This is a genomic window from Eubacterium sp. An3 (assembly GCF_002159465.1).
Classification (GTDB): Bacteria; Bacillota; Clostridia; order Lachnospirales; family Lachnospiraceae; genus Anaerobutyricum; species Anaerobutyricum stercoris.
Map to the genome: position 1 here is coordinate 230,686 of NZ_NFIR01000002.1, position 57,671 is coordinate 288,356.

Annotated in this window: 50 protein-coding genes and 1 pseudogene (2 of these 51 only partly in view); 10 read left to right on the forward strand and 41 right to left on the reverse strand. The window is 47.5% G+C overall.

Going from position 1 to position 57,671, the window contains the following annotated elements; all coding sequences use genetic code 11:
• The 5 genes from B5F87_RS03415 to B5F87_RS03435 all read right to left on the reverse strand — a co-directional run.
• Positions 1–594: the 5' portion of an LCP family protein gene (locus B5F87_RS03415; protein WP_158096936.1), read on the reverse strand. Its footprint begins 540 nt before the window's first position; the window shows 594 of its 1,134 coding nt (coding positions 1–594); the start codon lies at positions 592–594; its stop codon lies off the left edge, out of view.
• Between the two features lie 102 nt (positions 595–696).
• Positions 697–1,608 (reverse strand): glycosyltransferase family 2 protein, encoded by a 912-nt coding sequence (locus tag B5F87_RS03420; protein ID WP_087276796.1) that lies wholly within the window; start codon positions 1,606–1,608, stop codon positions 697–699.
• Between the two features lie 59 nt (positions 1,609–1,667).
• The gene (locus tag B5F87_RS03425) at positions 1,668–4,280 is read right to left on the reverse strand and encodes a homocysteine S-methyltransferase family protein (protein WP_343215722.1); all 2,613 of its coding nucleotides are present in this window, start codon (positions 4,278–4,280) and stop codon (positions 1,668–1,670) included.
• A 34-nt stretch (positions 4,281–4,314) separates the two neighbouring features.
• Positions 4,315–6,216 (reverse strand): bifunctional homocysteine S-methyltransferase/methylenetetrahydrofolate reductase, encoded by a 1,902-nt coding sequence (locus tag B5F87_RS03430; RefSeq protein ID WP_087276799.1) that lies wholly within the window; start codon positions 6,214–6,216, stop codon positions 4,315–4,317.
• Between the two features lie 86 nt (positions 6,217–6,302).
• A complete protein-coding gene (locus B5F87_RS03435; RefSeq protein ID WP_087276801.1) occupies positions 6,303–7,013 on the reverse strand; it encodes a hypothetical protein in 711 nt (236 codons plus the stop codon).
• A gap of 259 nt (positions 7,014–7,272) precedes the next feature.
• Here B5F87_RS03435 and aroE point away from each other — a divergent pair, with 259 nt between their 5' ends.
• Positions 7,273–8,142 carry a shikimate dehydrogenase gene (gene aroE / locus B5F87_RS03440; protein WP_087276804.1) on the forward strand — a complete coding sequence of 290 codons (870 nt, stop codon included), beginning with the start codon at positions 7,273–7,275 and terminating at the stop codon, positions 8,140–8,142.
• 234 nt (positions 8,143–8,376) lie between these two features.
• On the opposite strand, the gene B5F87_RS03445 is transcribed toward aroE, so the two are convergent.
• From B5F87_RS03445 to B5F87_RS03515, 15 genes are all read right to left on the reverse strand, one after another.
• The gene (locus tag B5F87_RS03445; RefSeq protein ID WP_087276807.1) at positions 8,377–9,333 is read right to left on the reverse strand and encodes a hypothetical protein; all 957 of its coding nucleotides are present in this window, start codon (positions 9,331–9,333) and stop codon (positions 8,377–8,379) included.
• A gap of 197 nt (positions 9,334–9,530) precedes the next feature.
• Entirely contained in the window at positions 9,531–10,616 is a 1,086-nt protein-coding gene (locus B5F87_RS03450; RefSeq protein WP_158096937.1) for a leucine-rich repeat domain-containing protein, read from the reverse strand.
• A gap of 206 nt (positions 10,617–10,822) precedes the next feature.
• Positions 10,823–12,067: a sensor histidine kinase gene (locus tag B5F87_RS03455; protein WP_158096938.1), complete on the reverse strand. Its 1,245-nt coding sequence runs from the start codon at positions 12,065–12,067 to the stop codon at positions 10,823–10,825.
• Positions 12,057–12,776: a LytTR family DNA-binding domain-containing protein gene (locus tag B5F87_RS03460; protein ID WP_087277324.1), complete on the reverse strand. Its 720-nt coding sequence runs from the start codon at positions 12,774–12,776 to the stop codon at positions 12,057–12,059. The genes B5F87_RS03455 and B5F87_RS03460 overlap by 11 nt, the downstream gene beginning before the upstream one ends.
• Before the next feature lie 118 nt (positions 12,777–12,894).
• On the reverse strand, positions 12,895–13,602 hold the full coding sequence (locus B5F87_RS03465; RefSeq protein ID WP_087276815.1) for a DUF975 family protein: 708 nt from the start codon (positions 13,600–13,602) through the stop codon (positions 12,895–12,897).
• Between the two features lie 40 nt (positions 13,603–13,642).
• Complete coding sequence (locus B5F87_RS03470; RefSeq protein ID WP_087276818.1) at positions 13,643–13,825, reverse strand: hypothetical protein; 183 nt, start codon at positions 13,823–13,825, stop codon at positions 13,643–13,645.
• A 102-nt stretch (positions 13,826–13,927) separates the two neighbouring features.
• On the reverse strand, positions 13,928–14,731 hold the full coding sequence (locus tag B5F87_RS03475) for a hypothetical protein (RefSeq protein WP_087276821.1): 804 nt from the start codon (positions 14,729–14,731) through the stop codon (positions 13,928–13,930).
• A 90-nt stretch (positions 14,732–14,821) separates the two neighbouring features.
• The gene (locus B5F87_RS03480; protein WP_087276825.1) at positions 14,822–15,349 is read right to left on the reverse strand and encodes a EutP/PduV family microcompartment system protein; all 528 of its coding nucleotides are present in this window, start codon (positions 15,347–15,349) and stop codon (positions 14,822–14,824) included.
• Positions 15,342–15,638 (reverse strand): hypothetical protein, encoded by a 297-nt coding sequence (locus tag B5F87_RS03485; RefSeq protein WP_087276828.1) that lies wholly within the window; start codon positions 15,636–15,638, stop codon positions 15,342–15,344. Before B5F87_RS03485 ends, B5F87_RS03480 begins: the two co-directional genes overlap by 8 nt.
• A 52-nt stretch (positions 15,639–15,690) precedes the next feature.
• Entirely contained in the window at positions 15,691–16,791 is a 1,101-nt protein-coding gene (locus tag B5F87_RS03490) for a GH25 family lysozyme (RefSeq protein ID WP_087276831.1), read from the reverse strand.
• 221 nt (positions 16,792–17,012) lie between these two features.
• Positions 17,013–18,764, reverse strand: coding sequence for an aspartate--tRNA ligase (gene aspS, locus B5F87_RS03495; protein WP_087276834.1), 1,752 nt, complete (start codon positions 18,762–18,764; stop codon positions 17,013–17,015).
• 589 nt (positions 18,765–19,353) lie between these two features.
• Positions 19,354–19,851: a CarD family transcriptional regulator gene (locus B5F87_RS03500; protein WP_087276837.1), complete on the reverse strand. Its 498-nt coding sequence runs from the start codon at positions 19,849–19,851 to the stop codon at positions 19,354–19,356.
• Positions 19,852–20,159: 308 nt separating this feature from the next.
• Positions 20,160–20,813 (reverse strand): ethanolamine utilization microcompartment protein EutL, encoded by a 654-nt coding sequence (gene eutL, locus B5F87_RS03505; RefSeq protein ID WP_087276840.1) that lies wholly within the window; start codon positions 20,811–20,813, stop codon positions 20,160–20,162.
• Position 20,814: 1 nt separating this feature from the next.
• Positions 20,815–21,468: an ethanolamine utilization microcompartment protein EutL gene (eutL, locus tag B5F87_RS03510; protein WP_087276843.1), complete on the reverse strand. Its 654-nt coding sequence runs from the start codon at positions 21,466–21,468 to the stop codon at positions 20,815–20,817.
• A gap of 95 nt (positions 21,469–21,563) precedes the next feature.
• Positions 21,564–22,673: a fibronectin type III domain-containing protein gene (locus B5F87_RS03515; protein WP_242964241.1), complete on the reverse strand. Its 1,110-nt coding sequence runs from the start codon at positions 22,671–22,673 to the stop codon at positions 21,564–21,566.
• A gap of 163 nt (positions 22,674–22,836) precedes the next feature.
• Here B5F87_RS03515 and B5F87_RS03520 point away from each other — a divergent pair, with 163 nt between their 5' ends.
• Entirely contained in the window at positions 22,837–23,886 is a 1,050-nt protein-coding gene (locus tag B5F87_RS03520) for an SH3 domain-containing protein (protein WP_087276846.1), read from the forward strand.
• Positions 23,887–23,958: 72 nt separating this feature from the next.
• Here B5F87_RS03520 and B5F87_RS03525 read toward each other — a convergent pair whose 3' ends face one another.
• The gene (locus B5F87_RS03525; RefSeq protein ID WP_087276849.1) at positions 23,959–24,609 is read right to left on the reverse strand and encodes an NUDIX hydrolase; all 651 of its coding nucleotides are present in this window, start codon (positions 24,607–24,609) and stop codon (positions 23,959–23,961) included.
• 190 nt (positions 24,610–24,799) lie between these two features.
• Here B5F87_RS03525 and B5F87_RS03530 point away from each other — a divergent pair, with 190 nt between their 5' ends.
• A complete protein-coding gene (locus B5F87_RS03530) occupies positions 24,800–26,203 on the forward strand; it encodes a PLP-dependent aminotransferase family protein (protein WP_087276852.1) in 1,404 nt (467 codons plus the stop codon).
• An 8-nt stretch (positions 26,204–26,211) separates the two neighbouring features.
• Here B5F87_RS03530 and B5F87_RS03535 read toward each other — a convergent pair whose 3' ends face one another.
• Both B5F87_RS03535 and trpS read right to left on the reverse strand, forming a co-directional pair.
• Entirely contained in the window at positions 26,212–26,496 is a 285-nt protein-coding gene (locus B5F87_RS03535; RefSeq protein WP_087276855.1) for a DUF2325 domain-containing protein, read from the reverse strand.
• 314 nt (positions 26,497–26,810) lie between these two features.
• Positions 26,811–27,896, reverse strand: a complete 1,086-nt coding sequence (gene trpS, locus B5F87_RS03540; RefSeq protein WP_087276858.1) for a tryptophan--tRNA ligase — start codon at positions 27,894–27,896, stop codon at positions 26,811–26,813.
• 156 nt (positions 27,897–28,052) lie between these two features.
• Between trpS and B5F87_RS03545 the strand changes: the two genes are divergently transcribed.
• Positions 28,053–29,240 carry an AI-2E family transporter gene (locus B5F87_RS03545; RefSeq protein ID WP_087276861.1) on the forward strand — a complete coding sequence of 396 codons (1,188 nt, stop codon included), beginning with the start codon at positions 28,053–28,055 and terminating at the stop codon, positions 29,238–29,240.
• An 80-nt stretch (positions 29,241–29,320) separates the two neighbouring features.
• Here B5F87_RS03545 and B5F87_RS03550 read toward each other — a convergent pair whose 3' ends face one another.
• Together B5F87_RS03550 and B5F87_RS03555 are read right to left on the reverse strand one after the other, a co-directional pair.
• Positions 29,321–32,023, reverse strand: a complete 2,703-nt coding sequence (locus B5F87_RS03550) for a heavy metal translocating P-type ATPase (protein ID WP_204246041.1) — start codon at positions 32,021–32,023, stop codon at positions 29,321–29,323.
• An 11-nt stretch (positions 32,024–32,034) separates the two neighbouring features.
• The gene (locus B5F87_RS03555; RefSeq protein ID WP_087276865.1) at positions 32,035–32,298 is read right to left on the reverse strand and encodes a metal-sensing transcriptional repressor; all 264 of its coding nucleotides are present in this window, start codon (positions 32,296–32,298) and stop codon (positions 32,035–32,037) included.
• 413 nt (positions 32,299–32,711) lie between these two features.
• Here B5F87_RS03555 and B5F87_RS03560 point away from each other — a divergent pair, with 413 nt between their 5' ends.
• From B5F87_RS03560 to B5F87_RS03585, 6 genes are all read left to right on the forward strand, one after another.
• Entirely contained in the window at positions 32,712–33,932 is a 1,221-nt protein-coding gene (locus B5F87_RS03560; RefSeq protein ID WP_087276868.1) for a hypothetical protein, read from the forward strand.
• A gap of 240 nt (positions 33,933–34,172) precedes the next feature.
• Positions 34,173–34,718 (forward strand): sigma-70 family RNA polymerase sigma factor, encoded by a 546-nt coding sequence (locus B5F87_RS03565; protein WP_087276871.1) that lies wholly within the window; start codon positions 34,173–34,175, stop codon positions 34,716–34,718.
• On the forward strand, positions 34,719–35,573 hold the full coding sequence (locus B5F87_RS03570) for a DUF4367 domain-containing protein (protein WP_087276874.1): 855 nt from the start codon (positions 34,719–34,721) through the stop codon (positions 35,571–35,573).
• A gap of 111 nt (positions 35,574–35,684) precedes the next feature.
• On the forward strand, positions 35,685–36,896 hold the full coding sequence (locus tag B5F87_RS03575) for a hypothetical protein (protein ID WP_087276877.1): 1,212 nt from the start codon (positions 35,685–35,687) through the stop codon (positions 36,894–36,896).
• Positions 36,897–36,987: 91 nt separating this feature from the next.
• Complete coding sequence (locus B5F87_RS03580; protein ID WP_087276880.1) at positions 36,988–38,190, forward strand: hypothetical protein; 1,203 nt, start codon at positions 36,988–36,990, stop codon at positions 38,188–38,190.
• A gap of 496 nt (positions 38,191–38,686) precedes the next feature.
• Positions 38,687–42,166: a pyruvate carboxylase gene (locus tag B5F87_RS03585; RefSeq protein WP_087276883.1), complete on the forward strand. Its 3,480-nt coding sequence runs from the start codon at positions 38,687–38,689 to the stop codon at positions 42,164–42,166.
• A 665-nt stretch (positions 42,167–42,831) separates the two neighbouring features.
• Here the strand turns inward: B5F87_RS03585 and B5F87_RS21340 are convergent.
• From B5F87_RS21340 to B5F87_RS03660, 16 genes and pseudogenes are all read right to left on the reverse strand, one after another.
• Positions 42,832–43,335: pseudogene (locus tag B5F87_RS21340) on the reverse strand (methylated-DNA--[protein]-cysteine S-methyltransferase); the annotation flags it as partial.
• A 173-nt stretch (positions 43,336–43,508) separates the two neighbouring features.
• A complete protein-coding gene (gene fba, locus B5F87_RS03595) occupies positions 43,509–44,363 on the reverse strand; it encodes a class II fructose-1,6-bisphosphate aldolase (protein ID WP_087277333.1) in 855 nt (284 codons plus the stop codon).
• Between the two features lie 124 nt (positions 44,364–44,487).
• Positions 44,488–45,417, reverse strand: coding sequence for a 1-phosphofructokinase (pfkB, locus tag B5F87_RS03600; protein WP_087276890.1), 930 nt, complete (start codon positions 45,415–45,417; stop codon positions 44,488–44,490).
• Positions 45,418–45,504: 87 nt separating this feature from the next.
• The gene (locus B5F87_RS03605) at positions 45,505–46,473 is read right to left on the reverse strand and encodes a galactitol-1-phosphate 5-dehydrogenase (protein ID WP_242964259.1); all 969 of its coding nucleotides are present in this window, start codon (positions 46,471–46,473) and stop codon (positions 45,505–45,507) included.
• Positions 46,458–46,511 carry a hypothetical protein gene (locus tag B5F87_RS21345; protein WP_242964260.1) on the reverse strand — a complete coding sequence of 18 codons (54 nt, stop codon included), beginning with the start codon at positions 46,509–46,511 and terminating at the stop codon, positions 46,458–46,460. The genes B5F87_RS03605 and B5F87_RS21345 overlap by 16 nt, the downstream gene beginning before the upstream one ends.
• A gap of 55 nt (positions 46,512–46,566) precedes the next feature.
• A complete protein-coding gene (locus B5F87_RS03610; protein WP_087276896.1) occupies positions 46,567–47,949 on the reverse strand; it encodes a PTS transporter subunit IIC in 1,383 nt (460 codons plus the stop codon).
• A 47-nt stretch (positions 47,950–47,996) separates the two neighbouring features.
• Positions 47,997–48,275 (reverse strand): PTS galactitol transporter subunit IIB, encoded by a 279-nt coding sequence (gene gatB / locus B5F87_RS03615; RefSeq protein WP_087276898.1) that lies wholly within the window; start codon positions 48,273–48,275, stop codon positions 47,997–47,999.
• Positions 48,272–48,739 (reverse strand): PTS sugar transporter subunit IIA, encoded by a 468-nt coding sequence (locus tag B5F87_RS03620; RefSeq protein ID WP_087276900.1) that lies wholly within the window; start codon positions 48,737–48,739, stop codon positions 48,272–48,274. Before B5F87_RS03620 ends, gatB begins: the two co-directional genes overlap by 4 nt.
• Positions 48,740–49,159: 420 nt before the next feature.
• The gene (locus tag B5F87_RS03625; RefSeq protein ID WP_087276903.1) at positions 49,160–51,244 is read right to left on the reverse strand and encodes a BglG family transcription antiterminator; all 2,085 of its coding nucleotides are present in this window, start codon (positions 51,242–51,244) and stop codon (positions 49,160–49,162) included.
• 193 nt (positions 51,245–51,437) lie between these two features.
• Positions 51,438–51,728: a hypothetical protein gene (locus tag B5F87_RS03630; RefSeq protein WP_087276906.1), complete on the reverse strand. Its 291-nt coding sequence runs from the start codon at positions 51,726–51,728 to the stop codon at positions 51,438–51,440.
• A 69-nt stretch (positions 51,729–51,797) separates the two neighbouring features.
• A complete protein-coding gene (locus B5F87_RS03635; protein ID WP_087276908.1) occupies positions 51,798–53,204 on the reverse strand; it encodes a hypothetical protein in 1,407 nt (468 codons plus the stop codon).
• Between the two features lie 18 nt (positions 53,205–53,222).
• Complete coding sequence (locus B5F87_RS03640; protein WP_087276911.1) at positions 53,223–54,095, reverse strand: Ig-like domain-containing protein; 873 nt, start codon at positions 54,093–54,095, stop codon at positions 53,223–53,225.
• A gap of 515 nt (positions 54,096–54,610) precedes the next feature.
• On the reverse strand, positions 54,611–55,465 hold the full coding sequence (locus B5F87_RS03645; RefSeq protein WP_087276914.1) for a protein kinase: 855 nt from the start codon (positions 55,463–55,465) through the stop codon (positions 54,611–54,613).
• A gap of 18 nt (positions 55,466–55,483) precedes the next feature.
• Positions 55,484–56,092, reverse strand: coding sequence for a hypothetical protein (locus B5F87_RS03650; RefSeq protein ID WP_087276917.1), 609 nt, complete (start codon positions 56,090–56,092; stop codon positions 55,484–55,486).
• A gap of 27 nt (positions 56,093–56,119) precedes the next feature.
• Positions 56,120–57,463 (reverse strand): N-acetylmuramoyl-L-alanine amidase, encoded by a 1,344-nt coding sequence (locus tag B5F87_RS03655; protein WP_087276919.1) that lies wholly within the window; start codon positions 57,461–57,463, stop codon positions 56,120–56,122.
• 3 nt (positions 57,464–57,466) lie between these two features.
• On the reverse strand, positions 57,467–57,671 hold the 3' end of the coding sequence (locus B5F87_RS03660; protein ID WP_087276922.1) for a serine/threonine-protein kinase. It continues 1,856 nt past the right edge of the window; 205 of the gene's 2,061 nt are visible here — the last part of the coding sequence; the start codon falls outside the window, past its right edge; its stop codon occupies positions 57,467–57,469.

The window sequence follows — 57,671 nt, forward strand, 5'->3', positions numbered from 1 at the left end:
AGCCTCCGTCAGATCCATCTGTACGCCGCCGAGAAGATCAACTACTTCACGGAAGGCTTCCATATCTACCTCCACATAGCCGTCCAGCTTAATGCCAAAATTCTCGGCAATGGTCTCATAGACAAGCTGTACGCCGCCGTAAGCGTAAGCTGCATTAAACTTGTGATATCCGTACCCCGGAACATCGATGTACATATCTCTCATGAGGGAAGTCAGCTTGAGCTTCCCATTCTTTAAATCCACGGTGGCGATCATGGTCGTATCTGAACGTCCCGCTTCCGTCTCGTCCGCACGTTTGTCCGCACCGATCAGAAGGATATTTACCACGTCCTGGTCGTATACCAGATCGGTCTCTACCACGTCGGCATCTTTGAGCGCAGTCTCTGTGTCAGTCTGAATGGTATTGGTCGCCGCAGTATAATACGCAGCGGCCGCACCGCCAAATGCAGAAACCGAAAACAGCACCACCAGGAGCAGACAGACAATAACCTGCGCGGCGATTCTTCTTTTTCTGCCGTGCCGCCGTCCCTTTTTTCCCTGTCCATCTTCTTTGTCTATCGTATTCTCCAAGATATTTTCCTGTTGATTATCCAAAATCCGTAACCTCCTATAGAATGATTTAGATAAACTCTTTTTATACATTATACTAATTTCTATGGGTTTGCAAGATAAAAATTCTTAAAATTCAGTGTTTTTCTACATTTTCCAGTAAGACGGATTTAAGGAAATTTTCAGAATCAGCCATTTTGGCAGGCGTTTGTAATTCTGTCCCAGCTTATACCCCAGATATTTCATCCCGTTTTGCATGATGATATGAGGAATCAATGCATACCTGTGTTTTTTTATGAAATAAAGCAGAGTGGTCTTCACCAGACGGATACCTTCCGACTCGGATTTTACCGCAGCAAAAAGTCCGCCGTAATCCACCTGGGAGACCGCCAGGTCAAAGTTCCTCTTGCACTGCTCCACTGCGCCGTAATTATGCCAGTGCCAGACCTTTGCATCCGCCGCGTAGGCGATCTTCTTTCCCGCCTCGATGAGCCTCGATGCAAAGATCATATCTTCATTGAAAATGGTATGAAGAGGAAAGCCTCCCATCGCGTCATAAACAGATTTCCGATAGGCAGCACAGACATTGGAACAGAAAAATGTCTTGATTCCCAGCACCGGAAGATCCTCTTTTGACTTAATCCTGCTTTCTTTCGGATAGTTGAACGTCCGGGTATACGCTTCCACCGGATTATCTTTCCAGTCCGCCATCTGCCGTCCGTAGACAGCACAGACCTCCGGGTCTTCAAAAGGCTTTGTGAGGTTTTCCAGAAGATACTCGTCCGCCGGAATGGCATCCTGTGTGAGAAGCACAATGATATCTCCGTCGCACATGGCCGCCGCCCGGTTCCTCGTACCGCCGTGGTCAAACTCCGACTTTTTGATATGGATGATCTCCCCCTGCGGCAATTTTCCAAACTCTTTGCTGTGAAAGAGGGATTCCTCCGTATTTATGATGAGGATACGATCCGGCTGCAGAGTCTGCCGCCGGAGCATCCGAAGATTTCTCTCAAATTTTTCATCCGGTTTGTAGGTGGGAATGATTACATTTATTTTCATAGTCCGTCCTCCTTGTGAAAGATATCGCCGGCATTATGCAAAGACCGCACGTCGCCGCATTATTCGCCCAGCAGCGACTGCACCAGCTTCACAGCCTCGGCGGCGTCCTTTGAATATCCGTCGGCGCCGATCTCATCAGCAAAACTCTGAGTGGTGACCGCTCCTCCGATAATCACCTTTGCCTTCAAATTCCTTTTATTTCTTAAGCGAATAGTATCCTTCATCCGCATCATGGTTGTGGTCATGAGGGCTGACAGGGCGATGATGGAAGCGTCATGCTCTTCCGCTGCCGCGATAATCTTCTCCGCCGGCACATCCTTGCCCAGGTCATACACCTGATATCCATAGTTTTTCAGCATGAGCGCCACCAGATTCTTTCCGATATCGTGGATGTCTCCCTCCACGGTGGCAATGACAATGACCGGTTTTTCCTCCCCGTCACTGTCCTCCTGCAGCAGCGGTTCCAGATAGCCGATGCCTTCCTTCATGGCGTTGGCGCTGGCAATGAGCTGCGGCAGGAAATACGCTTGTATATCAAAGAGTCTTCCTACCTCGTTGATGGCAGGAATCAGCATACTGTCAAGGATTTCCTTCGGAGATGAGCCTCCTGCCAGGGCCACCTTCACCCGGTCCACGATTTCCTCCACATTTCCTTTCAGCACCGCTTCAAACACCGGCGTCCGCTCTGCTGTGTCCGAACCGGCTGACTGACTTTGCAGCGTGCTTGTCGAACGGCTCTGTGCACCCTGCGGGTTTCCTGCTCCGGCAGTGTCAACTCCATTGCTTCCGGCGGCGCCAGCATATCCGACTTTTCCTGGCTCGGTGTTTCCGGCAACACCGGCAGGCCCGGCACTGGCCGCCTGCTTCTCTTCCATCCGTTTTACCTGCTCGATGTAGGCAATGTCTGCCTGCGGTTTGTTTTGAAGCAGGTCGGAGGCGTAGGAAAGTCCCATCAGCAGCGCGTTGGACGGATTGGCGATGGCCATGGTGAGACCATTTTGAATGGCCATGGCCGCAAAGGCTCCGTTGACATACGCCCGCTCCGGCAGGCCGAAAGAAATGTTGGACAGCCCCACCGTAGTGCACAGTCCCAGTTCTTCCTTACAGTAGCGGATGGTCTCCAGTGTCTCGAGAGCCGCCTTTTTGTTGGCTCCAATGGTGGTGACAAGACCGTCCACGATAACCCGGCTGCGGGAGATGCCGCAGGCCTCCGCCTGCTCAAGCACCTGATGGATCAGCGTCTTTTTCTCCTCCAGACTCTCCGGCAGGCCCTTGTCGGAAAGCGGCAGCAGAATAAACATGGCTCCGTATTTTTTTACCAGCGGCAGAAGTTTCTCAATCTTTTCCTTCTCCATGGAGATGGAATTTACCAGCGCCCGGCCCGGATAAGCGCGGAGCGCCGCTTCCATGACCTCCACATAGCTGGTGTCAATGCACAGCGGCAGATCGGACACCATAGTCACTTTCTGAATGGCCTTCAGCATCATTTCTTTCTCGTCAATGCCGTTGGTTCCCATGTTGATATCCAGAATGTGCGCTCCCATTTCTTCCTGCTGCTCCGCCATCTCTTCCACCATATGAAGGCGGCCTTCCCTGAGTTCCTGCTGCAGCTTTTTCTTTCCTGTCGGATTGATCCGTTCTCCGATAATCAGGAAGTTTCCGTCCAGAAGGATCTCCTGGCTCTTTCGCTCGGAAGCGAGCATGGCCGGATGCCTGTTGTCTGGCGGAAGCACCGCAAGGTCTCTCACCTTCTCTGCCAGCCGGCAGATATGCGCCGGCGTTGTTCCGCAGCAGCCGCCAAGAAGCCCCGCCCCGGCTTCAACGAACGCCGGCCCCCAGGAAGCGAACTCTTCCGCATCCATAGGATAGACCGTCTCGCCGTCCACAAGCTCCGGCAGACCCGCATTAGGCTTTACCATGATTGGCACTTCCGCATATTCTTTCATTTTGCGCACCACCGGAAGCATCTGCTCCGGCCCGGTGGAACAATTGACGCCGATCACATCGGCGCCGATACTCTGGAGCACCACCACCGCCGTCACCGGGTCCGTTCCGTAAAGGGTTCTGCCGTCCTCCTGGAAGGTCATGGACGCCATCACCGGCAGATCGCAGGTTTCCCTGATGGCGATGACGGCCGCTCTGGTCTCCGCCAGACTCATCATTGTCTCCACCACAAAGAGATCCACACCGGCCTCATAAAGGTATCGGGCCTGTTCTTTATAAATATCAATGAGCGTCTCCAGCGGCATCGGTCCCACCGGCTCCAGCGCTACGCCGGTCATGGTCATGTCTCCAGCCACAAGCGCCCGGTCTCCCGCCGCTTTTTTACTGATGCTCACCAGTGTTTTATTGATTTCTTCCGTCCGCCCGTCCAGACCGTATTCTTTCAGCTTCTCCCGGTTGCCGGAAAAGGTCGGCGCATAAAGGATATCCGCACCTGCCTCCACATAGGCTTTCTGCAGTTCAATAAGAACCTCCTCATGCTCCATGATCCAGAGCTCCGGACACACACCTGTGGGCATTCCCGCCTTCTGCAGGTTGGAACCCGTGGCGCCGTCCAGGATAAGAGGGCGTTTCTCTATCATCTTATACAATTCTTCTCTTGTCATACTGTCATCTCCGTCTCTTTTCTGGTATGTAACATTTCCTTCTTCTGTCATCCAGCACTTCAATCACTCTCCGGTACGTGGATTACCATAATCCTTTTTACTCCGGCACACAAGTTTCCATAATCCGCTTAATCAGGGACACCCTGTGGAACGGCGTCATAAAATAATATCCTGCGCCCACATCTTTCCCCGCAGTGATTACCGTCTTTGATATCTCTGCTGCGGTCTGTTCCCATTCTTCCCGGCTTCCATCCGGGCTGTACTGCGCCAGCACCTCATCGGGCACGTGAATGCCCGGCATCTCGTTCTTTATAAAGAGAGCGTTCCGGTAGCTCACAAGGGGCATAATGCCGATGAGAATCTTCGCACCGGTCTCCTTTTGCAGGAAAGCAAGCCTCTCCAGCTCTTCCTCCGAGTACACCGGCTGCGTCAGAAAGAACTGACAGCCGGCATCAATCTTCCGCTTCATTCTCTCGGCGATCTTATCAAGCCGCGCGCCATTTTGGTTCAAAGCGCCGCCATAGCAGAACGGGTCGTCCGCGAACAATTCACCGTTAAGACTGTTCAAAAACTCCATCAGCTTGATGGAATTAAAGTCAAAAACACTTTTGGTAAACGCCCGCTCGTCCCGTCCCACCGGGTCGCCGGTCACAATTAGCACATTGCGGATATCATTAACATAAGCTCCCAGCAGGCCGCTCCGGATGGCAATCCGGTTCCTGTCCCGGCAGGCCAGATGCGGCATCACAGGAATTCCGGTCTCCTGCTGAATCTTCACCGCCGTAAGAAGCGCGTCCGCCCGGGATCTCGCCAGCGGAGAATCCGCGATCGTAATGACATCCGCAGGAGTATCCGCCAGCAGGCGCGCGCCGTTCACCAGCTTATCCATCTGCGCGTCAAAAGGAGGATCCAGCTCCACGGCAATGACCGACTCGCCTTTTTTCAGCTTCTGAAGAAATGTATTCTGCCGCAGCGCCTTTGTTTCGGAAACATTTTCTTCGACTGTTCTTTTATCTTTTGCTCCGGCCTCAGCCGCTCCGGTCACATGTTTTCGTCTCACAGGGCGAATCTTCGGCATCTCTTTTCCTGTATCGCCCCGCAGTTTTCCGGCGATCTCCCGGATGTATTCCGGCGTCGTTCCGCAGCAGCCGCCAAGGATTCCCGCACCCAGCTCCGCCAGATTTGCCGCCTTCTCTCCAAAGTAAGCGACGCTGTCAGAATACACCGCATGTCCCCGCACGATCTGCGGGTAACCGCAGTTCGGCAGCGCCGTGAGAACCACCTGCTCCGGCATGCCGGACTCCTCCAGCCAGGAGCGAAGGAAACGCTCCATGTGGGCGGCTCCGATGCCGCAGTTTAATCCCACGCCGTCCAGAAGTCCGCTGCCCGCCGCCTTCTTTAAAACCGTTTTATAATGAAAACCGGTTCTTCCGTATCCGGTAGGAACGAAAGAAAACTGCCCGATCACAAAGGCGTCCGGCCGTTTTCCCCGAATATATTCTGCCAGAAACAGGACATACCTTTCATCCGGAAATGTTTCCAGCACAAAAATGTCTGCGCCCATTTCAAGAAATGCATCGGCAATCTCCCGGTACTCTTTCCGCATTTCCTCCTGACTGCTCTCGCTGTCCTCGTAGATGGGCCCGATATCCGCCGCCGCAAAAACCATCTTTCCATCACGTGCCGCAGACTCTGCGGCTTCTCTGGCAATGGCGTACCCTTTCTGCACAAACCGCACAAAACCGGCGTCATCCGCTTCCTGTCCATGCTTACTCATAATCTCCCGGTATGTTTTCCTGTTGGCAGAAAATGTATTGCTCCGTATGAGCGCCGCTCCCGCCTCAATATAGGATTGGTGAATCCCGGCGATTATATCCGGCTGGAAAAGATTTGCTTCCTCCGAGCAGACAAACTCTCCGCCGGTCTGTTCATCAAAATATGTACCCATTGCACCGTCTGTCAACAGGATATGCTCTTTTAAATAGTCTCTTATCTTCATGGTCTGATATCCTTTCTACAGAAAAAACCTGCATAGCCATTCCGGACATCCGTTGTCCGAGGAACCGGTATGCAGGCTCACAGCAATTATAACGCGGTAACTTTTCCTTCATATTCAAGATTCAGCCGCCCCTTCATCTTGCAGGCAAGGCCGATTTTTCTCATGCAGCGCATCATGGAGCGGTTATCATCTACACCGTAACGGTCAATGATATCCACAAACTTGTCAATCATCTCCATGGCCTCCGGGTCGGAAAGGTAAAATGTCTCGATGATCTGCTGAATATTCTCCTTCTTGGAAGTGGTAAACAGAAGCAGCGTGATCTGCAGTCCCACCAGAATATGATACAATTCTCTGTTATAATCGGACATGCCCGCCTTCAGGAAGGCAAACAGATCGCTCAGACGCATGGTATCAATATCGTCAATGTGCATATCGTTGGCTTTTAACGTATTCTCCACGTCGATATCCATGATCACGGAACTGATCATCGTCGCTGTCTGATATGCGTCAATATCCTTATCGGACACCGGTGTGAGCACCGGAGCCTGATTGCTCATCTGCCGGCAGTAAATCAAATCTCTTACCAGTGCATTTTCAAAAAGATAATCTTCCAGTCCGCTGTCCACCTTGATGATGAACTCTTTCTTGCCGGTATCCATGGCAACCGGATGGCTGCAGTCCTCCTGGTTCTCCGGGTCCATCTTCAGTATCGTGACCGGATAAATCAGCTCTCCCGTAATCTCATTGTACAGTTTCTCTGTTTTCTCTGACAGAGTCTTTCCTAAAATCTCCATAACTGTTGTTCCAACCTTTCTTCTTCCTTGCCGGATCCTCCTGCGCGCAGCCTGCCGCCGCCGTCAGCCTCCCGGCTCGCAATACATTTCTTTCATTCTAACAAAATAGAACTTGTGTTTCAAGTATGTTTTTTCTCTGATTGAAATTCCTGATTTTTTTTCTCTGATTGAAATTCCTGAGTTTTTTTAATTTGACTTTTTTTCCTCTTCCGGGTTATAGTAGGCAGTAAACAGCAACGTGACAGGAGGTATCAACACAATGGCAGATAAAATTACAGGAACAACCGTGCTGACCGGCCTTCTTGGCAGCCCGGTGGCGCACAGTCTCTCTCCCCTCATGCACAACGAAAGCTTCCAGGCTCTCGGCCTCGACTACGCGTATCTCTGCTTCGACGTAGGAACCGACCGGCTGAAAGAAGCCGTGGAGGGCCTGCGCGCCATGGGCGCCAGAGGCTGGAACCTGACCATGCCCGACAAAAATCTTATGTGCGAACTTTGCGATAAACTCTCCCCCGCCTCGGAGATCAGCGGAGCGGTCAATACAGTGGTCAACGATGGCGGCGTGCTGACCGGCTACACCACCGACGGTACCGGCTACATGCGCGCGGCAAAGGAGGCCGGCTTTGACCTGCCAGGCAAAGTGATGACGCTCCTGGGCGGCGGCGGCGCTTCCACCGCCATCCTCGTGCAGGCTGCCCTGGACGGCATGAAGGAAATCCGCGTCTTCAACCGCAAAAGCCCTTCCTTCGACCGCCTTGTACACATCGCCGGACAGCTGAACGAGCGGACAAACTGCAAAGTAAGCGTTCTTCCTCTGGAAGACACAGAAACCCTTCGGTCATCCATCGCCGAAAGCGACATCCTGACCAACGGCACCAGCTTGGGAATGGCTCCCCGCACCGACGCCTGCCCGATTCCGGACAGCTCCTTCCTGCGCCCGGATCTCATCGTCTCCGACGTCATCTACAACCCGCGGCAGACAAAGCTCCTCAAGATGGCCGAAGAAACCGGCTGCCCGTTCTTCAACGGCCTTTATATGCTGCTCTACCAGGGAGCGGCCGCCTTTGAACTGTGGACCGGGCAGGAAATGCCGGTGGAACGCATCAAAGAGAAATATTTCTCAGAATGAGCATTTTCCGGCATCATGTGCCCGGCACATTTTAACAGGTTCCCGGCATGCTGCCGGGACAAAATTCCACCTTTTTATAAAGAAAGGGTAATATGCAAGACATCCGTCCTGTATATTACCCTTTTACAAATCACGATCCCGCAATGCAAAATTCTCTGTCCACAGCATATCACATTAGCGATACATTTCTTTTCCTCTTTCACCGCCGCTGCGATCCCGCAATGCCACATCCTATTATTGTTGTCCGACCGGTACTTCCAAAGTCTCCCGCAGCTGCTCAATGGCCTCCTCGGAAAGCGCTGTGGCTTCCATAATAAATGCATTATCTTTTCCCATTTTTATCAGATTGCTCGCCACTTTCGTAACGCCACGTTCTATCCCTCGTTCCATGCCGCGCTTCATCCCGCGTTCCTCAAACATATCGGATAAATTGCACATCTCATCGACCTCCCTTTCGTAGCCGTTATCCATGGAGATGCCATATTTGTCTGACAACTCTCTTTTTATCTCCTCTTTTGACTTTCGCGAAGAAAACAGCGTGTTCAGCATCTGAATCAACGCATCATCTTTTTCATCCATATCTTCCCGAAGACAGATCTGAATCACTTCCAGTTTATCATATGCAGATTTTTCATCGGGAATCCCCGGAAGTAAATCCTCTTTCTTCATGGAATACCGGCTGATGGCATTACCTATGTACGTCGGCGGGTTAAAACAGATCCAGATAGAATACACTTTTTTCACATCGTCATAATTATCCAAGGTGAACTCCTGGTTGATCTGAGAAGAAATCATTCTGGCACAGTATACGATACCCCTTGTCACAATCTTGTATCCCGGATAAAAATCTTTTTGTGCTTCCACATCAAACAAAATCTTTAATTTATCTTTATCATCTATCACAATATAAAAACGGATATCATAATAGATTGTACTCTCATTAACGGAAACTCCCTCCGTATTATCTCCCGTAATCCTTTCCGGAGTTTCCAACACCGGAACCTCTCCGGACCGCATATTTCCTTCAATGGATGCACGGATCTTATCAAGCTCCATGTCCGCAACCTCAGAGACTGTCCGTTTCAAAATCCTGGCCAATATCGATTTATGAGATAACACCACTTTACACTGTTGATCCAGCTGTCTCTTCTGGGGATTCTCATCGATACTTGCCGCAACTGATGTCTGCATCAATCCTCTCCTTCCTGATTATAACATACGCATCGGCTCCTTTCTACCTTCCGGCATTTCTCTTTTGATTAATATTTTTAATATATATTATCTATTATAAATAATATAATTTTCAAAATCAAGCAAAAAAATATAAAATATCCCATGAAAACTGCGCAAAAAAGCCCCACGGCTTGCGGCCGCGGGGCTTGGGCTGTCTATCGCACTACAATCTTCCCTTTGAACCCGGCTTTTTTCACCTGGTTCTTTACAGTATTATTTTTCACATAGATGGTGCATTTGGACTTGTCTGCAATATCCGCTAAGTCTATCTTTTTCAGCTTTGGAGCGTTGATATAGATTTTCCTTAATTTCTTTAACCCGATCCCGTCGCAAAACAGTGAGATCTTGCGGATGTTTTTTGGAAACGTCAATGTTTTCAATTTATCAGTACGGTAGAAGATGTCTGGCCGTACTGCAATCATTTCTTTACTGAATTTGATGGATTTCAGATTTTTCATATCGCCAAAAGCAAATCCATCCACTTTCTTTACAGAAGATGGCAATTTGATATGTTTGATATTGTCGTTTCCATAAAATGCGCTGTACTCGATTTTTTTCACAGTCTTTTTGACTTTATAATTCTTAGAGCCGTTTGGCACATCATACAGGATTTTTCCGTTTTTGCTGTAGATATCCCCGTCTACCACTTTATACTTCGGATGATCCGGCGCGAAGGCTACTGTGGTGTTCGGACACCGCCGCAGCCGCGGCAGCACATCGACATTGGCTGGGATATAAATATCTTTCAGATTCGGACAATTATAGAAATACAGCCCCATATTTTCCATATCTTTCGGGTCCTCGAATACCACTTCTTCTAAAGCAATATAATTGGAAAAATTCGTGTCCAGAAAATCAATGCCTGCTTCAATGGTCAGCTTCTTCAAATGTTTCGGATAGTACCTGTTATCATTGGAATCTGTCTTCCGGAGGATCATCTCTTCCAAAGTATCTTCCGGAGGATCAAATTCAAAATTAGTTACTTTGTACGTCTTCCCGTTATAAACAATCTGATTATGGACAGTGACTTCTGAAAAGTCGGAGCCTGCCGGAATGTCTCTCGTTGTTACCGAGTCAATGGATGCCTCTGCCGTTCCATAATCCTCCAGATAATACATTACACCGTCAATCATCACGGTTTCCGATGCATTTACCTTTAGAGAAAATAGCAGGCACAGGCCAAGAAACACTGCTGCAAAAAATGTGTGGCTGAAAAATGCTGTGATACCTTTTTTGTTCACTGTAACGCCTCCTTTCTTAGAGTAAAACATATTGTTTATTGTTTAAATTGATTATACCACAATATTTTTTCTGTGCCGGATGTTGTAAAAAATGGGCTATGTTTTTGTAAAAATTAGACTTTTTTGGGTACAACAGATGAAATTCACATAACAAAAAGCTCTTTTCTTATAATTCAAGTTGAATACAGAAATATCCACACAAAGATTCACGACAGATACAGCAGCACCCGCACGGAGAACATGTTGTTTTCTTTTTCTATTTTCATTTCTCCTTGGTATTTCCGCACAATGTTTTCCACGCTGCCAAGGCCCAGGCCATGCAGTTCTTTCTCTTTTTTGGTAGTAAGGAGCCTGGTCCCTTTCTGGATGAGGGTCCCGTTATAGCTGTTTTCTATGTGGATTTTCAGGACGCCTTTTTCTTCTTTAATGGCGACCGTCAGCTTCTTCTCTTCTGTCTGCCGGGCGGCTTCGATGGCATTTTCCAGCAGGTTACCCAGAATGATATTCATATCGAAGGAGTGCCGGCCCGCGTCTGACAGGGATACCTTCGCCTGAACAGCGATCTGCTCTTTCCTTGCTCTTGCCAGCATGTAATTAAGAAGACTGTCCATCTCCACATCCCCGGATTCTATGACTTCGTCCGGCGTCTGTAAAAAATCTTCCATGGAGGAAATGTATTCCCGGATTCCTTCCAGGTCGTTCTTCCCGGCCAGAATCCGGATCTCATTGATATGATGCTTCATGTCATGGCGCAGCGATTTGATTCTGTCACTGGTCCGGGCAATGATTTCCAACTGGTTGCCATAGGCCTCCAGATTTTGTTTCAGGATAATGTTTTCATACTTTGCCGAAAATGCTTTGATGGACAGATGGTAGAGATAGAAAACGACAAAGTTCATCACCAGAACGCCGATGGAGGCAACCACCGCATCATGATCCATGGAAGAATGTTCCTTTGTCATGTAGCGGAGCATCAGGATGCTGCACACCGGAACGATAAGAAGGAACATGCTGTGAATATCTTCCTGTTTCTCCCGGTACGCCAGTATCTTCTCCACGATGATCTCGCAGGCAAAAAACAGCAGCACGATCATGACCTGATAGATCTGGCTGAACATTTCTCCGTCCCGGTAATCCACAAAAAGCATCACAACGATGACGTCACAGGCCATATTTAACGCACAGATGACAACAGTCACAAACAGCTTCATCCGGATTTTTGAAGGATACAGAAATGTCAGCAGGAAGATTCCTGTGATATTACAGACCAGATTTATGGAAGCCGTGTTAAATGTCAGATATAAAAATGTATTGACCGCATAAAAGGCGCTGAAAGCCAGGAGCATCTTTCGTTCGGATACCTCTTCTGTCCGGAAAAATGCGTTCATACACCGGCTGGTCAGATATATCCGGAACGCATTGGCGCCCATGCAGATGATGCTATCTATCATGCAGATCATCCTCCCGCAGTATTCTTTCCCGTACTTTCTTTCGGTTACTTTTACTGATAGGCAGACAGGTGCCGTCTGAAAGCTCCACCGAATCATAGGCGTATCTCGCCACAAAGTCGTGGTTTACGATATATGACTGGTGAATCCCGATAAAGTCCGGTGGAAGCTCCTGTTCTATTTTTTTCAGATTACCATAAAATGTTTCTTCTCCGCGGAGAGTTTTGATTATGATTTTTCTGCCCTCGCTGCCAAAATACAGGATATCTCCGAACGGCACATAATGGTATTCCTTACCGCTCCTGTACTCAAACCTTCGTTTTCTTTTGTCCAGTATTTTTATCGCCAGATCCAGTGCCTCCTGCACATTTTCTCTGGTGATGGGCTTCACCAGAAAATCCATGGGCTGTGTTTTAAACAGTTTCTGTGCGTGGGAAGCATTGCCGGATATGTAAATGATCTGCATCCACCGGTTTTCCAGCCGGCTGCGGATGAACTCTGCTACCTGGACGCCGCTCATACTGAGCAGCTCAATATCAAGAAACAGAATATCCAGCGGACATTCTTCCTCCAGGTATCTGCAGACATCCTCCCCGCTGTACCAGGTCTCCACCTCCAGAGAAATCCGTCTCTCCGAGGCGTATTGCAGGATCATCTCTTCCAATTCTGCGCATATATTTTTTCCGTCGTCACAAATCCCGATATGATACATAGTCTCACCTCTAAACAAAGAGTTCCGTAAAGGAAGAAAGAAAAAAAGAGGATTACTCCTCTTTTCCTTCAGTCCCGCAGACGCGGGACCTTTCATCTGTGTGATTCTCTTTTGCGTGTCATTCTTCTTCCGGTTCCTCTCTTCCGTAGAAGGCGTCCGCTCTGCCGGAGATCTCATTGTAAAATACGGCCTCCGCCGCATTCATGTAAGGCAGAACGTAAAACAGCGCCAGCCCGAAGGTCAGGATGCTCAGCAGATACCAGCCAAAGAAGCTGAACCGCAGACAGAACAGTTCCCATTTATGGCCCCGCATGATCTTCCGGGACATTTTCATGGCCTTGCCCACAGTGTAGTCCTGTTTCTCCTCCAAAATGTACGGAACCATGGCGTAGGCATACATGGTGACAATACCCGGCACGATCAGAAGAAGGGTGAAAAACAGCTCGTAGGCAAAGAGCGCAATCTTCATATACAGTCCTTTCCATACCATGGAAAAACGGTTCAGCACCATGGACGGTGCGGCTTCCCTCCTGTCAAGAAGCGCCAGGTTAAAGTCAATGTACCCGAAGCGGGCGGGTCCGCCCGCAAAAAAGAAAAAGACTGCCAGCACAATCCCAATCACAACCATGATCAGAAAATAATGAGGAAGATTCTCAAAAACCCGGATGGATACCCCCATCACAAGCATAAAATGACTGATGAAGAACAGGGAGGTACAAAAAGCTCCCAGGCAGGCGGCGATGAGCATTGCTCCCACAGCTTTGCCCCAGTTTCCTTTCAGTGCCTCCCTGGCAATCTCCTTGTACTCCGATGATGTCAACTTCATAAAGGGTCCTCCTTACCGTCAGTACAGGAATCCATTGACCTTAATCGATATCCCACATTTCTTTTACGCGTACAACCTCATTTAAGGTCATATTCATAAAAGCTTCGTTCTGCGGCTGATTGCTGAATGCGTTTGTCTCTTTTCTGTAGGCGATCTCCGCATTCACATCGTCAATGGTGATTCCTTTCTCTTTTAAAATCTTTGCTGCTTCATAACCTCTCATTTTTACTACCTCCCATATTTCAATCAGAAGCAAAAGCCATTTGCCGGCCTTTGTTACTTCTTGTATTATAATGCATTCTGCACGAATAATCTAGCACTTTTCCTATTCATCATCGCGAAGAAATTGTACATAGGAACGCGGCTCTTTTGTACTTCCCGAAAACCCGCAGGAACGATACAGATATTCCGTATAAAAAGAGAGAAGCGTCCTGGCGTCTTCTTTTTCCGGCACCGGCGTCTTGATCACCATGGTGTACAGATTCTCTTCGTCTACTTTTACTACTTTGTAAACTTCCAGACTGTTATTATCCTCATAGCCGGTTACCACATAGACGGTATCCAGATGAAGAAGCGTCTCCGCCTCGGTGAGAGATCCCATGTCTTCCTCGTACATTTCTTCCATCGGCGTCCCTTCTTCGGACTCCCCATGTTTCTCCTGTGTATAAGAAAGAAGCGCGTTGTTGCCTTTTCCCAGAAAAGAAACACTGTACCTTCCGGCAGCTTCATCGGCCTCAGCTTCCACGGTATGGTAGAGATTCTTTGGATAAACGAAAGAAAACTTCTCATCCAGCCTGCTGTCAACATCATGTCCGCTGAAAAAACGATAATCTTCTTCCAGCAGCACACGGTGAAAGTCCATTTTCTCCCGGGAGGTGATGCGCAGCCCCCACTGCTGCGCCTGCTTTTCTCCTTCACTTAATTTGTCTCCGGAAGTATTGTCCGCATTATCATTCTGTCCCGTCATACTCTCTGTATCCGAACTGAGCTGCGCATCGTAATCTGTCTCTCCAAAGAGATTTTTACCGCGGATACTCACAAAAACACAGAGAATCGCAAACATTCCGGCGAAGGACACACAAAAAATAATACAAATTCTTTTCAATAATTTTTTTACATATCCAGACATCTTATCTTTTCTTCACCCATTCCGACCTATATCTTTCCATTATAATTTCAATATAGTTTCAAACTCATGATCCCGATATTCCTTCTGTCTTTATATAATCTGCCGACGGTTTTCGTCTTTTTCATTTTCACCCTTGCCAAATCCCAGTTCATCGTACTGTGCCTTTACTTCCTCCCACGGAAGAACATCCCTCTCCTCCTTAAGGTAGGAAAGGATATCAGCGATTCCCTCTCCGGTATACGCACTGGTATAAAAAATCTTATGGCATCCCGCCAGCGTGAGCCAGGCCGCCGCCTGTTCCGGCTCGGCAGCCCAGTGATCGATCTTGGTCACCACGCCGACCACTTCCCGGTTGCACACCGGCGTAAGGTTCGGGGAATACAGGGAAAACGGCTCCGTCGCGTCCATCAGCAGCCCGATGACATCCGCCTCCGCAGTAAATACCGCCAGAGCGGATATCAGATTTTTGGATTGCAGATATTCTCCCGGCGTGTCGATGATCACATCATAATGATTAACATACTGCGTCTTGTGATACGTGATGGTATCTCCCTTCATGGCCTGAGACAGAGTGGTCTTTCCGGCCTCACTGCGTCCGATAAACATGATTTTACGCATGGCGGCCTGTCTCCTGTTCTTTCCATTTTTTCCATTCTTCCATACACTCACTGCAGCAGAAGCGATGCTCCACGCCATCCTCCTCCAATGTGCATATATTCTCATCGTCATCAAACACGTTATCGTAGCAGTTCTCACAGATGATCATTCCCTCTGATTCCGCATTGATAAAATCCTGAAACATGGAATCAATACCCATAAGCTGCTGGATGATACTCTCCACGTCCCCTCCCGGACGCACGGCAGTATCTTTTCCTTCTTTATTCATACTGTTCTTCTCGTTATCCAAAACTGTCTGCCTCCAATTTATTCTGTAATTTTTTATCCTTTTTCTGCCTGCATTACCGTACCCGTACAGACACGGTTTTTGAATATTTGGAATATACCGTCACTCCGTTAATCTGACGGCTCAGTCTCACCTTAAAATAATATCTTTTGCCGGATTTCAGCTTCTTTATCTTGACAGAACCTTTTTTCGCGTTCTTTGTCACAGATTTGAACCTGCCCTTTTTAGATTTGGAATAATAAACCTGGCAGGTTGTCCCCTTCTTCTTCGGCTTCCAGGATACCTTTACCTTCTTCTTTCCGGCAGTGCTCACCTTGATGGTAGGTTTCACAAAAATCTGATCGGAAATCAGGAAATTAATATCCACCGTTCCCTGGATACCTGCGACACGCCCCTGATTGGTCGCCTGCCACATTTGATATGTACCTTTATATCCGCACTGTGCGCTGTAATGAGCCACCCATCTGCCCCACTGATCGAAGGTCTTCTCCGGCAGATCGTTGGTAAAGGAATAATTGCTGGAGTAGATGGCAGCCTCATACCCTGCCGCCTCAATCCTGTCACAGAACGCCTTGGCAATCTTTCCTCTCTGCTTTGCCGTGGTAGAAGAGAAGATGGAGGCGTCCTCCATATCAAAATATACCGGATAAGAAAGGTTCCGCCCATTGATCAGACGAAGTACGTGATCCGCCTCGCTGACTGCCCGGCTGACCGAATCGGCATAGGAATAAATATATACGCCGTAAGGAATCCCTGCCGCCTCGCAGCCCGTTACATTGGCAAGCCACTGACTGTCATCCTGGTCGGTCTGATTCATGCCGTAACCGCAGCGGATAATGGCGAAATCAATGCCGTCCGCCTTCACAGCGTTCCAGTCAATGGTTCCGTTATTACTGCTGACGTCAATGCCTTTGGCATAGGCTCCCTTGATAACCTGGCCGTTGCTGCTGTAGTAAGCATCGCCCGATCTCTGCCAGGCGCCGGCGTTCATAAGTCCAAAAGAAAGGCCCGGCTGCTGCAGTGCGCTCGCACCGTACCGGAAGCTGTTTGCCTGATCTCCCTTTTCCTCCGCCTGTACTCCGGTATGCAGGCAAAAAAATGCCGCGCAAAGCAGCATAAAGGAGACGCCGATTTGCTTTAATGAACGATTCCGCATAATATTCCTCCCAACTTTCCGTACAATCCTCAGAGTCTGTAAATATCTTTATATATTCTACCTACGAAAAGGCTCCTTGTCAATGGACAGGTTGGATTTGCATTTGCCATAATGACAGAAGGGAGTCCCGTTCCCGGACGACTCCCTTCCTATTATAATGGGTGTATGACTATAATGGGTGTATGACAGATGGCGCATCAGCCCATACATTTTTTGATACATCACTTTCTCACTTTGATGTGTACCTCACGAAGCTGCATCTCGGAAACTTCTCCCGGCGCGCCGCACATCACATCCTGGGCATTTCCGTTCATCGGGAACGGGATGACCTCGCGGATGTTTTCCTCGTTGCGAAGCAGCATAATCATACGGTCAACGCCAGGCGCCATGCCCGCGTGAGGCGGCGCGCCATACTGAAACGCATTGTAGAGCGCTCCGAACTTAGCCTGCAGATCTTCCTCGGTGTAGCCGGCTATTTCAAATGCTCTCACCATGATATCAAGACTGTGGTTTCGTACCGCGCCGGAGGATAATTCCACGCCGTTGCAGACGATGTCGTACTGATAGGCAAGAATCTCCAGCGGGTTCTTTGTATTCAACGCTTCCAGTCCGCCCTGCGGCATGGAAAAAGGGTTGTGCGTGAAGACGATCTTTTTCTGCTCCTCGTCATATTCATACATCGGGAAATCATTGATATAGCAGAAGTGGTACGCGTTCTTCTCACAGAGATCCAGCCGCTGCCCGAGCTCCGTCCGGATCTGCCCCGCATAGAGGCACGCCTGTTTTTCCTTATCAGCGATGAAGAAAATGGTATCTCCCGGCACAAGGCTCGCCAGCTCTGCCATCTCTTTCTTCATCTCCTCCGGTATGAACTTGTCGATCGGTCCCTTGTAGCTGCCGTCCTCCATCACTTCCAGATAACCGAGGCCGCCTATGCCGATGGACTGGGCAAACTTCAGGAGCTTCTCGTGGAAGCCTTTGGACATTTTTTCGGAAACCTTGATGGCCCGGACCGTCTGCCCGTGGAACGGCTTGAAGCTGCACCGCTGGAAGAATTCTGTCACATCGATGATGCGGAGCGGGTTGCGCAGATCCGGCTTATCCGTACCGAACGAAAGCATGGCCTCGGCGTAGCTGATCACCGGAAACGGCGTCTCTGTCACCGTCCAGCCCTCCGGCGCAAACTTCCGGAAGGTATCGGCGAGCACCTCTTCGCCCACCCGGAACACATCCTCCTGGGTGGCAAAACTCATCTCAAAATCCAGCTGATAAAACTCTCCCGGCGACCGGTCGGCTCTTGCATCCTCATCCCGGAAACACGGGGCAATCTGAAAATATTTATCAAAGCCGGATACCATCAGAAGCTGCTTGTATTGCTGCGGAGCCTGCGGCAGCGCATAGAACTTACCTTTATATTTGCGGGAAGGCACGATATAGTCCCTGGCTCCCTCCGGCGAGGAAGCGCACAGAATCGGCGTCTGAATCTCCAGAAATCCAAGTTCCGTCATCTTCTCCCGCAGATAACTGATGACTCTGGAACGGAAGATCATGTTGTCCTTTACTTTGCGGTTTCTGAGATCCAGATAGCGGTACTTCAGGCGGGTGTTCTCATGGTTTTCCTTTGAGGTCACGATCTCAAATGGCAGCGGTTTATATACTTTTCCCAGCATATCGACCTTGTGAGCTTCCAGCTCAATGGTGCCGGTCGGAATCTTCGGGTTGTAAGTTTCCTCATCCCGGTGTTCCATGACGCCTTCCACAGAAATGCAGTCTTCCTTATTAATGCCTGCAAGAAGGGATGTATCTCTCATGACCACCTGCAGCACGCCGTACATATCCCGCAGGTCGATGAAAGACACTCCGCCATGATCGCGGATATTCTCCACCCAGCCAGCAGCACGCAGCGTCCTGCCCACATCCTGTTCGCTGATTTTATCTAAAGTGACGTCTCTGTAAATGTTTGATGTATGCATAGTTGCTCCTTTCCTGTCAGGGCTGCCGTGCAAGCGGTCAGCCGGATTATTATTTTGCTTATGGATATTAAGAATAAGAGTTCTGCTAAGCAGAACTCCCGCGCCGAGCGCGGTCGCTTTTGCGACGAATTTCTGCTTCGCGCGAGTGCGCATTCCGCCCGGAGGGCTTTTATTTTACAGAATTCCAACGGAATTTTCTGTAAAATAAAAAAAATCCGCCCTGAACAAAACGTTCAGGACGGAATATTACCGTGGTACCACCCGAATTACCGCAGCCCCGTTGCTGCAGTCACTCAAATATCACTAATACTGTTTATCGCACAGCTACGGCGCACCTACTCGCCGGAGTCTGTCTCCCGCTTTCAGATTGCTGCTGGTGAAGTGTTATTGGCGCCAATTCATTCTGCGGAGTTCTCACTGTCCCCCGCTCACTGGGAGCGATAATTCGCGTTACTTCTCTTCGTCATCGCATTGCTTTATTAAATTATCGTGGCTATCATAACATAATTTTTTTTAATTGTCCAGATAAAATTCTTAAAAATTGCAGGTTTTTATGTCGGCTCCTTCAATTTTTACAAAATTTTTTCCCTTATTCTATCTGGATTTTATCCGCCAGAATCTTCTCCACATCGTCCACATCCATATCAAGGGCGATGGACAGTTCATTTAACAGGCAGTCTCTCGCCAGAAAAAGATATTTCTCATCCACTGCGGTGATTCTCCTGCCGACCGCCTCCCGTTTTCTTTTTCTCTGATATAGAGCTTTCAGAAGACGGAGTGAATCTGTAGAGTTACAACTCTGCAGTATTTCCTTATACTGCTGTTCCTGCGTTCGCGAATCCCGGATCTCCATGTCCTCATACTCAGGAATCCCCTGAAGCAGCTCTCTTGCTTCTTCCTTCGTCATTACTTTCCGCATCAAAACCTTCTGGTTGTCCACAGGTGAAAAAATCGTGCTCCCCTTGGAGCGCATCGGCGCCAAAACATAGTAGGTCCTGTTATCTGTCTCTCCTGCTGCATTCATATAATCCTGGACTTCACAAACGCCATTGCTGCCGTAAATAATATATTCACCTTTTTCAAACATTTCAATCAGCCCTCTTTCTTATGAACAAAATGCAGTTATCCGATACTTATATACATAATTTATCAGTTTTTTTTGTAATTTTGCAAGAACTTTTTCTAATTTTTACTTTTCATCCACATTATCATCTAATTTTTAAAATTATTTGTCTATTTTTCCCATAAGATATCTATTCTCACTGCATTGTCACACGATTACCCTGTGCACTGACGCATTTGTCATCCGAACATGGCGGCGGCAGCGCAAGTAGTTTACAGAAGGCCTTCTACTATTCATTCTTCCAATTATTTCTGATTTTATTCCTGCAGACCCTAAATCTCAAGAGGGTATTCGATGGCGTAACGAAGCCCGTCCACAAAGGCATTAGCCGCTGCGCGGCAGGCAGATTCGGTTCCGGCAAGGACCGCTCCGCTGGAATTGGCGTGTGACGGAGGGTACCAGTATCGTGCAATACGTGTCTCACCGGCTTTCAGCGCCTTATCAAGAGCATAATTTGTCTCAATGGGTCCGCCCACAAGATAAGCGTAAGCGGTTCCTTCCTCAAGACCGCAAAACTCCTTGAAAAACTTTCCGGAGCGCGGAATACACTGCGCATAAAAGGCAGTACCCCTGTCACCGTCAAAATTACAAAGTTCCGTCCGGTTATCAATAAAATCCTTTACATAGGCAAGCCCGCTCTTCACATCCGCCACTTTCGGACCGGAAAACATAACAAACACACTGCCGCCGTATCTGCTCCATGAACAGGTGGAACCTCCGTAAAACGTCTCCGCCCGTATCACCTTGATATCAGCTTTCTTGGTTGCGTCATCCACAGCCAGATACCCGGCGTCATCGTTGTCCACCGAGAAAAAGCCAACGCTCTGGTGGCCCTCCGGAAGGCTGTACATTCTGGCAAACTCATCCGATACATTTGCAATGATCTTCTGACTGAGCATCTTCGTCTGCATTCTGATTATCTTCATATTATTCTACCTCCATCGGATGAAATGCGCAGTATTCCACTGCCTCCGCAAATGTCTGCACCGCCGCGCGGCATGCTGACTCCGTTCCCACTAAAACACCGCCGCCGGTATTCACTCTGGTCGGCGGATAAAACATCTCGGCAATCTTCGTTTGGCTGGCCTTGAGCGCCTTGTCCAGGGCGTAAGTACTCTCCACAGGAGTGCTCACCAGATAGGCAAGGGACGTTCCCTCAGCGATTCCCAGTTTTTTCTGATAATAGCGTCCGGCTCTCGGAATCCAGTCCGCATAATATCCCAGTGTTCCTTCCTCATCCAACATATAAATAGCCGCTTTATTCTCAATATACTCCTTCGTGTAACGGAGACCATTCTGGACATCCGACACATTTTCCCCTGAAAGGACGGCGGTAATCTCCCCGCCATAACGGCTCCAGGAATAATCCACGCCCCCGTACACGGTCTCCGCATGGACAATCTCTATTTTTGCTTTTTTGGTGGCGTCATCCAGGGCGAGCCACATGACATCCTCATTATCGCAGGCGATAAAACCAACGCTTCTGTGAGTCTCCGGAATCTCCCACAGCTTCCGATACCTGTCTGTCACATGGGGAACCACCTTCTGCATGGTTACCTTTGACTGTACTCTTCGTTTCATTTCTCCTCCTATTATTGATAGTATACCACTATTGATAGTATACCACAGGCCTTCTTTCTGCGGAACACTGTTTCATGAAAACAGTTGCAGCTGCTTCAGGAAAACAGATCACGCAAAACTTCTCTGGCTGATTTTTCCTGATAGTGATCCGGGTCTTCCATGATATTTCCCTTCTTTACATTCCAGCGGAATTGATTGTAATCCAGATAAGAAGCTCCTCTGGAACTGTCAGGATAACGGCGGCACCAGGACGGATAATATTTCTTCATGTATTTCCCGGCCAGCTTCACCGCTTTGGAATTCCTCTTTCCGGAAGGAGTCGCCGTACCGGAAATCTGCACGCCGGCAGGACTGGAATGAACGAGTACCACGCTGCCGTCTTCACATGATCCGATAACAATGTAAACATGACCGGAGCCGGACATGATATCTCCTGCTTTGTAATCTTTTACCGCAGAGGACCGCCGGAAGGTTCCCCAGCCATTTTCCGCATAATCGGCAGCAAGATTTCTGGCCTTATCTACGTATCCTTCTCCTTGCTTCCCTTTTGACGTATGCAGAGCATTATAGACGGTCCAGCCCACAAAACCGGAGCAGTCCAGCCCGTATCCTCTTCTGTACCGGTAGTTCCGGTAATTATAGGAAGCGCGCTGTCTGTCCGCAAATGTCCTCCACTGCGGGTTCAGTCCGATGCGTAGGGCGTCTTTTCCCGCGCCGTTATCGGCTTTATTCCATCCGCCTCCCCAGATATACATGGTGGAACCCACCGGCGCCAGGGAAACTTTCAGAAAGTTCCGGAGGGTGGTTGTGCCCTTTGCAGGTACTGTGGTATCACTTTTTTTACTGAAAGAACCGTACCTCATTCCGCTTTTTTTAACCTTGTAGGCGCGCACTTTGTAAATGTACCGGCTTCCGTTCTGCCGGTCTTTGAGTATCGCTTTCTTTTTGGCCGTGGTTTTTACCATGGTCCAGCCATCCTGTCCTTCGGCTTTCTCAAAAATCTCATAACCGTCCGCACCCTTTACCGGCTCCCAGGATAATACAACCTCATCCTTCACTCCGTTGGCGAGCAATCCCTTCGGTGCAGAGAGAGACGCCGCGCGGCATTTCGTCTCCGGCGCCCACAGACAAATCATGCCCGCTGCCAAAAGAATCATCCAAAAAAACATTTGTTTTCCCTTTTTTTGTTTTTTTCTTCTATTCATAATATATCCTGCAATCCTTTCTGTTGTCAGTTTATTTATAATATTTTGTTTTCAAAAATGAAAAAACTGTTATTTGACCAAATATGCTGGTTTTTCCCAAATTATCGTGCTATATTATAAATATTTACAGCACATTATACAAAAAAACAGGAGAGTGATACGTATGAACCATGTAACCGCACACACCCGCCAGGCAGCCGGACCGGCGCAGACATCCCGGAGACGCCACGCTTTAAAAATCCGCGCCGCCCGCAGAAATATGGGCAGGATCGTTTCTGTCTGTCTCGCAGCCTGCTGTCTTTCTTCTGTCCACCTGCTCTCTTCTGCCGGGTCAGCCGGTCAGCTTTACACCACAGACGGCGTCAATGTGAGAAGCCAGCCTTCTTCAGAATCATCCGTCTACTTTGCCATACCGGCAGGCACGGCAGTCGCCCGGACCGGTCAGAGCGGCAACTGGATTGCCGTCAATGTGGACGGTGTGGATGGTTACATTTACAAAGACTATCTCTCGGAAGACCCGGACGCCGCTTACAAAGCGTCCGCAGATACCGGTGAAACTGCCGATGCAGATCATTCCTTCATCAACAGCACTGAAGTCAATCTCCGGGCAGAGGCCAACAGCCACTGCAGTGTTCTGGCTGTACTGGACATGAACGAAACTGTCGCTGTGCTGTCCACCGAGGGCAACTGGACCCGAATCCTTCGTCAAAACGGCCAGGAAGGCTATGTATACTCCATCTATCTGGGTGATAATAAACCGGCAGCTGAAGAATCTGAAGAAGCAGACGTACAGATTTCCCGCGAAGATTGTATTGACAAATTCCGCTCTCTGGCCATCTCTTACGCCGAAGGAAGGATTGGGGATACTTACAGCCAGGAACTTCGGGATACTGACGGCTACGCCGACTGTTCCAGTCTGGTCCGCGACTCCTTCTTAAGCGCTTCCGGCATCTTGATCGGCAACACGACCACAGACCAGGCCGACACCATGAGCGGCTACTTCTATGATGTGAACAAGATCACGGACGCCGCTCCCGGCGACCTGCTGTATCACCTCTCCGGCGATCATCATGCGGGCATCTATCTTGGAAGCGGACAGGTTCTTCATGCTTCCCAGAATGCGGGAACCGTGAAAATATCTTCTTACAGCGATGAAAGTTCCTATTGGGAGTACGGCTGCAACGCCGCCGCCTACTGTTTTGACGCGCAGTAAATGTCTGACGCACGATTAATCGACATCCAGTAAATGTCTGGCGTACGATCAGTTGCCGCGCCTTAAAAACCGTTACAGGTTCAGAAACTCGCTGGTCACAAAAAACATCAGCGCCGCCCAGGTGTACACCGGATAATAGACGCCATGCTCGTCTTTGCCATTCACCAGATAGCTCCGGGCTTCCGAAAGACTTACCAGCCGGCAGCCCTTAAACTTCTCGGAGCCCTCCGCTCCGCTCTGGGAAAGCTCCGGCATGGTTTCCCGGTTGATGGACAGATACACAAGGGCGTTGGCTTCATCGGTCATCCCCGGGGAGGAGAACACGAAAGGATTGATAATACTCACTTCGTCGTTGTCCCCCACGGTGATGCCCGTTTCCTCTTTCAGTTCACGGATAGCAGTGTTCTTCACCGCTTCCTCGGTGCTTCCCCATGCTTCCGGCTCCACAAGTCCTGCCGGAACACTCAGCAGATACTGTCCCGCCGGATACCGGTATTCCCAATTCAAAAGAAGCTTCGGCTCCTCTCCTTTTACCCGCAGGACCACCACGCAGCTTACGCCGTCCGGCGGCAGCGTATCATAGGATTCCTTCGGCAGCACCGCCTGCAGATGTTCCTCGTCCCTGCGGCTGGCACAATAATAGTGAGCCCCTTCTTTATACTGCAGATCATACATTTTCATAAACTTTGAATCATATAATTTTTTAATCTGTTCTTTTTTCATAATTCCTCCAAATTCTGCCACTGCATTTTCTATTTTGTTATGCATTTTTCTGTATGTATCATAACATAAAACGTGAGGAAAAGCACTTTTTATCCCATTGTATTTTTTTACAGAAACGGTATAATCAGGATATTACTTATTTCTGTGCCTCTTTTCAGAATTATCCGGTACAGATTGATTGGAGTACTTCATGCTTACTTACTCATTTAATGATATCGGCACCACGCCTCTTTATGAACATTTATATAAATGTATCAAAAATGACATTGTAAACGGAACGCTTTCCGCAGATACGAAGCTGCCCTCCAAGCGCAGTTTCGCAAAGAATCTGGGCGTCAGTCCCATCACCGTGGAAAACGCCTACGCGCAGCTTCTGTCAGAGGGATACATTTATTCCGTTGCAAAAAAAGGATATTATGTGGCGGATTTTTCGCCGGAATTTACGACCCTCCCGGCTCCTGTCGAAAAACCGGCCGCTCTGCAGGAGACCCGGCCGCAGTATTTTGCGGATTTCTCCAGCAACCAGACCCGGCCGGATCACTTCCCGTTCTCTGTCTGGGCGAAGCTCATGCGGGAGACTCTGCAGGAAAGAAACGCCGAGCTTATGACCAAATCTCCCTGCGGCGGCATCTATGAACTGCGGGAGGCCATCGCCGGACACCTGCGGCAGTTCCGGGATATCCATGTGCAGCCGGAACAGATCTTCATCGGCGCCGGAACCGAGTATCTCTACGGGCTTCTGGTGCAGCTGCTGGGCTTTGACAAGGTCTACGCCATCGAGAATCCCGGCTATGAGAAAATCGCTCAGATCTATGACAGTCATCAGGTGGATTACCGTTTCGTGGATATGGACAGCCAGGGTATCCGCATCGACCGGCTGGAGGAAAGCGGCGCCGACGTGGTGCACATTTCCCCGTCCCATCATTTTCCCACGGGTATCATCACGCCGGTGAGCCGCCGCTACGAACTGCTGGGCTGGGCGGCCAAATCGGAATCCCGCTATATCATTGAGGACGATTACGACAGTGAATTCCGCCTGACAGGCCGGCCGATTCCCGCGCTCCAGAGCATTGACATCATGGAAAAGGTGATCTACATCAACACTTTTTCCAAGAGTCTGTCTTCCACCCTGCGTATCAGCTACATGGTGCTGCCGCCATCCCTGGCCGCCCGGTTTATGCAGAGGATGAGCTTTTATTCCTGCACTGTATCCAATTTTGAGCAGTACGCCCTGATGCGCTTTATCCGGGAAGGATATTTTGAAAAGCACATCAACCGCATGCGCAATTCCTATCATAAGAAGCGGGACTACCTTCTGGAAACCATCAAAAAAAGCCCGCTGTCTTCCTACGTTACCATCACGGAGGAAGACGCCGGCCTTCATTTTCTGATGCGGATCGATACGGAAATCCCCGACACGGTGATCATGGAACGGGCCCTTGCCCGCGGACTTCGCCTCACCAGCCTGTCGCAGTATTTCCATCAGCCGCCAGAAGATGTGGAACACATTTTCATTATTAATTATTCTTATCTGGAGACAGAGCATATCCCCGGCGCGGTGGAACTTCTGTACCGCTGTCTGGAGACGGAATAAGCCGCCGCTTATGCCTGACAGGCATTGCCCAGGATCTCATTTAATGCGCTGCCGCTGCTGGTGTGACAGCGGACGATATCTGCGTTGCATTTCTCCGCCTCCGCCACGGCGCAGCGGACCATTTTGTGAGACACTGTATTGGTAAATAAGATCAGCAGATCCGGACTTCCGATCTGGGTGCTCAAATTGCCTCTCATCTGCGTAAATACCTTTGCTTTACAACGATGTGCTTTACAGATTTTTTTGTACTGGGACACCATTCGGTCGTGTCCTCCTACGATAACTACACTCATGGATATACCTCCCGTTCTACTTGGTGTATTCAACTGTCACATGGCTGATATCTCAATACTCTTATTCACATTTATAAAAATAGAAAACTTTCTCATTCAGGCAATGATTAGTTATAACTAACTTACATTAAGTATACCTAATAAGGATATCTTCGTCAAGGACTCTGTTGAGAATCTTTATCCATACATACAGATTGACAATCTTTCCGCGAAGGAGACAAGGCGGATCTTTGACCGGCAGAAACCGCTGCTGCAGAAAAAAACAGGCGAAGAACCGCAATTGTACAGTATCTCCGCCTGTCTTTTTATTTATATTATTTCTGATACTTCGCTTCCTGCTCCCGGATCATGTCATCGTTATCGAAGTAATTAATGCGCATGGCTGCCTTGACTTCTTTTAATGTCTCCGCTGCCACGGCCTGCGCCTTAATGCTGCCTTCTCTGAGAATCTCGTAAACGGCAGGAATATTCTTTTCCCACTCTTTTCTTCTCTGTCTGATTGGCTCCAGTTCTGCCTGCAGTACCTTATTTAAGAACTTCTTCACCTTCACGTCGCCGAGGCCGCCTCTGGTGTAGTGGTCTTTTAACTCCTGCAGGTTCGCGTATTCCGGCAGGAATTCATCGAAATGCTCCTGTTTGCTGAACGCATCCAAATAGATGAATACCGGATTACCTTCCACCTGGCCCGGATCTTCGATGCGCAGATGGTTCGGATCGGTGAACATGGACATAACTTTCTTCTTTACTTCCTGCTCGGTATCGGATAAGTAAATGCAGTTGCCCAGAGATTTGCTCATCTTCGCCTTGCCGTCGATACCCGGCAGACGCAGACAGGCTTTGTTATCCGGCAGGAGAATCTTCGGATCTACCAGCGTCTCCCCGTACACGGAGTTAAACTTGTGAACGATCTCCTTGCACTGCTCCAGCATCGGCATCTGGTCTTCGCCCACCGGCACGGTGGTCGCCTTAAATGCAGTGATGTCCGCCGCCTGGCTGATCGGATAGGTAAAGAATCCCACCGGGATGCTTGCTTCAAAGTTACGCATCTTGATCTCGGACTTCACCGTCGGATTACGCTGCAGTCTGGACACGGTGACCAGATTGGAATAGTAAAAAGTCAGTTCGGTAAGTTCCGGCACCATAGACTGGATAAAAAGCGTGGACTTGGCCGGGTCCAGTCCGCAGGATAAGTAGTCGAGAGCCACTTCCATGATATTCTGGCGCACCTTCTCCGGGTGATCCGCATTATCGGTAAGCGCCTGCGCGTCAGCAATCATAATGAAAATCTTGTCGTATTCTCCGGATTCCTGCAGCTCCACTCTCCGTCTCAGAGAACCCACGTAATGGCCCACATGGAGTCTTCCTGTCGGCCGGTCTCCTGTTAAAATAATCTTTTCCATTGTATTGAAACATCCTTTTCTGTAAATTTTCTCTTGTCCTATTGTAGTATACTCTGGTGGGAGTGTCAAAACAATTTTTCCTCCCCCTTTTGATTTGACTTTGTCATAGCAAAATGGTACAGTAGGCTCAGAACAAATACATAAAGGATGTGAATTATGAGTAAAAGAATGAAAAACTGTATGCTCCTGATTGCTTTCGGCGTGGCTCTTTACGCCTGCCTCAATAATTTCGGGAGCGTCATTCGCTTCTTTCAGGATATCGGAGGGCTGCTCCTGCCTATCATCGGCGGTATGATCGTCGCTTTCGTGCTGAACGTACCGGTAAAAGGATTTGAAACCCTCTACAGCCGGCTTTTCCGCAAAATCAACTTTCAGCCGAAAAACGGACCTCTGGTCATGCTCAGTCTCCTGTCCACTCTGGCCTGCATCGTGCTCATCGTGATCCTTGTTTCCACCATGGTTGTTCCACAGCTCATTTCTTCTGTGCGCAGTGTATACCTGACCATCCAGACGAGGAGTCCTCAGTGGATCGCTTTTTTATCGGAATACGGTTTCGACACCACGTGGATCACGAAGCAGCTGTCTTCGCTGAGTTTAAGCCAGATTGACGTTGAGCACATCGTACAGAACGTTTTGACCGGCGCCGGCAACTTTTTAAGCTCTGCTCTGGGTATCGCCACCTCTACTATCAGCATTATTGTCAACTGCTTCTTTTCCCTGGTCATCGCTCTTTATATCTTGCTGAGCAAAAAGACGCTGGGACGGCAGTGCAAAAAACTTCTGTACGTGCATGTACACAAGCCTATTGCCGACTGCATTTATCATGTAGCCACCCTGATCAGCAAAACCTACTCCAAGTTTTTGTCAGGACAGTGCATCGAAGCAATTATCCTGGGCGTGCTGATATTTATATCTTTCACGATTTTCAGGATTCCTTACGCAGTACTCATCGCCGTGCTGACCGGAGTGCTTTCGTTCATTCCTTATATCGGCGCATTTTTTGCCTGCTTCATCGGCGCGGTCCTGGTACTGATGGTCAATCCGCTGCAGGCACTCCTGAGCATCATCGTCTATCAGGTGGTGCAGTTTATTGAGAACCAGTTCATTTACCCGCATGTGGTGGGCGGTTCCGTGGGACTTGCTCCGCTGTGGACTCTGGTTGCCGTACTGATCGGCGGCAATCTCTTCGGCATCCTGGGAATGATCTTTTTCATTCCTCTTGTGGCGGTTCTCTATCAGCTTGTGAAGGAATACACCAACAAAAAACAGGCAATGCAGCAGGCCGCCGCTGCGGCAGCTGCGAACGCGGCACAAAAAGCAAAAGCGGATGCAGAAACCAAATAAAGTCAAACGACACAAAAAAACGCCGTGCATGGTTTATTTCCATGCATGGCATTTTTTATGTGCCGCCGTATCCACAGCTTTTATTCGATTTCCACCACTTCGTAGCCGGCGTCTTCCACTGCCTTTTTCAGCACTTCTTTGTCCATATCTGCCGGTGCATCCACAGAAGCGGTCTTTGCTTCCAGGTTCACCTCTGCCTTTACGCCGTTGATAGCGTTTAACGCCTTCTCAACTGCTGCTTTACAGTGTCCGCATGCCATTCCTTCGATTTTCATTGTCAACATTGTGTTATCCTCCTTATGATTTTTATTAGATGCACTCTGATTTTCCTGCGTCAGGGTGTCGTCTTTTTGATGATTATTATCTGCCGGGCGAGTGTCTTGCGACCGGTCGCTGTCCGCTCCCGGCTGACCGCCCTCTCTCACTGTTATCTCCGCTTCCGGGAGAACCGTCACATCCTGCGCGGTCTCTGCTGCGGCGGACGCCCTGAATCTGCGGAGCCGCAGGGCGTTGGTCACTACAAATACGCTGCTTAAGCTCATGGCCGCCGCTCCGATCATCGGGTTCAGCTTCAAACCGAAAGCCGTGTAGAACACGCCGGCTGCCACCGGGATGCCCAGGGTGTTATAGAAAAACGCCCAGAACAGGTTCTGTTTAATATTGCGGATGACCGCTTTACTGAGCCGGATGGCCGTCACCACATCAAGCAGATCGTTCTTCATGAGCACCACATCCGCACTCTCGATGGCCACGTCGGTTCCTGCCCCGATGGCAAGACCCACATCCGCCCGCGCGAGAGCCGGTGCGTCGTTGATACCGTCGCCGATCATGGCAACCGTCTTTCCCTCCTGCTGGAGAGCGGCAATCTCTCTTTCTTTATCCTGCGGCAGAACCTCCGCGATCACCTTGTCGATATCCAGCTGTCGGCGAATGGCCTCGGCAGTTCTCCGGTTGTCTCCGGTGAGCATAACGACCTCAATGCCCATGGCTTTTAATTCTTTTACCGCCGCATGGCTGGTTGGCTTCACCACATCAGCCACGGAGATAATGCCAAGAATCTTCTTCTCTCCGGCAAAAAGCATCGGCGTCTTACCTTCATCCGCCAGCTTGTCAAGACGCTGTTCATAATATCCGAGCAGAATCTGTTTTTCCTCCATGAGCCGCTGATTGCCGGCGTAATACATGCGCCCATCAATCCGGCCTTCCACGCCTTTGCCAGGTATGGAGCGGAAATCCTCCACTTTCGCCGACCGCGCCTGCTGTTTCCCGGTAAACTCCATGATAGCTTCCGCCAGCGGATGCTCGCTTTTTGCCTCAAGTCCTGCCGCCACGGCCAGAAACGCATCAAGAGCCATGTTGGTCTCCACGTTCGTCACCACCGGCTTGCCCTGGGTGATGGTGCCGGTCTTATCCATGACCACGCACTGAATATTGTGGGCGGTCTCCAGCGCCTCGCCGGACTTTAACAGAATACCGTTTTCCGCGCCCTTTCCGGTTCCCACCATGATTGCCACCGGCGTCGCCAGTCCCAGCGCACACGGACAGGAAATCACCAGCACGCTGATGGCGCAGGACAGCGCAAATTCAAATGTCGCTCCGGAAAGCATCCACGCCGCCGCTGTTATGATGGCAATGGCGATGACCGCCGGCACAAAAATACCGGAAATCTTATCGGCAATCTTCGCGATCGGCGCCTTACTGGAGCTGGCTTCCTCCACCAGCCGGATAATCTGAGAAAATGTCGTATCTTCTCCCACTCTGGTCGCTTTAAACCGGATAAATCCCGTTTTATTCATGGTGGCGGCGATGACCGTATCGTTCACCTGCTTGTGCACCGGAATACTTTCTCCGGTGATGGCCGCCTCATCAATACTGGTACTTCCCTCAATGATGAATCCGTCCACCGGGATGCTTGCGCCCGGGCGCACCGCCAGGATGTCGCCGGTACGCACTTCCTCCACCGGAACCTCCACCTCTTTTCCGTCTCTCTCCACAAAGGCGGTCTTCGGCGCCAGATCCATCAGCTTGGTGATGGCCTCGCTGGTCTTTCCCTTGGAACGGGTCTCCAGATATTTACCCACGGTAATGAGGGCGAGAATCATGGCCGCCGATTCAAAATACAGGTCATGGTAATACCGATGCACCAGCTCCATGTCACCCTGTCCCAGTCCGTAGCTCATCCGGTAGATGGCAAAGATACCGTATATGAGTGATGCGGAAGAACCGATGGCGATCAGGCTGTCCATGTTCGGCGCCAGATGAAACAGTGTCTGAAATCCCTTGGTATAATACTTCCGGTTCACAAAAATCACCGGAATACACAGCAGGAACTGCGTAAACGCAAAGCTCACGCTGTTTTCCACCCCGGATAAAAAATACGGCAGCGGCAGGCCGACCATATGTCCCATGGATACGTACATGAGCGGAATCAGGAAACCAAAGGACACCCACAGCCGGAACTTCATCTCCTTTAACTGCTCCTCCACAATACTTCCGGAACTTCCCGCTGCCCGGGATGCTCCCGCAGAGGCCGCTGCCCCTGCCGTCCCCGATGTATTTCCTGCCCCGCGGGCTTCCTTCGGGAAAGCGCCATACCCGGCCTTCACTACCGCGTCTATGATCTGCTTCTCAGAAAGAACCGCCTCATCGTACTCCACCTGCATACTGTTGGTCAGAAGATTCACGGTCACCTTGTCGGCCCCGTCAAGCTTCGCCACACATTTCTCCACCCGCGCGGAGCACGCCGAGCAGGTCATTCCCGTGACATTAAAATTCTCCTTCAAATCTATCACCTCTATTTCAAAATCCGTCCCAGCATGGAAACAAGCTCGTCAATCTTCTCTTCCTTCTCCTCCTGGGTCTCAGCGTTGGCTACACAATTCTTAAGATGCGCCGTCAGGATCTCTTTATTCACCTTGTTGAGAATCGCCTCCGTCGCCATGAGCTGATGGGAAATGTCAATACAGTACCGGTCCTCCTCCATCATCTTCAGGATACCGTCCATCTGTCCTCTGGCCGTCTTTAAAAGACGCATCATCTTCTTTTTATCTGCCTGCACCAAAGTCCCTCCTTTTGTACTTATATGACTTCTTCCGCGCATAACGTGAATCCGCCGGGAAGAACTGTCGTTATAAACGTATTCATGACACCCCACAGGGGTGTGGTTATTACAGTTAGCATTATAGAACGTTTGACGGTGGTTGTCAACTGGTGAAAAAAATTAATTTTTTTGTCACAAACACCCTTCCTCGATCGTTTATATTATAAAGGGGTATTTATTCGAATTTATGTCCAATCATCCCGAGGAAGTAATCATTAATTACATCCATCTTTCCGCCGTGCTGGAATACGGCAATTAAAGTACTATGTTTATGTAGACATCAACATCGACACATTGTATAATATCTATAACAAGCACCTCGTGAACAATATATTTATTACACATTTTACACAATTAAAGGAGGCGTTACTATGAAAAAACATCTGAAAACTTTTATTTTCACAGCACTGGCCTGCACTCTTCTACTCGGCGCAGGCATTTCCGCAGAGGCGGCGGAAAAATCATCAAAGGTCGCCATCAACGATGAAAATTTTGCATGGGCAGTAAAGAAGTATGCAAAAAAAGCGGACACCAACAAGGACGGATATCTTTCCGAAAAAGAAGCTGAAAAGATAACAGAAGTTCGTTTTTTCAACGCTGGACGTAATATTGATTCCTTTGAAGGTATCAAATATTTCACAGAAATCGAGGATTTTTACTACCGGGCTGATTCTTCTGATACAGATTATGATGATATCGTCATCCATGAAACTTCTACAGCACCGAAAATAAATCTCAGCGGATTCAAGAAATTGAAGAAGGTCAATATTGACAGCAGAAATGCTTATCTGAGAAAAGTCAATCTGAAGAATTGTCCGAATCTGGAGGAAGTGGACATTCATGGGAATATTAAGGGATGTGTGGATGATCTGAATCTGAAAGGCTGTAAAAATCTGCGTACGCTTACTTTATATATGACTGATGTAAAAAAACTGAACCTTTCTAATCTTAAAAAGCTTACAGAATTATCCATAGATGATGACAATGACAAACTAAAAACATTAAATGTCAAAGGCTGTACCAACCTGCGTACGGTTGATATAATCAGTGGCAGTCTCCGCCATTTAAAATTAAAAGGAGCAAAAAAACTGGAATATTTTAGTGTGGCAGGAGCATGTTCGTTTGACTCTCTGGATTTTAGTACAAATACAGGACTAAACGAGTTACATCTTGGCTATGGAATCTATGTTTCTGATTTGAATTTAGAAAATAATTTGAATCTGAAAAAATTAAGGTTATATGATTCAAACATTACTTCATTAAAAATAAGCAATAAAAACCTAAGACAACTGGATTGTCGCGCCAGCGGAAAGTTGGAGAAACTTGATGTGAGCGGCTGCCCTAAATTAGAAGCAATTAATTGTTCTAACACTGATTTGACAAAACTGAATGTGAAGAAAAATGTCAATCTACGATACATCGACTGTGATAATACCGGATTAAAAAAATTAAATCTGAAGAAGAATCACAAATTAGAGATGTTGAAATGCAGGGATACCGATATCCGGGAATTAGACCTCTCCAATACCCGTATCCGCGGACCGGAGTCTTTGAGATATGACCGGGATGTTACAGTGACATACGCGAAATAATTATTCTAAGAGCAGGCATACTCGTTCGGATTCCGTCAGAAGATTGTAGTGCAACAGACAGCTCAAGCCCTGTGGTCATTGGCCGCAGGGCTTTCTTTTCTCAATTTTGAAAAAATTAAATTTTTTTGTCACAAACACCCCTCCTTAATTGTTTATATTATAAAGGGGTATTTTTATCTGTTTCGGCAGCGCTGCCCCGGACTAAAATCTGCAGAAGAAAAAATAAAGAAGGAGCTCCCTATGATATATTTTTTGCAATTATTAAACACCTCGCAAGAAAAGGAGGTTTTTGCTCGACTGTATGAAATGTATTCTCAACCGCTGTACGGCGCGGCTCTGGCCATCATGAATGACCGCGCCGCGTCGGAAGATATGGTGCACGAAACATTTCTCATCCTCACAGACCATATGGACAAGGTGATGAACGATGATACTTTTAAAAACTGGTCTTATCTTGTGACAATTCTTCGGCACTCCTGTTTTAATGTCCTGCGAAAACAGGAGAAAATCAATTTTCACAACATGGAAACTGACTTTGCAGGGATTTCCTCCGGAAATAATATTGAAGCCGATATTGTCGGGAAGGAAAAGATTGAAGTTCTGAGGGACCTTATCCGGCAGCTGAACTATCCCTACAGAGAAGTTATCATCCTGCAATACTATAATCAGTTAAAAAGCAAGGACATCGCCAGAGTGCTGAATCTGACGCCGGAAAATGTAAGGCAGATCGCAACGCGGGCCCGCAAACAGCTCAAAGACCAATTAACAGAAAGGGGGTATGACTAGATGAAAAAAGAAATACTGGACAATGATCTTCTGCGGGAAGCTGCCCGAAGGGTGGTGGAGGAGGAATTCTTAAAAATCGATGCGAAAGTAAAAAAAGCACCGCATACTTTCAGCCCGGAATTCTACGAGAAAATGAACAGCCTCCTGGAATCAGCCAGAACAGCCACTGTACATAGAGTATCCGAACACAGGACGTCCAAAGCTTCGCAGACATTCGGGAGACCCCAGTCTTTCCTCAAAGGACTGAACCGGCAGCAACAATCCGGAGAACAACCGCAGCGGCTCTCTTCTTTCTGGCGGCACCGCCGTTACATCGCGGCGGCGGCTCTGCTCATGGCTGGAATATCCGCAGCATCCCTCGCCAATGATGACATCCGGCAGAGTCTGCAGCGGCAGCTCAAGATTGAGTTCTTTTCTGATAATGTCACCATAGAGGCAGTACCGGAGACCGACACCAGCCAGACAGCCGATGAGCAGACAGAAACTCCCGCCACAGAAGAATTCCATGCGTATAAATGGAAAGCAGAACCAGAAGGATATTATGTCACATTTGAAGAAGAAAATGCAGAATTTGGCTATTATATCCTTGACTATGAAAACAAAGACGGCGGATTTATCCATTATATGCAAAATGACGCCGCACTGTTTACAACCTCCATCACCTACGATGAAGAAGAAGGATATCAACGAACCATTGATTTAAACGGTATACAGGCCCACTCCATCTCCGACGGAAGAAGAAATACCATCTTCTACCAAAAAGACGGCTATTTGTTCGAATTTATGTCTGATCAACCCGAGGAGGTAATCATTGATTACATTAACTTTTCCAGCGTGCTGGAATACGGCAATTAGAGTACTATGTTTATGTAGACATCAGCATCAACGCATTGTATAATACCCATAAGAAGCATCTCACGAACAAATATTTATTACACATTTTACACAATTAAAGGAGACGTTACAATGAAAAAACATCTGAAAACTTTTATTTTCACAGCACTGGCCTGCACTCTTCTGCTGGGCGCAGGCATTTCCGCAGAGGCGGCGGAAAAGATTCGAATTGATGACAGCAATTTTGCCCGCGCAGTAAAAGAGCAAGCTGTAAAGGCAGACGCCAATGGCGATGGATATCTGTCCAAAAAAGAGGCATCCAAAGTAACAAAGATACATTTTTTTGCACCGCATTACAATATCGATTCGTTTCAGGGGATTAAGTATTTCAGCAATCTGAAAGACTTTTATTACAGGGCCGACAACGCTACCTTCGACTACGATGATATCAATATATATGAATCCTCCACTGCTCGCGAGATTGACCTTTCCGGTTTAAAAAAGCTAGAAAATGTGACGATTGACAGCCGGAATTCCTATTTAAGGACAGTAAATCTGGAAGACTGTGTGAATCTGAAAAATGTGAGGATTGAAGGAAGGCGGGACGGCTGTCTGGATAAATTAAATCTAAATGGATGTACAAATCTGCGTACGCTTAATCTTGATATGACTGATTTGACAAAGGTAAATTTATCCGGATTTAAAAAATTGACAGACGTTTCTATCTATGACGCCAGGCAAAAGTTGAAAACAGTGAATTTGAAAAAATGCTCCAAACTAACAACCCTTTTAGTCAGTGGAGACTGTTTAAGCAACGTAAAACTAAAAGGTGCCACGGCTCTGGAAAAATTAGATCTGACCGGACGTTCTATGAAATCATTGGATGTCACAACCAATACACAGTTAACAGATCTTAGTCTCGGCTGGGGAACCACAATCCCAACTCTGGATCTTAGCAAAAACAAAAAACTGACAACTTTATATTGTTACACAACAGAACTTGTTTCTCTGGATTTAAGCAAAAACACAAATCTCATAGATGTAAAATTACGCAACAATCCAAAACTCATCCAATTAAACACAAAAGGGTGTAAAAAATTAAAAACTCTTTTTGTGGAACACACCGGACTGACAAACTTAAATATAAAGAAAAATCCTAATTTACAAAAATTAAGCTGCTACAATAACAAATTGACGAAATTAAATCTCAAAAACAACAAAAAATTAAAACGCTTGAATTGCGGAAAAACGGATATCCGAGAACTCGATCTCTCCAACACCAAAATCCGTAAGCCAAATTCTCTGAAATGTGATCCGGACGTGACAGTGACATACGCGAAATAATTATTCGTTGCAGGCATACACGTTCAAACTTCATAGTGTGCCCTCTCTGTCAGAAATAAGATATTTTTACTCTAAGAAAGGAGACGTTACAATGAAAAAACATCTGAAAACTTTTATTTTCACAGCACTGGCCTGCACTCTTCTGCTGGGCACAGGCAATTCCGCAGAGGCGGCGGAAAAATCATCAAAGGTCGCCATCAACGATGAAAATTTTGCATGGGCGGTAAAGGAGTATGCAGATCAAGTGGACACCAACAAAGACGGATTTCTGTCCAAAAAAGAAGCATCTAAAATAACATCTGTAGAATTCAACTCGCCTTATAACATTGATTCCCTGAAAGGAATTGAATATTTCACAGAAATTAAAGATTTCACTTACCAGGCGTATGATGCTTCCGGCGATTATGGAAGACACAAAATATATGAAAATTCTACTGTAGAGGAAATAGATCTCAGCGGTTTTAAAAAGCTGAACACAGTATATATCCAAAGCAGTACCCCTTATTTGCAGACAGTAAACCTGAAAAACTGTACGAATTTGAAAGAACTGGATATCACAGGGCAAGTAGAGGACGGAAATGTGGACAAATTGAACATCAAAGGCTGTTCAAATTTACAGAAGTTGACTCTTTCTTATATCAACATAAAGACATTGAAACTAACTGACATGAACAAACTGGCGGATGTCTATATTCTTGCTAAGCATATGGAAACCTTGAACATAAAAAGATGTCCCGCCATCCGTTCACTTTGTGTGGACAGTGACAGATTAATATCTTTTAAGCAAAAAGATACTGATAAGCTGGAAGATTTGTCCATACTCAGTAAATCACTGAAGACAGTCAATCTTAGGAAAAACCACTCTCTGAAAAAACTGTATCTTTATATGCCGGAACTTACTTCTTTAAATGTAAAGAACAACAAACGTCTGGAAAAATTAACCTTATTTAATACAAATGTTTCTTCTCTGGATTTAAGAAATAACAAAAATCTCATAAAGGTTCATTGCCGCCAGACTCCTGCACTTAAAGAACTGAGATTGGAAAAATGTACAAAATTAAAGAATCTTCGCATTGAAGATACCGGATTATCTCGGCTCAATGTAAAGAAAAACAGAAATTTACTGCGTCTTCGCTGCGAAAACACTCCAATATCCAAATTAAACCTTAAAAACAATACAAAGCTGCGATCTCTGAGATGTAAAGGAACCAAAATCAGTAAATTGGATCTTTCCAATACTTCTATTATAAATGTTTCACATGATGACGGCGTCTCCGTCATCTACCCGGAATAAAGTTCCGGCAGCAAAACGCCGCGTTCCGTTTTCTGTACTCAGGGAGCACGGCATAGACCGATAATCTTTCAGGAAGACCGGCACGCCAGGACCTCACCTGTCCGGCGTGCCAAAGTTTTCTTCTCTCACCGGCATCCCATCTTTCATTTCCTGCTTTTTCTTTAAGAATTATATGTTCTTTATTTCTTCACTTTCCTGTATATTTCCGGATACAGGAGTAATTTTTTGAATTATTTTATATTCATCACTTCATTTTTATCTTGTACGCCGATTTTTAGTTTCATTTCATATAATTTTATATTTCGAATGATATTCTTTTAGGATAATACTGCATATTTTTGTTTTACACTTGCTTTTTCTCTCTTCTCCATATATACTGGTCACAACGCCGCACCTGTGGTCTGTGATTTGATTTTATCAGGTCTTCGGCGGATTTTGCTTAACAATATGAATTATTTCAAGATTATTCCTGCATTTATTAGAAAAGGAGAAAAATATGGCGCAGTATTCAATACGCAAGTTTAAAAAAGTCATGGTTGCCAACCGCGGCGAGATTGCCATCCGCATTTTCCGTGCACTGAACGAGCTGGGTATCACCACGGTTGCCATCTTTTCCAAGGAAGATAAATACGCTCTCTTCCGCACCAAGGCCGACGAGTCCTATGAGCTGGACCCGGAGAAAGGGCCTATCGACGCTTACCTTGATATTAAGCAGATCATCAAGACCGCCAAGGCAAAAAATGTAGACGCTATCCATCCGGGTTACGGCTTTCTGTCGGAAAATCCGCGGTTTGTGGAAGCCTGCGAGGAGAACGGCATTACATTTATCGGCCCGTCCAAAGAGCTGATGGAGCGTATGGGCGATAAGATTTCATCCAAACAGATGGCCATCGACTGCGATGTTCCGATCATCCCGGGCGTGGACTATGCTTTAAAGAGCGAGAAGGCGGTTCTTGACGCCGCTCATAAGATCGGCTACCCGGTGATGTTAAAGGCTTCCAACGGGGGCGGCGGCCGCGGTATGCGTATCGTCCGTTCCGAGGAGGAGCTCATCAAAGAGTACCGGGAAGCCAGAGAGGAATCCAAGAAGGCCTTCGGCGATGACAAGATCTTCCTGGAGAAATATCTGGAAAAGCCGAAGCATATCGAGGTACAGATTCTTGCCGATAATTATGGAAATGTAGTGCATCTTTTCGACCGTGACTGTTCCGTGCAGCGCCGTCACCAGAAGGTGGTGGAATACGCGCCGGCTTTCACTATTCCGGAAAGCACAAGACAGATTATATTTGACAGCGCCGTGCGTCTTGCCAGCAAGGTGGGATACCGCAACGCCGGTACGCTGGAGTTCCTGGTAGATAAGGACAATCATCCGTATTTCATCGAGATGAACCCGCGTATCCAGGTGGAGCATACCGTAACGGAGATGGTGACCGGTATCGATATCGTACAGGCGCAGATCATGATCGCGGAAGGTTTTCCGCTGAGTTCACCGGATATCGGCATCGCATCACAGGAATCTGTGACATGCAGCGGTTATTCCATCCAGACCCGGGTGACCACCGAAGACCCTGCCAACAATTTCCTTCCGGACACCGGAAAGATCACCGTGTACCGTTCCGGTTCCGGCTACGGCGTACGTCTGGACGGCGGCACCTCCTACACAGGAGCATCCGTGCTTCCGTACTATGACAGTCTTCTGGTAAAGGTCATCTCACACGACCGGACATTTAAGGGAGCCATCCGCAAATCCATCCGGGCGCTGAAGGAGATCCGTATCCGCGGCGTGAAGACCAATATTCCGTTCCTCATCAACGTGCTGAATCACGAGACTTTCCACGACGGAGCCTGCTATACGAACTTTATCGAGGATACGCCGGAGCTGTTCGACCTGCGGGTGAGCCAGGACAGAGCCACAAAGATCCTCGAATTCCTGGGCAACAAGATGGTCAACGTCTCCCGCCAGGAAAAGCCGTTCTTTGAGAACCGGGTTCTTCCAAAATACGACGCGTCGAAACCGATTTACGGCGCCAGAGATGAGTTTCTGAAACTGGGTGCCAAAGACTTCACCCAGAAGATTTTACAGGAGAAAAAATTATATATTACCGATACAACCATGCGTGACGCACAACAGTCGCTGATGGCGACCCGTATGCGTACCAAGGATCTGGCGGGCGCAGCCAGAGCTGCCAACGCATTTTTAGCCAATGCATTTTCTGTGGAGGCGTGGGGCGGCGCAACCTATGATACCGCCTACCGTTTCTTAAAAGAGTCTCCGTGGCGGAGACTGGAGCTTCTGCGCGAGCGGATGCCGAACACATTGATCCAGATGCTGCTTCGTGCTTCCAACGCGGTGGGCTACAGCAACTATCCGGACAATGTGGTAAAGGAATTTATCCGCATTTCCGCAGAGAAAGGTATCGACGTTTTCCGTATCTTTGACAGCTTAAACTGGGTGGAAAACATGAAGATGCCGATTGAGGAGGCGTTGAAGACGGGCAAGATCGTCGAGGGCGCCATCTGTTACACCGGAGATATGTCCAGTCCTTCCGAGACGAAATACACCCTTGATTACTATGTGAACAAGGCAAAAGAACTGGAAGCCCTGGGCTGTCATATCTTTACGATCAAGGACATGGCCGGACTTTTGAAACCGTATGCGGCGAAGGAACTCTTCTCCACATTGAAATCCGAACTGCACATTCCGGTCAACATCCACACCCATGATTCCACCGGAAACGGCGTCAGCACCGTGCTGATGGCTGCAGAGGCGGGCGTGGACATTGCTGACCTTGCCATTGAAGCCATGAGTTCCTTAACCAGCCAGCCTTCCATGAACGCTGTGGTGGAAGCCCTGCGGGGAAGAGAAAGGGATACCGGCCTTGACTTTGATGAATTAAATGAACTGAGCCGTTATTACGGACGCATCCGCAAGCTCTACAAGACATTTGAGAGCGAGATGGACGCTCCGAACACCGAAATCTACAAGTACGAGATTCCAGGCGGTCAGTACTCCAATCTGCTGGCGCAGGTTACGGAGATGGGCTCCGCCGACAGCTTCGAAGAGATCAAGCAGCTTTATAAAGAGGCTAACGACCTTCTCGGAAACATCGTAAAGGTAACGCCGTCCTCCAAGGCAGTGGGCGACTTCGCCATCTTCATGCTGAAAAACGGTCTGAATAAAGACAACATCCTTGAAAAGGGAAGAACTCTCTCCTATCCGGATTCCGTGGTGGATTACTTCCGGGGTATGATGGGACAGCCGGACGGCGGCTTCCCGAAAGAGCTTCAGTCCATCGTGCTGAAAGGACAGGAGCCGATCACTGTCCGCCCTGGCGCTCTGCTTCCTCCTGTTGACTTCGAGGAGATCAAAGCCATGCTCAGGGAGAAATTCGACATGTCTGCCTTCACCGACTACGAGATGGAGCAGAAAGCCATCAGCTACGCTCTCTATCCGAAGGTGTACGAAGATTACTGCGAACACTTTGAGGCGTACAACGACGTTTCCCGCCTGGAAAGCCACGTATATTTCTACGGTCTTGCCAAAGGCGAAGAAACCACTCTGAAAATCGGCGAAGGAAAAGAGCTTCTGCTCAAGTTCGTTGATATGTCCGAGCCGGACGAGCAGGGCGTGCGTACTCTTACTTTCGAAGTAAACGGTTCCATGCGTGAAGTTAAGATCGTGGACCACAACGAGGAAGTAAAGGCCGACCGCAAGCTGAAAGCCGACAAGAACAACCCTCTGCACCTGGGCTCTTCCATCCCGGGTACCGTGGACAAGATTCTTGTAAAAGAAGGAGACCGCGTCTCCGAGAACACTCCTCTCATGACCGTCGAGGCCATGAAGATGGAGACCACCGTGGTGGCGACCATGGACGCCATCGTAGACAAAATCTACGTATCTTCCGGCGAACAGGTGAACTCCGAAGACCTGCTCATCAGCTTCCTTCCGCTGGACGCAGGCGAAGAGCGGGAATAATCGTCCCGCTGCCACTGCCGGATAGATCCGGGGCATAGCATTTTTTTCATTTCTTATCATTTTAGTTTTTATACGCAGAAAATCAATCGTATTTTTTTACGATTGATTTTCTGATTGTTTTTGGTTATGAAATTTTAAGAATAGCCTTTCTACCTGATCTTCTTCTCTCGCAGATTCCCCGCATATTTTCCATCCACGCAGGTTCCGGCGTAGTCGTACCGCAGCTTGTCATAGTAGGCGTTGATCTTCGGATTATCAATGGCGCAGTCCAGCCGGAGGTATTCCTTCCGGTCGGCGACCGCCTGCTTTTCACAGAAAGAAAGCATCGCCTTCCCGGTGCCTTTTTCTCCGATTCTTGTCGCCAGATGATGGACATAGTAGGCGGCTGGCCCCTGCTGCTTTGCCCAGCGTTCGTCGCTCTCGTAGAGCACCGCTACACCGCTCACACGGTCGCCGCCTGCCTCTTTTAGCACGTACAGATTGCCATCGTGAACCGCCTTCTCATAATAGCTCTCCGGATAACAGTCCCAGTAATCCGTCACGTTCCACTGCTCGATGCCTACCTCGTCCATCCAGTGGATACGTTCGTCGATAATGGCATAGACCTGCGGGAGGTCGGCCAGCGTGCCGCGGGCAAAAGTATATTTCTGTTTTTTCGGCACAAAGAAATGTTCTATCGGTACATTTTCCAGGGACAACAGCTTTTGCTTCTTCTCTATTCCTCCGGCATAGCCGGTGAGGCTTCCATTGGTTCCCACCACGCGGTGGCATGGTACGAGGATCGAGATGGGGTTGTGCCCCACCGCACTGCCCACCGCCTGGGCGGACATGTGCGCCACTCCCTTTTTCTCCGCGATTTTCCGGGCGATCTCTCCGTAGGTCATGGTCTGACCATAGGGAATCTGTCTCAGAATCTCCCACACATTTTTCTGAAACTCTGTGCCGATCAGATTAAGCGGCGGCATGAAATCGGGCTCTCTCCCCGAAAAATAAACCGAAAGCCACCGTTTTGCCTCCTCGAAAACTGGAATCTCCCGTTCTTCGTGATCTTCGTCCAGTTTATATGCATAGTATTTTTGATTCTCGAACCACAGGCCCGTGATTCCTTCTTTATCTGCTGCCAGAAGTATTCTGCCCAGCGGGGAAGAATAATGGCTGATGTACTGCATTGTTTTGCCTCCTTGCCTGAATGATAAATTCGCTGCTGTCATTTTATCATTTTTCGTGGAAAAATAATACGCCAATCGACAACAAAAAAACACCGCCGGGATACCTCACCTCAAAGATGAGTTTCCCGGCGGCTTCTTTATGCCAGAGACTTTTGCCCTGCCTGCGCAGGCCGCTATTTCGCCTTGCCCACGCTGCCGCAGACTCTTATTTTATCCATAACATATTTCTTCACTTCTTCGCGGCCGCGGGCGTTGTATTTCTTCGGGTCGATGGTTTCCGGATTCTCATGCAGAACCTCATTGACGCCTTTGGAGAAGGCGATGCGCAGGTCTGTGGCGTAATTGACCTTGCAGATACCCCGGCGGATACATTCTTTTACCGCCTCGTCCGGAACGCCGGAGGTGCCGTGGAGAACCAGCGGGATGGAAACAACCTTGCGGATCTCGCTGAGACGCTCCACATCAAGTTTCGGTGTTCCCTTGTATACGCCGTGGGCGGTGCCGATGGCTACGGCCAAAGAATCTACGCCTGTGGCTTCCACGAAGGCTTTCGCTTCCTGCGGGTCGGTGTACGGATTGCCGTCGCTGCCCTCCAGGTCGTCTTCCTTGCCGCCGACCTTGCCAAGCTCCGCCTCCACCGGAACGCCGGACGGATGGCAGGCATCCGCCACAGCCTTGCTGACGGCAATGTTTTCCTCAAAACTGCCGTGGGAGCCGTCAATCATAATGGAGGTGTAGCCGGCGCGGAGCGCCTGCATGGCAAGCTCGAAGCTGCTGCCGTGATCCAGGTGCATGACCACCGGCACGCTGGCTTTCTCCGCCGCCGTCCGTACATTTGCATAAAAGTATTCCAGGTCTGCGTATTTCACGGTGGATGGGGTGGTCTGCATGATGACCGGAGACTGTAATTCCTCCGCCGCTGCCACGACCGCCTGCACCATTTCCATATTTTCCACATTGAATGCGCCGATGGCGTAGCCGCCTGCCTGAGCGTCCAATAATAACTGTTTCGTCGTTGTCAAAGACATATTTCCTTCCCCTTTCTGTTTCGGGACCATTTGCCCTCCTGTCAGAATCTGTCGTATCTTCCGCCCGGAGTGTTGATATGCCGCCTTTTTACATTTCCGCTGATATCGGGAGCGGTACCTGGCGTTATAATCTTCTGACTGTCGTCCCTTTCAATATTTCCTCATAATCTTTCCGTTCAAAATTCCCCGTCCGGGTACTCATGGCGTTGGCGGACGCCACAGCCACCGCTTTTTTTAGTGTCTCCGCAGGAGCGGTGCCCTTCTCCATTTCCACCGCGAAAGCTCCCACCATGGAATCGCCGCAGCCCACAGTATTGAGCGCCTTCATCTGCGGCGGCCTGCCCTGAAAAATACCGTCCTCACAGACGAGCAGCGCACCGTCTTTGCCAAGGGAAATCACCACGTAAGGGATTCCCATTTCATAGATCTGCTTTCCACAGCGGATAACGTCCTCCATGGAGCTGATTTTTTCTCCGAACAAAATCTCCATCTCATCTTTATTAGGCTTCACCATGGTCGGCGCCGCCTGAAGCCCTTCCTTCAGCGCGTCGCCGCTGGTATCAAGAATCACTTTCTTTCCCGCATCCTTCGCAATGCCGACCATCACGCCGTAGATATCTCTGCGGACGCCCTTTGGCAAACTGCCGGAGATGGTGATGACACTGCTCTCCTCCGCAAGCCGCGCAAACTGCGCGAGAAATTCCTTCTCCTCTTCTTCTTCGATGGTGCAGCCCGGCTCCAGATACTCGGTGGAGCCGTATCTTTCATCCAGAATGTTGATGCAGCTTCTGGTCTCGCCCTTCACATGGGTAAATGTATGGGCGATGCCGTCTTCTTCCAGCAGTTCTTCCAGATATCTTCCGTTGAAGCCGCCACAAAATCCGGTGGTCTGCACCTGCGCTCCGCACAGCCTGACGATCCGCGCCACATTTAATCCCTTTCCTCCCGCCGAATTCCGGCAGGAGGCCACCCGCATGACCGTTCCGTTTTCTATAGGCTGCTCCATGGAATAAGCTTTGTCAACGGATGCATTTAATGTTACTGTCGTTATCATATTCTCCCCTGTTTTTCGTTCTGGTGTACTGTCTCATTCATTTTCACAGTACTGGTATTATATGTTTTTGCCCGCAACAGTCCCTCACTACTCGCTGTCAATAAGAATCTTTCCCTTTACCGTTCCCGGTGTCTTGTACATTTCAAATGCGCTTTCAATCTGACTGAGCGGTATCTTTTTAAAGATAAATGAATTGTCGAATCTGAGTGCTCCGGTCTTGAAATAATGTGCGGTCAGCGACCATTCTTTTCCCGGGAACGGCGCGCTGTAGGACATCCAGGAGCCGGTCAGGGTAAACTCTTTCCGGTTCATATTTTCCCACTCGCTGACAGAGAAGCTCAGCTCCTTCGTCGGCGTTCCCACAAAACAGATGTTGGCTTTGTTGGCCGCCAGCGCGAAAGCCATCTTCATGGTGACGGTATTGCCGGCGGTCTCAAAAACATAATCATAGCCTCGTCCGCCGGTGAGCGCCATGGCCTTTTCCATGTAATCCTCTTCCAGCGTGTTGATGCTTGCCGTGGCTCCCAGTCTCTTTCCGAGGGCCAGCCGCTCTTCGGCAATATCGAAGACCACAGTCTCTCTTGCACCGAAGATGTTTGCCCACTGCATGACAAACATACCGATGGTTCCGCCGCCCAGGATAGCGACGGTCTTACCTCCCTCAAACGGCACTCTTTGGAGACCGTGGAGAGCTACGGTGGCCGGTTCAAAAAACGCTCCCTGCTCAAAGGAAACTTCATCCTCGAATTTCACCGCATTTCTTTCCGGCACAGCCACGTACTCCGCAAAGCTTCCGAACTGGCGCGAACCGATGAAGCTGTAATGCTTGCAGAGGGAGTAGTTTCCTTTCTGACAGTCCTCACACTCCATGCACGGCACCAGCGGCACGCCGGCCACCCGGTCGCCCGGTTGTAAGGAAGTCACGCCCTCGCCGATTTCCGCCACCACGCCGGAAAATTCGTGTCCCAGTACATTTGGGAAGAAGTGGCAGGCGTCCCCGTTGACGCGGGGTACGTCAGAACCACAGATTCCTGTATATTTTACCTTAATGAGCACCTCGCCCTTTCCCGGCTTCGGCGTCTCAATCTCCTCATAACGAATGTCTTCTCTGGCATGTACGACACCAGCTTTCATACTATAACCTTCTTTCTATAAATATTCCTCTTCCGCTGCCGCCAGCTCCGCCGCTCTTTTTCTTGAGTGAAGCACGGCAAATACAATGCATATCAGATAAAGAACTGCAATCACGGCCAGCCCGGCAATATTTTCTCTTGTAAATAACTGCGTGAAAATGTAAGTGATCGGGCATCCACCCTGATCCATGGCCGCCAGCGTATCCCCCTGCGCCACAGCGCCTACGGATTGTCCGAGAGTCGTCGTCCATCCCACTGCCTGATTTGTAATCCAGAGGGTCAGAACCATAATACGCGAGCCCGATATGAGCGTCCGGAACAGATTTCCTTTATGTACGGCAACTGCCATGGCAATGAAAAATCCTATGGTCGCCAGATCTCCAAAAGGAAGGATACGGTTACCCGGCATTATAATGGCGATGAGCAATGTGATCGGGATGAACAAAATGCCTGCTGTCACAACCTCCGGATTACCCAGCAGCAGCGCCGGATCAAGACCAATATAAAAGTCTGCATTTTCTCCGAAATGTTTATGCATAATTTCTTTTGCTCTCTCAGAAATCGGCAGAAGTCCATCCATGATACATTTGATGATCTTCGGCATCAGAACCATAACGGCTGCCATTTTTATGCCCAGCGGCAGCGCTTCCTGCGGACCGTATCCGGCAAGAAATCCAATGATTGTGCCCAGAATAAAGCCGATGACAACCGGCTCGCCCAGAACGCCGATTTTTTCCTGAAGACCGCTGACAGAGATGCTCACCTTCCGAAGACCCGGGATTTTTTCTATAACCGCATCTACCATGCAGGCAATCGGTCCCAGGTAAGCGGAAGTTCCGTGGGGAGTTGTGATTCCCTCCATCTCAAAATAGTCTGCTAAAAGAGGCGCCCACAAATCGCCCAGCTTAAAAGTGATAACTGAATGCACAGCCGCACCAAGAATTCCAATCCAGATATTACCCGTCACCGCGTAAGCGATGGCTCCCGTAAATGCAATATGCCATACGTTCCAGATATCAATATTAATGGTTTTCGTAGTCTTGGTAAAAAACATGATCAGGTTGATGGCGATGGAAAGCGGTATGGCGATAGTAGCGATAATGGACCCCCAGGTAACGCCGCTCATACCCGGCCAGCCCACCTCCACGATGGAAAGACTTACGCCCAGCCGGTCCGCCATGGCCTGCGCCGCCGGTCCCATATTTTGATTCATCATATCTACGATGAGACTCATGCCGACGAATCCGACGCCGATCATCAGTCCGGAACGGATGGCCTTGCCAACCTTTACGCCGATGATGATTGACAAAATCGCGATGATGATCGGGAGCATGACCGACGCTCCCATATCGATAATATAATTAATGACAAAGTATGCCCCGTTTAAAAACGTACTCATTTTCTCCCCTCCAGTATAATATCATTCTCCAGCTCCATACACCGGCTCTATCCTCTGAGCACTTTGAGAATCGCCGCTTCTGTCTTTCCGACACCCACTCCTGAGATAAACGGCATGCCGGTGATCAGCGGAACTCCGAAATCCCGTTTTACTTTGGAGGTGGTGACAATCAGATCAGCCGGAAGATTGGATTCAATCTCAGAGATTCTTACCTGGCAAATGTTTACGTCAATCCCGTTCTTCTCACAAAGTTCCACAACCTTATTGGCTGCCACTGTTGATGTTGCTACTGCTCCGCCGCATGCTACGATAATTTTCTTTTTCATAATCTATTCTCCTTCTCTTTAATAATCTCAATAATCTGTTTTGCTTCTTTCCCCTGCGCCAATCTCTCCAGAATCTCCTTATCCTGAATAATGGCGATTATTCTCTGTAACTGTTCCAGATGTCCTTTAGGGTCATCCACCGCCAGCATGAAAACAACTTTTGCATCCACATAATCGTCATCGGTTCCCATCTGCACGAAGGTGACCGGATGGTTTAAAATAGCAATGGCTGTCGCCGCCTTATTGACATGACTCACATCGGTGTGAGGAATCGCCACCCCGAAACCGTCGATGTCAAGCCCTGTGGGAAATCCCTTTTCCCTTTCAATGAGAGCATCCACATAGGATTCTTTTGCGTAACCCTCATCAATAACTTTCTGCCCTACCAGCCGCATGACATCGTCGCTGGTACTGGCGTTCAGATCGGTAAGAATCAAAGATTCTTTTAATTCTTCCCATATCATGTTTCTTCTCCCCTTCCTCTCTGACTGGACTGATTTTGTGATTTTGATACTGCGCTGACCGGAAGTTTCTATCACTGTCTGCTTTCCTTCAACGTCTCTGTATCTGAAAGATGAAAAACCGGTTTGTTCTTTCGTTATCTGTATCCTACCATCTCCGGTGCGAGAAAAAAAGTCAAGAGTATTTCAAGTTTTGTGCAAAAATATAGAACGGTTGAATTCTTTTCCAAAACAAAGAAGAAAACTAATCTCCTTTTTCTGGTTATGCGCGCATTTTCTTATGCATACTGTACAAAACATCGAAATTCGCAGACTTTCCATATATCAAAAAGCTCAGATCTTCTTATATTGAAAAAGGCCGCGAACTCTTCAGTCCACGACCTTCTTATGATGTGACAGCAGTTGCACTGTACCTTTGCTGCGCTACTCCATCACTTCGTATTCATATTTTTCGATAATTGACGCTGCTTCCTCCGGCGTCCGGCAAAGGTGGAGCATTTCCTTCACTTTACCGTTCTGGAGCATGTTGACCAGGTTAAAAAAGGCTTTCAGATAGGTTTTGTGATCCACGGCGCTCAGGCAGCAGACAAACTCCACCGGGTCAAATTCTTCCTCCCCGAAAGGCACCGGATTTTTCAGCCGGATAAGGCTCATTCCCACCTTGATGCTTCCTTCCTCCAGCCCTTCATGGGGCATGGCAAAACCAGGCGACAACACCACGTAAGGACCGTTTTTCTCTATATTGCTTATCATGGCGTCAATGTAACGCGCCTCGATGTATCCGGAATCCAGCAGTTTCTGCGCCGACTTGCGCACGGCGTCCCGCCAGTCGCTGCACTCCACGTCCAATGTGATATGACCCGGCGGCAGCAAATGATGAAGATACGGAGAAAAGATTTCCGCATCCGCCTCCACCGACTGATTCATATAATGCCGGATTTCCCGGCGAATCCGCTTCATCAGCGGGTCGGCCTGCTCCGGAACCATCTCTCTGACGATGGCGTCCACCCTGGCGATGACTCCCCGCGCCGTCACTTCTTTTTCTCCGATCCGGGACGGCAGCTTTCTGCTGTTGCGAAGCGCGTCAATCTTATTGCCCACCCGCAGATAATCCTCATCACTCAGCAGCGGGGAAACCACCACATAGTCCAGTTTACAGTTCTTTAGCGGAACTGTCGATATCATAAAGTCAGCTTTTCCACTCTCGATGCGCTCCGCCTCATGGGAGGATACCACATCCACAATTTGAAAATTAAAATGCTGTTTCAGCTTCTCCAGAAGAAGGTGTGAGGTTCCGATGCCCGCATGGCAGACCACGATCACATGAAACGCCACCTCCTTGTTTTTCTTCCGCTCCATAGCCGCGCAGATGTGCACGGCGATATATCCTTCTTCCATCTCCGTCATGGGCCGGTGAATGTGTTTCAGGATGATATCTTCTTTCTCCTTCACCGCCTGTAGCACATGAGGATTTTCCTCCAACACCTCTGTGACGATGGGATTTTCCTGGAAGGAAGGCGGCTTTTCCGAGAAGACCGAGCGCAGATGATTGGACAGACTCTCGAAAAAGTCATAATCATCGCTGAGATTCACGTCCAGCTCCTCCGAGATGTTTTCAATAAACTGCCGGGTCACCATCTGTATTTTGATCACATCGCTGTCCACCGTTTTCTCTTTCAGATAGCGCGCCCGGGAAAGCTGGCTGCTCAAAAAGCATACCTCCGACTCCGTGGTATTGATATGGCAGTACTGGGAAATATATCGGAGAATATCCTGGGCCATCCGGTATTTGCCGTCGTTTCTGTACTCCTGCTTCTCAATATATTCTCCCTGCAGATTCCGGTTGACCATAATTCCCAGATATAGAAGGATCTTCTGAAAGGAACCGTCCGTCAGAAAGCTCTTATGCACATGCTCCTGTTCACCCACGATTTTCTGAATGATGATCTTGTTGCCCGCCTGCACGCTGATGTGATTCTCTACGATACCGGCCTCCGCGACGTCCCCCTGCTTCCGGGACATTTTCATAATGAATCGCCGCTTATCACTTTCCTTTCCTTCCACCCGCAGGCCTTTGTTCGGATGAGAGATCACCTCCATGCCGTTTTTCCGGATCAGCGCTTTTATCTCGTCCAGATCGCCGATGATGGTCGCCCGGCTCACAAACAGGCTGTCCGCAATGCCGGACAGGGTAATATACTCCGTGGAGCTTACCAGCAGCACCGCAGCCAGCCGCTTCCGCTCTTCTCTGGAAAGCTTATACTGGTAGAAATCCTCCTCCATGACGCAGGCGATCACCTCTGCAAAATCCTCCCGTACCCGGATGATTCCGCCTCTCTTTAATTCCAGTCTCTGCAGCCCATTTTCTTTCAGCACATCGTTGATGGCGTTTAAATCATTACGGATGGTGCGCTGAGACACGCCAAACTCTTCCGCCAGCTCCGCGATGCTGCTCTCCTTTTTTCCGGCGCTTAACTTCTGCACAATGGATAACGTTCTTTTATTCATTCTTCTCCCCCAATGTATGTGATAGTAAAAAGTATAGCGCATTTCCCATGTGAAAAAAAGAACAATTTCTTTCACAGAAAAATGCGCTGATTATACTTTGTCGGCTTCATATAATAGATTATGTTATTTGCAATTATCGTATTATATCATGATAAAATATCACCACTTTTGGTAATATTGAAAAATGTTATAGTTAAATTTCCCAGTTTCCTACTATTTTAATAATACATATAAGCATTAAAACATAAAGAATAATTCCCAATACAGAGCACAACACCCCTGTACGTCCTCGATTCTTCTGCTTTGAATCACTATTCTTTACTGTTGCTATGCACCCTAATATAATGCCTAAAACAAACAGAACCGGAATCACATAAGTACCGACTGCGGTCATAGAAAGAATACTTGTCAATCCTGTACCTATCATCCCTAAAACCCCAAAAATGATTGCTGCAATCCCTAATATCATAGATATCGTTCCCATTTTTACCTCCATATTTTTTGCATATCAAGCTTCTATCTTGCTCCAAAACTTTTATATTATACCGTGTCTTTATTTCTTCACTTTAACAACTTTTACTTTTGACCATTTGGAAAAAATCTTTTTTGTTTTTCCATTTACTGTCGTCTTTTTGTATGTACGAATTCTGATAAAATATTTCTTTTTCGCTTTTAATTTTTTGATTTTCTTTTTAGTTTTGGAAGCACCTTTTATCGTATATGTTTTAACTCCCTTTTTAAACTTTTTATTTGTTGCACACTGAACCTGATAACCTGATACACTCGGTTTTGCTTTCCAAATTACAACTATTTTTTTCTTATTTCGTGTTATTTGAGCAATTTGAGTTTTTTTCGGTTTTATATTTTGAGACGCACTTGTATTTCCTGTCTTTTCACTGAAATTGCCTAAATTGAAAGCATAATTCCCTTCCCCTGAATATTTCTCAATATACAGATAATAGGTACCTGCCTCCAATTCAAAATCATAAGAATGATTTCCTTCTTCTGGATATTCATTTCCCCATACAGTTTCTCCACTGGCATCCGTTATATACATTTTTGTTTCTTTTATATTACTATTATACTGCAGTGTTAGCTTTTTAGCTGTAGAAAAAGTATATTTATAAATATCTACATCATCATTAACAGCCAACTGTCCTTTTACTGTACTTCCAAAACCTGGAACCGAGGCATATGTCACTGTATTGTTTGGTTCAGTAAAGCTCTCTCCCGCTGACGAAAACATTGTCGCATAATTATAAGTGCCAGTTGCAGACCAATACTCCTCTACAACCAAATAATATCTTCCTTTTACCAAATCAATCTTATACGCAGTACTACCTTCATTCGGATATTGATATCCCCATACTCTTTCCCCACTAGCATCAACTATGCAAATTCTCACAGAAGATAGTTGACTGTTAAATGTCAACGTAATCCGTCCAGAAGAAGATATATCATATTTATAATAATCTTTATCATCATTGATTGCCAATTGTCCATTTACCTTAGTTCCAAAAGAAGGACTTGAAGCATAGGTGATAGAGTTATTTGCTTCACTAAAACTTTCTCCTGCTGAAACAAAAGATGCCGTAAAATCATAGGCTCCAGTCGCAGACCAATACTCTTCTACATATAAAGTATATGTTCCTTTTATTAAATCTAATGTATATATTGTGCTTCCTTCATTTGGATATTGATACCCCCATATCCTATCACCGCTGGCATTATTCATATAAACCCTCACAGAAGATAACTGACTATTAAATGTTAACGTAACACGTCCCGCTGAAGATAAATTAAACTGATAGGACTGGCTGGATGTACTATTAGAGATATATCCCCGATAATTATTTCCCCAATTTACTGTCGTCGCACTAAACCCTGTTATTTTCACTGCAAACAGCAGTGCAAATGCCAAAAAAATACTAAAAATAAATGTACTACTTTTTGATTTCATGTAACTTCTCCTCCTTTTTTAATATATTTGATATGATATTTTTTTCACAATATAACCATATTTTGATTTTTTATCTTTCTTCAATGTTAAGTGAATTCCACATATATCTTTTGTCCTTGTAGAACCATTTTCATAATCATATGTATTGATTTTTCCTTTCACTGATACATATAACCTTTTTCCTTTCTTCTCCATGGATAAGATCTCGGCCACATCGGTGATTCCTTCTTCTCCGTCTCCTCCTGCATATCCATAATTGGAATTATCTATTTTCCGAAAGAATCCGTAACTGGAGTAGTTTTTAATTTTCTTTCCAAAAAGGTTTTTCACCGTCTTTTTTATTGTCCCTTTTGAGTAAACGTATTTATTCTGATACATATAAAGGATGTATGCCGCAATTGATTTCCTGTTATCATTATTGTTTTTCACAATCACATTTTGGGCTGAGCTGTCTGTGCCGTATTGTGCTTTATCAATACAATATGAAGACATATACCGGATAAGTTTTTTTACTTTGGCCTGATTCTGAGACTGTTTTGTAACCACCTTCACTTTGCATTCAGCAATCCTTGTTTTCGTACAATCAGGCACCCAATATGTTGCCTTACAAAAAACAGTAGATGTTCCAATATTTTTTGCTAAGATTCTTCCATTCTTTTCCACTTTAACAACATTATTATCATCAGTATACCATTCATATTTTTTTATTTCAGGGACTCCGACTTCTGCCGTGACTTCACATCTTAATTTTTTAGTCGCCCCTTTATAAATACTCACTTTCTCAGGAATAATATTTATATCCTCTTCTGTAGCACAAACTGTTGTTCTCAAACAACAAATTAAAATAAAAACAAATCCAGTCGTCATAATTATTTTCTTTGCTATTTTCATTAAAACCTCCTCCTTACAGCACTTTAACTTATTTCCATTTCTCCAATTCTTTTTTATCCAGCAACAGATTCTGACACTCTTCTTCTCTTTCGATTAAATCTATCAGAGCAAGACGCCAGGAATCAACTGGCAGTCTGGAACGTAATCTGGATGTAATTCAAAAGATCTGCTTCGTGGAGCTTTTGGATTGCTTTCATAATATGAGAAAAACTGCCCGGGAGTCTTCTCACTCGCTCATGCTCTTCATAAAACCATCTATGCTGATGGAAATCGTTCTCATGTGAGTCCTTTTCATTTTCCCAATGATTTCTTTTGTAATCAGTGAACCATTGGTTACCATCCCCTAGGGGAATTCCAAGCGACTAGTATAACTCATGACCCGAAACAAGTCCTAGCGTAACAGCAATTCTCCGCCTGTCTTGTCTCTGCTATACAAACAGTAATGACGTATTCTTTATCAGCCAAATGCCACAAACCCAACTCTGACAAAATATATTTATAGTCATATTTTCCCCCTACAGACTCCCATAAAAGTCGTATATATTTTGAAATCTGTCTTTTATATTCGAATTCAATCCCCGCATGATTGCCTCCTCCATTTGATGCGATACGTTAATTCCCAGTTCAGACGGTGTTTTTACCCTGCTGCCGCACAGAACATTCACCGGATGCTCCGGATAAATCCCCGTGAGACATTTATACATACTCATGGGCAGGCTGTACACATCTGTCCATGGGCAGCAGATATCATTTATTCTATCCATATATTCTTCCGGCGGATAAGGATACGAAATCGATGCCATTGGATATCCATATTCCGCTTCTTTTTTTATATCCGCCGTCATCTGAATATTGGTGAGAGAAAGTTCCATCCCTTTTTTCAATATCAGATGACTGGGCCGTATCGCCTTATGGAGTATGCCATTGTGATGAATTCTTTGCAACGGCTCCGCCACCTGATAAAAAAGGTGCAGAATCTCTCCCTCAGATAATGTGCCATACTGCTTTAAATACCAGTCCAACGGAATCCCATCCGGATATTTCATAACAAGATACACCGTGTGATTTTCTTCAAAATAATCAAAAGCGTCCGCCATATGAGAATTGCCATGCCAGCTAAGGCTGATTAAAATACGAGATTCTCTAAGAAAATCTTCTTTGCCTTTCTCCGAACGAATCATAATCGCGCCGAGCTCTCCCAGCCGTTTAATAAATCCATTTAAGAAAAATTCCCGAATCATCACTCTCTGATTCCAACGAACATCCATCGCTTCATAATTGATTCCAGCGGCCTCCCATCCCACTGTTTCCCGGATCCAATATTTTCCTTTTAAAAGATACCCTTTTAGTAAAACATACATAATATACATGAGAAGTCACCTGATTTCTTATATTATTTTTTTATAGGTAACATCATTTTTTCCAATATTATATTTATCCAAATATTTATAATATGTTTTTTCCGAACATTTTTTCCCATTTTTGAAACAGGTAGGATATGGTGAATATCCATAATGATTCGCCTGATAATATTTCAAATCCAACGTTTTCTTTCGTTTTCCTTTATATAACTTATATATACTATAATGACTATAGCCAGCCAATCTGTCAAAAATAATCAACCGTTTTTTGCTATAGTATAATTCTCCTCCACCTGCCGGTCCATCTATGATATCCAGAACTTTTACTTTCTTTTTATGATGAGTCAGTATCACAACTTTATTGGTATAGTCAATCCATGAGTCCGGCGCGTCCGAAAGCAGTAATTCTTTCTTTCCGTCCTTATTGATATCTAAAAGCTTATAATAATGAAATTCTGAACGATAGGCCGTTTTGGTAACGCCGTTTGATTTTTTCCTGTAAACACCTGTATTGGATTCCAAAATCTGCTTATACCAGTCTTTTGATGCAGCTTCAGATTTCATCGAAAAAATGAATCCGCATGAAAGCACAAAGAATAAAGAAATAACAAGATAACTCCTTATTTTTTTACACATTTTTTACTTTCTCTCCTTCCTTCTATCCTATTTTCTTTTCCTGAACACAAACCACAGTACGCCGCCTGCGGCGCCAAGAAGAATCACTGCAATCACCGCCAGAGTAATCACAAATGTACTTCGGCCGGCATCCCGGTCTTTCTCTGACACAGCATCCTCTCTGCTCGCAACAGTCTGACTCTCTCCGGAAAATGTGTCGTCATTTGCTCTGCCGTCTTCCGGCGCTCCCTCTGCCTCAGTGCTCTTTTCAATGGATGTACTGTTTTTTGCCGTCTCATCTACTGCAACGCTATTGTTAGCAGACACGCTGTTATCTGCGCCACCAACCGCTCCACTGGCATCTGTGCCGACTGTTTCCCCGACATAATAGGTCTGATAGGTGATATCATTGTTTTCGGCGCGGCCGTCACGGACGTGAACCAGCTTGGCCTGATAGTCATCAAGTTCCGGCAGAATCTCGCCGGTTTCTTTACTGATCAGCTGATAATATCTGGCGATGCCCCGGGCATCGGCCCGGGCCAGGGTACGTAATCCCTCATCGCTGCTTAAGTAAGTTTCGTAATCGCTGTCGTTGTCAAGAAAAGCGTGTTCGATTAAAATACTCGGCAAGTTGTTGAGAACACCGTTTCGGATGATGGCGTAATAATCGGCCAGAGTACCGTCCCCGTAACGCTCGTCTGCTTCGGAATCCCGTAGCAAAAGGCCCTGGTTCGTCAGGCCAACGGCCTCCAGTTCATTTAAAATATTACAGCCCAGTTTCTGTTCTTCTTCTGCCATCTGTTCTTTAGTCTCATCGTGAGTGTTATAGTTTCCCTTGGCCACCAAAACCGTCGAACCGTTGCCGTAAGGGCAGCAGGGACCGGTGGAATTATTGTGCAGGCTTATGAGCACATCAGCGTTCTCGTCAAGAGCGATTTCTGTCCGCTCTTCCAGTTCCACTGTCTCATCGTCATCTCTGGTGAGAGTAACAGTCACGCCTTCGTATTTCTCCAATTCCTCCTTCAGATAATGGGCAATCTTAAGGTTTAAGTCTTTTTCCTCAACGGAGTCCCGCTCTGCTCCGGACTGGATACCGCCATGTCCGGGATCAAGTACGATATGAAGTTTTTGACCGGAAGTTTCGCATCCGATGAAATCTCTATCATCATCGAAAGTAATTTGTCCGGCAGAATCTATATACTCAGTGGCTGCTGTATACTCAGTGGCTGCTGTACCTTCGGCAACAGCCGCCTTCACAACCGCATGGCCGACTGACGCTGCCAGCAGACAAAATACCATCAGACGGCAGATAGTGCGGAGTGAGACAAAAATGCGTCCTGGCCTGGCCGGTATTCCCATGGCTTTTATCAATCTGGAATCATATTTTTTCATGTATCACCCCGTCAATTTTCTTCCGTCAAGGGCGGAATCCATATGTTCCTCTTTTTTTCTTCCCGTGCCATCTGGCGCCGCATAAGCATATAAATTTCCCGATACGCCAGCTTTCTTCTGACCCATGTCGTCTTTCAGGAATTTCTTATATCCCCTCGGTTTATAACTGGAGCCGCTGAAAGAACAGTAGCGGTAAATACAATCCATC

What these genes read in the sequence shown, in the direction of transcription:
- B5F87_RS03570 (WP_087276874.1), top strand. Translation starts at nt 34,719, where the DNA reads ATGAAAAAAGAAATACTGGACAATGATCTTCTGCGGGAAGCTGCCCGA.
- B5F87_RS03565 (WP_087276871.1), top strand. Translation starts at nt 34,173, where the DNA reads ATGATATATTTTTTGCAATTATTAAACACCTCGCAAGAAAAGGAGGTT.
- B5F87_RS03490 (WP_087276831.1), bottom strand. Translation starts at nt 16,791, where the DNA reads ATGCGGAATCGTTCATTAAAGCAAATCGGCGTCTCCTTTATGCTGCTT.
- B5F87_RS03420 (WP_087276796.1), bottom strand. Translation starts at nt 1,608, where the DNA reads ATGAAAATAAATGTAATCATTCCCACCTACAAACCGGATGAAAAATTT.
- B5F87_RS03625 (WP_087276903.1), bottom strand. Translation starts at nt 51,244, where the DNA reads ATGAATAAAAGAACGTTATCCATTGTGCAGAAGTTAAGCGCCGGAAAA.
- B5F87_RS03465 (WP_087276815.1), bottom strand. Translation starts at nt 13,602, where the DNA reads ATGAAGTTGACATCATCGGAGTACAAGGAGATTGCCAGGGAGGCACTG.
- aspS (WP_087276834.1), bottom strand. Translation starts at nt 18,764, where the DNA reads ATGCATACATCAAACATTTACAGAGACGTCACTTTAGATAAAATCAGC.
- B5F87_RS03580 (WP_087276880.1), top strand. Translation starts at nt 36,988, where the DNA reads ATGAAAAAACATCTGAAAACTTTTATTTTCACAGCACTGGCCTGCACT.
- B5F87_RS03470 (WP_087276818.1), bottom strand. Translation starts at nt 13,825, where the DNA reads ATGAGAGGTTATGAAGCAGCAAAGATTTTAAAAGAGAAAGGAATCACC.
- B5F87_RS03430 (WP_087276799.1), bottom strand. Translation starts at nt 6,216, where the DNA reads ATGAAGATAAGAGACTATTTAAAAGAGCATATCCTGTTGACAGACGGT.
- B5F87_RS03475 (WP_087276821.1), bottom strand. Translation starts at nt 14,731, where the DNA reads ATGTCTGGATATGTAAAAAAATTATTGAAAAGAATTTGTATTATTTTT.
- B5F87_RS03530 (WP_087276852.1), top strand. Translation starts at nt 24,800, where the DNA reads ATGCTTACTTACTCATTTAATGATATCGGCACCACGCCTCTTTATGAA.
- B5F87_RS03525 (WP_087276849.1), bottom strand. Translation starts at nt 24,609, where the DNA reads ATGAAAAAAGAACAGATTAAAAAATTATATGATTCAAAGTTTATGAAA.
- B5F87_RS03655 (WP_087276919.1), bottom strand. Translation starts at nt 57,463, where the DNA reads ATGAAAAAATATGATTCCAGATTGATAAAAGCCATGGGAATACCGGCC.
- B5F87_RS03585 (WP_087276883.1), top strand. Translation starts at nt 38,687, where the DNA reads ATGGCGCAGTATTCAATACGCAAGTTTAAAAAAGTCATGGTTGCCAAC.
- B5F87_RS03480 (WP_087276825.1), bottom strand. Translation starts at nt 15,349, where the DNA reads ATGCGTAAAATCATGTTTATCGGACGCAGTGAGGCCGGAAAGACCACT.
- B5F87_RS03520 (WP_087276846.1), top strand. Translation starts at nt 22,837, where the DNA reads ATGAACCATGTAACCGCACACACCCGCCAGGCAGCCGGACCGGCGCAG.
- B5F87_RS03435 (WP_087276801.1), bottom strand. Translation starts at nt 7,013, where the DNA reads ATGGAGATTTTAGGAAAGACTCTGTCAGAGAAAACAGAGAAACTGTAC.
- pfkB (WP_087276890.1), bottom strand. Translation starts at nt 45,417, where the DNA reads ATGATAACGACAGTAACATTAAATGCATCCGTTGACAAAGCTTATTCC.
- eutL (WP_087276843.1), bottom strand. Translation starts at nt 21,468, where the DNA reads ATGAAACGAAGAGTACAGTCAAAGGTAACCATGCAGAAGGTGGTTCCC.
- B5F87_RS03455 (WP_158096938.1), bottom strand. Translation starts at nt 12,067, where the DNA reads ATGATAGATAGCATCATCTGCATGGGCGCCAATGCGTTCCGGATATAT.
- fba (WP_087277333.1), bottom strand. Translation starts at nt 44,363, where the DNA reads ATGTCTTTGACAACGACGAAACAGTTATTATTGGACGCTCAGGCAGGC.
- B5F87_RS03535 (WP_087276855.1), bottom strand. Translation starts at nt 26,496, where the DNA reads ATGAGTGTAGTTATCGTAGGAGGACACGACCGAATGGTGTCCCAGTAC.
- aroE (WP_087276804.1), top strand. Translation starts at nt 7,273, where the DNA reads ATGGCAGATAAAATTACAGGAACAACCGTGCTGACCGGCCTTCTTGGC.
- trpS (WP_087276858.1), bottom strand. Translation starts at nt 27,896, where the DNA reads ATGGAAAAGATTATTTTAACAGGAGACCGGCCGACAGGAAGACTCCAT.
- B5F87_RS03460 (WP_087277324.1), bottom strand. Translation starts at nt 12,776, where the DNA reads ATGTATCATATCGGGATTTGTGACGACGGAAAAAATATATGCGCAGAA.
- B5F87_RS03445 (WP_087276807.1), bottom strand. Translation starts at nt 9,333, where the DNA reads ATGCAGACATCAGTTGCGGCAAGTATCGATGAGAATCCCCAGAAGAGA.
- gatB (WP_087276898.1), bottom strand. Translation starts at nt 48,275, where the DNA reads ATGAAAAAGAAAATTATCGTAGCATGCGGCGGAGCAGTAGCAACATCA.
- B5F87_RS03650 (WP_087276917.1), bottom strand. Translation starts at nt 56,092, where the DNA reads ATGTGTAAAAAAATAAGGAGTTATCTTGTTATTTCTTTATTCTTTGTG.
- B5F87_RS03645 (WP_087276914.1), bottom strand. Translation starts at nt 55,465, where the DNA reads ATGTATATTATGTATGTTTTACTAAAAGGGTATCTTTTAAAAGGAAAA.
- B5F87_RS03630 (WP_087276906.1), bottom strand. Translation starts at nt 51,728, where the DNA reads ATGGGAACGATATCTATGATATTAGGGATTGCAGCAATCATTTTTGGG.
- B5F87_RS03575 (WP_087276877.1), top strand. Translation starts at nt 35,685, where the DNA reads ATGAAAAAACATCTGAAAACTTTTATTTTCACAGCACTGGCCTGCACT.
- eutL (WP_087276840.1), bottom strand. Translation starts at nt 20,813, where the DNA reads ATGAAGATAATCAGAATGCAGACGAAGATGCTCAGTCAGAAGATCATT.
- B5F87_RS03635 (WP_087276908.1), bottom strand. Translation starts at nt 53,204, where the DNA reads ATGAAATCAAAAAGTAGTACATTTATTTTTAGTATTTTTTTGGCATTT.
- B5F87_RS03610 (WP_087276896.1), bottom strand. Translation starts at nt 47,949, where the DNA reads ATGAGTACGTTTTTAAACGGGGCATACTTTGTCATTAATTATATTATC.
- B5F87_RS03515 (WP_242964241.1), bottom strand. Translation starts at nt 22,673, where the DNA reads ATGAATAGAAGAAAAAAACAAAAAAAGGGAAAACAAATGTTTTTTTGG.
- B5F87_RS03500 (WP_087276837.1), bottom strand. Translation starts at nt 19,851, where the DNA reads ATGTTTGAAAAAGGTGAATATATTATTTACGGCAGCAATGGCGTTTGT.
- B5F87_RS03545 (WP_087276861.1), top strand. Translation starts at nt 28,053, where the DNA reads ATGAGTAAAAGAATGAAAAACTGTATGCTCCTGATTGCTTTCGGCGTG.
- B5F87_RS03620 (WP_087276900.1), bottom strand. Translation starts at nt 48,739, where the DNA reads ATGATATGGGAAGAATTAAAAGAATCTTTGATTCTTACCGATCTGAAC.
- B5F87_RS03560 (WP_087276868.1), top strand. Translation starts at nt 32,712, where the DNA reads ATGAAAAAACATCTGAAAACTTTTATTTTCACAGCACTGGCCTGCACT.
- B5F87_RS03640 (WP_087276911.1), bottom strand. Translation starts at nt 54,095, where the DNA reads ATGAAAATAGCAAAGAAAATAATTATGACGACTGGATTTGTTTTTATT.